The sequence below is a fragment of the Arthrobacter sp. 'calajunan' genome, from assembly GCF_046940185.1.
GTDB lineage: Bacteria > Actinomycetota > Actinomycetes > Actinomycetales > Micrococcaceae > Glutamicibacter > Glutamicibacter soli.
In genome coordinates, this window is sequence record NZ_JBKZDY010000003.1 from 57,672 (window position 1) to 115,342 (window position 57,671).

Genomic DNA, 57,671 nt, shown 5'->3' on the forward strand with positions numbered 1-57,671 from the left:
GGTAGGTCTTGCGCTGCTCGATGGCTTGGAGCATCTGGCCGATCTGCTGGTCGGCGGTCTTGTGGCCGCGGGTGTAGGCGATCGAGTCGCTGCCGTTGCTGTGCCCGGCGCCGTCGATCTCGTCCAGATGCACGAAGGTGCTGTCCGGGTTGCCGTTCAACAGATAGTCCACGGCCTTGGCGGTGGTGCCTGCATCATTGCCGCCGCGCAGCTTGAGGTCCGCTCCCTTGGCGAAGACCTTGTCTGGAATCGGGGACCAGGTGCCGACCACGAGGGTCGAGCTCTGGGCGCGGGCATTCTCGATGCGGGTCAGGTAATCCGGGTACTGGTCGTAGTTCGGGTTGGAGAAGGAATTGTCCGGCACCTTGTGCTTGTCGGGCCAGACACCGGTGGCGATGCTGGACCAGCCTGCACCCGAGACGGTTGGGGCCATCGGGTTCGCGTACAGGTTCGATTCCGAAACCATGCCTTCGCTGATCAGCTTGGCCATGTTCGGGGTGTTCTTCTTGTTGATCTGCGCCATGGCGGCGCCGTCCAGGCCGATGACGAGAGTCTTCTTCTTGTTGACACCCGACGGCAGGCCTTCGTAGACCGGGGTCGACTTCTTTGCCGCCGCCGGGACAGGCTCCGGTGCAGGCGAAGGCGAGGCAGTGGCCGCGGTGGGAATGACAACTGCCAGGGCAAGTACCGAAGCGGTGATTGCAGCACGGACGCGCGAGGATGACTTCACTGTGATGTTCTCCAGATTTTATGAAAATGGGGGATTTGACCGCCGGCATCCCGGCGAGCCAAAACCATAGTGAAGCCACTTCAAGCTCGGTGACAACGTGAAATGGGGCTTGTTCAAACAAGTTCCGTTTAAGTTAAGACCTTGTCCATTCAAGGCGCTTTGAATCTACCTGCCGTTTCCCGATTGTCCTTGTGAGCGGCGGTTAACCTTATATGAACAGGTTGCCTACCAGCAGCCTTGGAGCAGTGCTTGGAGGTAGGGGGTGCAGATGGCCAGCCATGCGGCGCCGAGCAGCGCGAAGCAGAGCGTCAGTGCGAGCGCGGGCCGGAAATTCGTCTTCCCAGCGTGCGCGCCGACTAGCTGCTGGATGCGTCCGGATCCTGCAGCGTTAAGCACTGCCACGCCTTGCCGTTCAGCTGGCATGGAGGGAGCGGAACCGCCACCCATTTTCAGCAGTGCCGAAGCCAAGGTGGCGGTGTCGACCTCACGCTGGGCGGCGTTGTCAGCGGCGATCTCCTGCAGTTCCGCAATGCTTTGAAGCGTGGCTGAAACCAGTGGGATGCGACGTACCAGCAGCGGCAATGCTTCGAGGATCTGGCTGGTGAGATGGTGCCGCTGGGACAGGTGCGCTTTTTCATGGGCAAGCACCCCGGCAAGTTCGTTCTCGTTGAGCTGATGCAACGTCTGCGTGGAGAGGACTATTCCACCCCTGCGTGCAGGAAAGGTGAAGGCCAGCGGGCGGGAATCCGGGACGACGAGCACCGTGGCTCCGGCAATGGTTCGGGACTCTCCCTGGGCGTGTAGATCCCGAGATAACTGTTCGGTGCTGCGCTCGGTGCGGACCAAGCGCACCAAACCGATGGCGATCAAGCCAGCCAAGGCCAGCAGCGAGAAAGAAATGGTCAGCAACGCCGGCGGGGCCCAAGGCAGCTGGGCGGACGCGAACGGGTTGGTTGCCTGCAGGCAGCTGACGCAGATCTGCGAAGCTCGGTCCGAGAGGATCTGCGGGCCGGTGCCTGCCCAGACCAGCAGCGGCGCCAGTGACAGGGCGGCGGCGATCCAGAGGAATATTCCGGTTCCCAGTAGCCCGACGGCCATCCGGGGTCGGCGCCTGAACGACGGTCCGGCGGCGTGAACGAGCTTCGGTCCCCATGCGCCAAGCGCAATCAGACCGGCGGCCAGGACCAGGGCGGTGACCAGCGCCGTCATGCGTCGGTCCCCGGCTGAGGCGAGTCGAGGAATCCCCGGAGCAGCTCGATTTCCTCGGCGGACATCGACTGAACGAAAAAGCGCATGGAGGCTACACGATCCCCGCCGGTCTCCAGCGCATGGGACATCACGCTCGCCGCATGCTCTTCACGGCCTACAACGGCCCGGTAGCTCACGGATTTGCCCTGGCCACGCAACGGCGCGACCAGTTCCTTGCGTTCTAGGTTTCCCAGCACGGTGGCGATCGTGGTGTACGCCAGGTCGCGTTCAAGGTGATTGATGATCTGCCGAATGGTGCACGAGCCTGCCTGCCACAGGACGTCGAGAACCTGGGATTCAAGTGGTCCCAGCCGCTGGGGCTCGCTAGTCATTGCGCTCCAATCCGAGAGAATTTCACGTTGTCCTGAGGGTTGACGATAGCACCCATTGATCGGTGCGACTGGCCGCCGTTTCTTTACTATGACACATAGTCGACTATGCTTCATAGTAAATTATGGCCGACGCAGGCTCCGCGGGACCTGGACATCAAGGAGAGCTCATGGAAAACCAGACTGAGGCAAAGCCGAAACGCCGGTGGGCCGGCCTGGTCCTGGCCTTGGTGGCCATCGCCGCACTGGTCTTCGTGGCCTTGAATCTGGGAAATATCAATTCCGACGGACAAGCCGCACCGAATGACCAGCCGGCCGTCCAGCAGCCGGGGGAGCAGACCGGCGCAACGGAGGAGATGCCGGACCTGACCCAGTTCGAGCTGCGTGCAGCTGACGATTTGCTGGCCGCCGGACCGGTAGACGCGCCGGTGGGGATCGTGGTCTTCTCCGACTACCAGTGCAAGTTCTGCGCCAAGTGGTCGACCGAAACCCTCCCGCAGGTCCTGGACTACGCCAAGGACGGCAAGGTCCGCATCGAATGGCGCGACGTCAACATCTTCGGCGAGGATTCCGAACGGGCATCGCTGGCTTCCTACGCCGCGGCCAAACAGGGCAAGTTCTGGGAATACCACGACGAACTGTTTGCCGGAAGCGCCATCCGCAAGGGCGCGGACCTGAGCGAAAAGTCGCTGACCGGGCTCGCAACCGAACTCGGCCTGGACACGGAACAATTCCCCAAGGACCTGAAGTCGGAACTAGCCGCAACCGTGATCGAGGGCAATGCGCAGCTCGGGTTGCAGCTGGGCGTCTACTCGACCCCTGCATTCCTGATTGACGGTAAGCCGGTCATGGGCGCCCAGCCCAAGGACGTGTTCATCGACAAGATCGAGTCCGCGCTGGCTGCCCAGGACGCCAACTAATGGATATCGGCCTGCTCTCGGCGTTCCTCGGGGGGATGCTGGCGCTGCTCAGCCCATGCAGTGCGCTGTTGCTGCCGGCGTTCTTCGCTTCCACCGTCGGCAGCGGGCCGCGCCTGTATATTCACGGGCTTGTTTTCTACCTCGGCCTCGCAGTGGTGCTGGTTCCCGCAGGCCTGGGCATGGGCGCAGTGGGGCTGTTCCTCGCGACCCAACGAGATCTGATTGTCCTCATTGCCTCGCTGATGCTCATCATCATGGGTGTCCTGTACTTTTTCGGTGTCGGTTTCGACCTGGCCCGCTGGATTCCGGGCACGTCCAAGCTCCAGCAGCGGGCCAGCGGGGGCAAGGGCCTGCTGAAGACGTTGGCCTTGGGCGCCGTCGGCGGCGTCTCCGGTTTTTGCGCAGGACCGATCCTCGGGGCAATGCTCACCCTCGCCGCGGTCCAAGGCGATGCGGTTTCCGGTGGCGTGCTGCTGGCCGTTTATGGAGCGGGCATGGTGGTGCCGATGTTCATCCTGGCGCGGATCTGGAACCGGCTCGACGCGGGCGGCCGCAGCAAATTGCGCGGACGCACCGTGAAGATCTTCGGGCGTGAACTGCACGTGATCTCGATGGCCACCGGCATCCTCCTGATTGTGGTCGGGGTGGTCTTCTGGCTGACCAATGGCCTGATATCCGCTCCCCAGCTGGTGCCGCTCGAGGTGCAGGACTGGCTTCAGCAAAACAGCGCCGCGCTGTCGAGCCCGCTGGTGGATGTCGCGGCCTTGGCGGTCCTGGCCGCCGTCGTATTCTGGCTGTGGTTTCGACGCGGCAGGAGCCCCGAACGGGAGACTGCCGAGTAGGCGGATTCCGCACTCGACGAAGCCGAACGGGAAGGTCGACAGGGGTAATTCCCGTGACCCAACGCACGGCAAATTCTGGTGTGATTTTTCCCGGAATTCCGCGGGATTTCACTAATTGGTAAAAATCAATCGCAAGGATGACTTCACATGTCGATTGCGGGGGTTAGACTAGCAATCGCTCTTATTTCGCCATGCCCCTAACCCGGAGGGAGATGGCGTCATGGAGCCCGATGCTAGCGAGGACAAACCCGATGCTTCTGAAGCTCATCCTGAAACATTCAAAACCTTATTCGGCATGGATTACAGCGGTCGTAATCCTGCAGTTGGCCACCACCATGGCCACGCTTTACCTTCCAAGCCTTAACGCCAAGATCATCGACGTCGGCGTGGTCAACGCAGATATCGACTACATCTGGCGCACCGGCGGCCTGATGCTGATCGTGGCCTTGGTCCAGGTGGCCACCGCCGTGGCCGCCGTGTACTTCGGCGCCAAGACCTCGATGAGTATCGGGCGAGATATCCGCCAGGCGGTGTTCGAGAAGGTCTCCACGTTCTCCGCCCAGGACGTCAACAAGTTCGGTGCGGCAACCCTGATCACCCGCGGCACCAACGACGTCCAGCAGATCCAGATGCTGACCTTGATGGCGTTGAATTTCATGATCAATGCTCCGATCATGTCCGTGGGCGGCGTCATCATGGCGATCCGGGAAGATCCGGGGCTGTCCTGGCTGGTCTGGGTCTCGGTGCCGGTGGTGCTGATTGTCGTCGGCCTGCTGGTCATCAAGCTCATGCCGTTGTTCCGCGACATGCAGGTTCGCATCGACGGGATCAACGGCGTGCTGCGCGAGCAGATCACCGGCATCCGCGTGGTGCGCGCCTTCGTCCGCGAGAAGCATGAAACCGAACGCTACGCCGACGCCAACCAGAAGCTGACCGACCTCGGCGTGAAGGTCGGCAACCTGTTTGTGCTGATGTTCCCGGCGATCACCATGATCCTGCACCTGTCCACGGCGGCGGTGCTGTGGTTCGGCGGACACCGCGTGGACAACGGCGACGTGGAAATCGGCGCGCTGACCGCATTCCTGCAGTACCTGCTCCAGATCCTGATGGCCGTCATGATGGGTACCTTCATGGCCATGATGGTTCCTCGCGCCATGGTTTCGGCAGACCGCATCAGCGAAGTGCTGGATACCGATCCGAGCATGCGCGACGCCCAGGAACACGACACCCTGCTGCCTGAGCCGGGCACCGTCGAGTTCCGCAACGTGACCTTCGGATACCCGGGTGCCGAAGCGCCGGTGCTGTCCAACATCTCCTTCACCGCGAAGCCGGGACAGACCACCGCGATCATCGGATCCACCGGCTCCGGGAAAACCACCTTGCTGAACCTGATTCCGCGGCTCTACGACACCACCGAGGGCGAAATCCTGGTGGGCGGCATGCCGCTGAAGCAGCTGGGACGCGAGACCATCTCGCAGAACATCTCCGCGGTGCCGCAGCGCCCGTACCTGTTCTCCGGAACCATCGCCAGCAACCTGCGCTTCGGCGCGCAGGACGCCAGCGAGGACGACCTGTGGGATGCGCTGCGCGTGGCCCAGGCCGAGGATTTCGTGCTCGAACGCGAAGGCCAGCTGGAATCCGGCGTATCCCAGGGTGGAACCAACGTTTCCGGCGGCCAGCGCCAGCGCCTGTGCATCGCCCGCGCCCTGGCCGCCAAGCCGAAGACCTACCTGTTCGACGACTCGTTCTCCGCGTTGGACGTCAACACCGATGCCAAGCTGCGCGCGGCACTGGTCGAGCCGACCAAGGACGCGGCGGTCATCATCGTCGCCCAGCGCGTCTCCACAATCACCGGCGCGGATCAGATCCTGGTCCTCGACCACGGCGAGATCGTGGCGCGGGGAACCCACGAGGAACTACTTGAATCCTCGGAAACCTATCAGGAAATCGTGACGTCCCAGCTCAGCGTGGAGGAGGTGGCCTAAATGGCGAAGAAGCAGAACAAGAGCGGATCCGCTGCCAACAGCACCGACACCATGGCGGACCTGGACGCCGAGCTGGCGGCAGTCGATGAGTTCGACGCCGCAGCCGGCTCGGACGACTGGAGCGGCGGCGCGCCGGTCCGCAAGGCGCAGCACTTCTGGCCGTCGGCCAAGCGCCTGATCGGGCTGATGTCTCCGTACAAGCTCGGCATGGTGGTCGTGTTCGCGCTGATCGCGGTGTACGTCGTGCTCTCCGTGGTTGCCCCGCGAGTACTCGGCAAGGCCATGGACGTGATCTTCGCCGGCATGATCGGCAAGAACATCCCGGCCGGGACTCCAGCTGATGTGATCATCCAGCAGCTGCGCGACTCCGGCCAAGGGACCCAGGCTGACATGCTGTCCAAGGTGGACTTCGTGCCTGGCCAAGGCATCGACTTCACCCAGCTGTCGCAGTACATCCTGATCGTGCTGTCCATGTACTTCATCGCCTCGGTCTTCTCCTGGGCCTCGGGCTGGTTGCTGAACCGCCTGGTGATGCGCGTGGTCTACAAGCTGCGCAAGGATGTGGAGGACAAGCTCAACCGGCTGCCGCTGAACTACTTCGACACCCGCCAGCGCGGCGACCTGCTTTCGCGCGTGACCAACGACGTGGACAATATCCAGAATGCGTTGCAGCAGGCGTTGAGCCAACTGGTGCAGTCTGTCATGACCGTGATCGGCATCGTGATCATGATGTTCGTGGTCTCCTGGCAGATGGCGCTGATCGCCCTGGTGGCGCTGCCGCTGTCCGCCGCGGCCGCCGGCATCATCGGCAGCCGGGCGCAGAAGTTGTTCACCGCGCAGTGGAAGAACACCGGCGCGCTGAACGGCCAGATCGAGGAGTCCTTCTCCGGCCACGAGCTGATGAAGGTCTTCGGCCGCGAGGACGACATGGTCGACCGCTTCACCGCACGCAACGAGGAGCTGTACAAGGCGAGCTTCGGCGCCCAGTTTGTCTCCGGCATGATCATGCCGGTCATGAACTTCGTGTCCTACCTGGCCTATGTCGGCATCGCTGTGGTCGGCGGCCTGCGTGTGGCTTCGGGCAGCATGAGCCTGGGCGACGCCACCGCGTTCATCCAGTACTCGCGCGAGTTCACCCAGCCGCTGGGCCAGATCGCCGGCGTGGCGAACATGCTGCAGTCCGGCGTGGCTTCGGCCGAGCGCACCTTCGAGCTGCTGGACGCCGAGGAGCAGGAGCCGGACCAGGCGTCTGCCACGCTGCCAGAACGCACCGACGGGCACGTTGCTTTCGAGAACGTGACCTTCTCCTACACCCCGGAAAAGCCGCTGATTGAGAACCTGTCCTTCGAGGCCGACCCGGGGCACACTGTCGCCATCGTGGGGCCGACGGGCGCAGGCAAGACCACGCTGGTGAACCTGGTGATGCGTTTCTACGAGCTGAACTCCGGGCGCATCCTCCTGGACGACCGCGACGTGACCGAGCTTTCCCGCGCGGACCTTCGCTCGAAGGTCGGCATGGTGCTCCAGGACGCGTGGCTGTTCGGCGGATCCATCATGGAGAACATCCGCTACGGCCGGCTGGACGCGACGGACGAGGAGGTCATCCAGGCCGCCAAGGCGACCTTCGTGGACCGCTTCGTGCGCGCGTTGCCCGACGGGTACGACACAGTGATCGACGAGGAAGGCACGAATGTCTCGGCCGGCGAGAAGCAGCTGATCACGATCGCCCGCGCGTTCGTGGCCAACCCGTCGCTGCTGATCCTGGACGAGGCAACCAGCTCCGTGGATACGCGCACCGAGCTGCTGGTGCAGCAGGCCATGGCTGCGCTGCGCAGCGACCGCACCAGCTTCGTGATCGCCCACCGCCTCTCCACGATCCGTGACGCCGACACCATCTTGGTGATGGAAGCCGGCCGCATCGTGGAGCAGGGCAACCACGAGCAACTGTTGGCGGCCAAGGGCGCGTACTACAACCTGTACCAGTCGCAGTTCGCCGGCCCGGCCGGGGACGTCGACGCCAACCCGGACGCGTTGGCGATCCCCGCCACCGGAGGAATTCCAGTGGTCGGCGCGCCGGCTCCGGAAGCCGGCCAAGGCCTGGATTCGTAGCAACCCGGCATAAATGGAAGCCGTGGTTGCGGAGGATTTTCGTCCTCCGCAACCACGGCTTCCGCTATTCCTCCGGGTGCTTGGACTCAAATCCCGGCAGGGAAAATGGTTGACATAAAAATTTTTTCGAGGGCGCGCAGTGATCAAAATTTTTGTTCACTTTTCCTCGCTCAGGGTGTTGCCTGACTCACAAACGTAAACTAGAGTCTAGTTTCAGTTATTAGCAATAGGTAATCCCGATCACACTGATTCCGGGGTTATGCAGTTCCCTGATTGGAGCACCGGAAATGGCCTTATCCTTGACCGAGGAACAGATTGATCTCGCGTCGGCAGTGGTTGACTTTACCCGCCGCAGCGTAGACACGATGACCACTCGGGACGAGCACGAGAAGTTGGCTACCGGTGCACTGCCAAGCTTCTGGACCGAAATGCTGGAGACCGGTCTGCACGCCCTGCACATCCCTGAGGAGCTCGGCGGCCAGGGCGGAACGCTGGTGGAAACCGCCATCGTCATCGAGGAATTCGGCCACCGCTATGTCTCCGGCCCTTTCCTGCCGACCATGCTGGCCAGCGCCGCCGTCACCCTGGCCGAACCAAACGGCTACAACCAGCCAATCCTCGCGGACTTCGCCGAAGGCGCCACCGGAACCCTGGTGCTGGCCTCCGAACAGCTCAAGGTCGTACAGATCGCCGAAGGCTGGGCCGTTGCCGGCCAGCTGCAGGTCATCGGCGCACTTGCCGCCAAGTACCTGGTGCTGGGATTCACCGTCGCGGATACCGCGCGCTACGCGGTGATCGAAGCTCAGGCCGCCGGGGTCTCCCTAGTCCCGGCCGAAGGCACCGACCTGGGCCGCGACGCAGCCACCCTGGTCCTGGACAACGTGGTCATCCCCGCTGATGCGGTGCTGGGCAACGCCACCGCCAGCAAGATCGCCGCGCTGCACGCAGGCTTCACCGGATCGGAAGCCGCCGGCATCATGCGCTGGGCCAGCCAGGTAAGCACCGAATACGCCAAGATCCGTGAACAGTTCAACACCCCGATCGGATCCTTCCAGGCCATCAAGCACAAGTGCGCCAACCTGGCGATCGCCGCCGAAATGGCCACCTCCGCCGCCTGGTCCGCCGTCGTGTCGGTCGGCCAGGACGAAGCCCAGCAGCACCTGGCCGCCGCCGGCGCGCTGGAAGCAGCGATTGTCCCATCCATTGAAGCAGTTACCGAAGCGATCACCATCCTCGGCGGCATCGGCTTCACCTGGGAGCACGACGCCCACCTGTACTGGCGCCGCGCCATCAGCCTGAACGCGCTGAACGCGCCGCTGTCCGGCGAACTGGCGGCGGCCGGCGAAGCCGCGCTGCACACCGAACGCAAGATCGAGGTGGAGCTGGACGAGCCGGACCCCGAATTTCGCACCCGCATCGCCGCCCTGCTGGACACCGCGGCAGGCCTGCGCAACGAGCACGAAGCAGGACGCTGGTACTCCCGCGGCTCGCGCCGCAGCTTCCTGGCAGAGAACGGCCTGGCCGCTCCGCACTGGCCGGCCCCCTACGGACTGGGCGCCAGCCCGGCCGAACAGGTCATCATCTCCCAGGAATACGCCCGCCGCGACATGCTGCAGCCATCCTCGGTCATCGGCGAATGGGCCATGCCCACGATCCTCGCCTACGGCTCCGAAGAGATCAAGGAGAAGTTCGCGCTGCCCACGCTGAAGGGCGAACTGATCTGGTGCCAGCTGTTCTCCGAGCCCGGAGCCGGCAGCGACCTGGCAGGCCTGTCCACCCGCGCCGTCAAGGTCGACGGCGGCTGGAAGCTGACCGGCCAGAAGGTCTGGACCTCCGGAGCCCACGAAGCCCACTGGGGCATCTGCCTGGCCCGCACCGACGCCGAGGTCGCCAAGCACAAGGGCCTGAGCTACTTCTTGGTGGACATGTCAGCTCCCGGCCTGGACGTGCGCCCGCTGCACCAGTCCAACGGAGAAGCCGAATTCAACGAGGTCTTCCTTGACGACGTGTTCGTCGCGGACGACTACCTGCTGGGGGAGCCTGGCCAGGGCTGGCGCATCACCGCCACCACCTTGCAGAACGAGCGCACCCAGATTTCCTCCGGCGTCTCGGTCGGCACCGAGGACGGGCTGCGCGAACTGATCTCCGGCGACAATTTCGTTGGAACCCGCGAGAACGCGCTGGAGGTGCTGGGCCGCGCCGCCGCGATCAGCACCGCCATCGGCGCGATGAACCTGCGCGAAACCCTGCGCCAGGTCAACGGCCTGCAGCCGGGGGCCGGCTCCTCGCTGGCCAAGGTGGCCCACGGCCGCCTGGCCCGCCAAGCCGCCGGGGACCTGCTGAAGCTTGCCGGCCCCGCGGCGCTCTTCGCCCACGCGCCGGCCGCCGCCGTCAATTCGCAGCTGACCATTCCGGCGGCGCTGATCGGCGGAGGCACCATCGAAATCCAGCTCAACGTGATTGCCGAGCGGATCCTGGGGCTGCCGCGCAGCTAACCCGCCCTTGCAGTACCCAGAGCTCGACCCTCCAGTATTCCTCCGGGCCCCCAGCCCGAAATGCGCCCGCCGACGATGACGGAGCGCGCCGTGAAAGGACAACTAAGGCATGACCGCTGTGACCAATGAAATCAATACCGCAGGCCCCGTCACCCCGGGCCGCTTGCGGGAACTGCTTGAACCGCGCTCGATTGTGATCATCGGGGCGAACAGCAAGTCGACCTGGTCCCACTTCGCCCACTCGAACCTCCTGGCCGCCGGCTTCACCGGGCAGCTGTACCTGGTCAACCGCCGCGCCGAGGAATGCCACGGCCAGGCCTCCTACGCAAGCATCGCCGAGCTTCCCGAAGCCCCGGAACTTGCCATCGTGCTCACCGGCACCAATTCGCTGCCGGATATCCAGGAGCAGTGCATCGCCCGCGGCATCCGCAACCTGATCGTGCTGGCCTCCGGGCTGGGCGAGGCAGGGGCCGAAGGCCAGGCGCTGCAGCAGCAGCTGGTGGACCGCGCCCGCGAAGCCGACCAGCTGATCCTGGGCCCGAACAACCTGGGATTCATCAACGCGCATGCAAAGGTCGCGTCCTTCGCCCATATGACCGAGCTGCCGCTGGTGGCCGGCGGGGTCGGCGTGGCAAGCCAGTCCGGCGCACTGGCCATCTACCTGCTGCCGTACATGGCAAGCCGCGGGGTGGGCACCTCGATTTCCGTAACCGTGGGCAACGAAGCCATGATCTCCGCCATCGACGTCATGTCGCTGCTGGTGGATGACGAGAACACCAAGGTCATCGCCGCTTACCTGGAACAGGTCACGGACACCGAGCAGTTCCTGGACGTGGCCCGCCGCGCCCGCGAGGCCGGCAAGCCGATCGTGCTGTTCAAGGCCGGCGCCTCCGAGGCCTCCGCCAAGGCCGCCGCCGCGCATACCGGCTCGCTGGCCGGGGACGACAAGATCTTCGACGCGGTCTGCAAGCAATTCGGCGTGATCCGGGTGGCGAACATCGAGGACCTGGTGGCCACCGCAGGCATCCTCGAATCCTACGGCGCGCTGCCCGGCCCGCGCTTCGGCGTGGTCACCGGCTCCGGCGCGATGTGCGCGCTGGTGGCGGACAAGGCCGAGGCCGCCGGCCTGCAGCTGCCCGCCCCCGCGGAGTCCACGGTGCGCCAGCTGCGCGAAGACGGCCTGCCTGAATTCGCCGCGGTGAACAACCCGATGGACACCACAGGCTACATTTCCGTGGACCCGTCCATCCTCACCAAGGCCGGGGACGCGTTCATCAACGACGAGAACTTCGACTTCGTGGTGCTGAACACCTCCTGGCCGAACAACCAGTTCATGGTGGACCTGGGCAGGCCGACCCAGGAGGGCCTGCACCGCCAGCTCAAGGGCTCGGCCAAGCCGGTGGTGGCCATGAGCTTCCTGCCCACCGAGGTCAACGAGTTCGCGCGCAGCTTCGCCGCCAAGCACGGTCTGCCGCACGCCTCGGACTCCTTCGACCGCGGCATCGAAGCCGCCGGGCACAGCGTCTGGTGGGGGCAGCGCACCGCGCAGCTGTCCGCCGAGCCGAAGCTGGAGGCTCCGGCCGACATCGCCAAGCCAGAAGGCGCCGAGCACTGGACCGAAATCGAGACCGGTGACTTCCTGCGCGAACAGGGTGTGCCCTACGTGCCGGGACGTGTTGTCACCTCCGCCGCGGACGCCGTGGCTACCGCACAGGAGATCGGCTACCCGGTGGTGCTGAAGGTCGCCAGCGAGGACATCGCCCACAAGACCGAGGTCGGGGGCGTGCGCCTGATGCTCAAGGACGCCACCGAGGTGTCCGAGGCCTATGAATTCATCGTGGATTCCGTGGCCAGGCTGGCTCCGGACGCGCAGGTCCAGGGTGTGGCGGTCTCGCCGATGCGCCCTGCCGGCAACGAGCTGCTGGTCGGCATCATCACCGACCCGCAGTGGGGTAAGGTGCTGGCCGTCGGCTTCGGCGGCGTGCTGGTGGAGATCCTGAAGGATTCCGCGCTGCGCCTGCTGCCGGTCAGCCCGGAGGAGATCCGCCGCATGCTCGAATCGCTGCGCGGCATCGACCTGCTCAAGGGCTTCCGCGGCAGCGAGCCCACCGATCTGGACAAGCTCGCGCAGGTGATCTTCCAGATCACCCAGGTCGCCCAGGGGCTGGGTGAGGATCTTGAAGAACTTGAAATCAATCCGCTGCGGGTTGCCGGAAACCAGATTGAGGCGCTGGACGCCCTGATCCGCTGGAAGGACCGGTAAATGAATACCGGTGATAGGCAATTCGCCCAAAACTTGGTGATACCGTGGGAATCCACGGCACACACCACTTACGAGGCACATCATGGCAGGAACCATTTCCACGGAGCAGGCAGAGCTTCCGGCCTACCAGGTCGTCAGGCGCCAGCGCATCATCGAAGCGGGCAAGGACCTGCTGCGGGTGCAGGACTACGACTCGATCCAGATCCGCGACGTGGCCTCCGAAGCGAACGTCGCGCTGGGCACGCTGTACCGGTACTTCAATTCCAAGGAACACCTGTACGCGAACGTGGTCTACGACTGGGCGTTGCCCTTCGCCCAGCGGACGGCGGCTCCGGATGCCGGGCTGAGCACCACGGAAGTGATCTCCCGCAGGCTGCGCAATGCCTTGAGCAGCTTCGAGAAGCACCCGTACTTCTACAAGGCGATCCTGCAGCTGCGCAGCAGCACCGCGGAGGACGTCGCCCCGGTCATGGCCCGGCTCGGCGAGGTGCTGGAAGCACCGATCCGCGAGGCAATGAGCGCTCTGGACGATGCGGAAGCCGCGGACATCACCGTGATGGTGTGGGCGCTGCTGCTGGACGTCGTCTCGCGGGTGATCCTGCAGGACAAGACCATGGAACAGGCCTACGGGGTGCTCGACCGCTTCGTGGCGCTGATCCAGCACCGTCTGGAGCAGGCCGAAGCCTAGGGGCCAGTCCTTTTCCTTCCCATTCCATCTCCCGTCTCGGGGGTGTCTCATGAGCGCCCACGAACTGGACCATGTGGCCTTCGCCGTGCCTTCCTGGCGCACTGCCGGGGATAGCGTGCACCGCGCGCTCGGCGCCCGCTGGGTCTCGGGATTCCACCAGGGCGCCTTCAGCCCCTGCCAGCTGGAACTGGCTGAAGCAATGCGCCTGGAACTGCTGCAGCCTCCCGCCGACGGCGGCGGATTCGTCGCCGAGCACCTGGCCCGCAGCCACGGCGCAGCCAACCCGCACCACATCACCTTCAAGGTGGCGGACATCCATGCCTCGATGACCCTCGCCCGCGCGGCCGGGGTGCGCACCATCCTTGAAAACCTGGACAACCAGTGGTGGAAGGAGCTGTTCCTCCACCCCAAGGACACCGGACTGGGGTTCCTGGTGCAGCTGGTGCAGACCGAACTGACACTTGACGGGCAGGACGAGTTTACCGCGCCCGGTGCGGTCGACTGCCCCTGGGACGAACAGCCCCGGGCGCAGAATCCGCCGCAGCGGCTGGACTTCATCGCCGGCCGCATCCGTTCCGCGGCCCAGGCCCGGCTGGTGCTGGGCACGGTGCTCGGCGCCCAGGTGATGAACCTGGAAGACGACCCGCAGACCCTCATGTTCTCCTGGCCGCTGGGCTCCAGCCTGGTGCTCCAGGTCGACGAGCAGGCCGAACCGGGACTGCAGGCCCTGTCCTTCACCGACCCCGCGCTGCCCGCACCGATCATGGACGCCGGCCAGCTGCAGGCGCTGCGCGAATCCGGGAGCAGGTTCGACGCCCTGGGCCTGGACATCCTCGCCGGCCAGCACGCGCCCGCCGCCTGACACACGAACTTCACCATCAAAGAATTAGCACTAAGGAGTCACCCCATGGGACTGAGAGGCGAAGCCGCCATCCTCGGCTACTGCGAACTTCCACCGCAGCGAAAGCTCACCCGCGAACCGTCGTTCAACCTGGAGCAGTGGGCCCGGCTGTCCAAGGCCGCGCTGGATGACGCCGGACTGTCCGCCACGGACGTCAACGGCGTGATCACCCCGCTGATCGGGGAGGCGGACATGTTCGTTCCATCCACCGTCACCGAATACCTGGGCATCGACGCGAACTTCGCGGAGATCGTCGACCTGGGCGGCGCGGGATCCGCGGCCGGCATCTGGCGCGCCGCGGCCGCCGTGGAGCTGGGCCTGTGCGACGCGGTGCTGGTGACCTTCCCCGGCACCCACCACTTCCCGATGGACGACCGCAAGCCGTTCGTGATGGACGACAAGATGCACTTCGGGGCTTCCTCCAACGCCTTCGGCTCCCCACAGGCCGAGTTCGAGATCCCCTACGGCAACCTGGGCCAGAACGGCCCCTACGGGCAGATCGCCAAGCGCTACGGCTACGAGTTCGGCTACGACGAGCGGGCCATGGCCAAGATCGCCGTGGACCAGCGCACCAACGCCTGCGCCACCCCGGAGGCGGTGTTCCACGGCCAGCCGATCACCGTGGCCGACGTGCTGAACTCGCCGATGATCGCCGACCCGCTGCACATGCTTGAAATCGTCATGCCCTGCCAGGGCGGCGCGGCAGTGGTGGTGGGCAACGCGGATCTGGCCCGCAAGTCCAAGAACCGCCCGGTGTGGATCACCGGCTTCGGTGAACGCGTGCCCTACAAGACCCCGACCTACGCCCGCGACCTGATGACCTCGCCGATGGTGCACGCCGCCGAGCAGGCGTTCTCCATGGCAGGCATCACCCGCTCCGAGGTGGACATGGTCTCCATCTACGACTGCTACTCCATCACCGTGCTGATGAGCCTGGAAGACGCGGGCTTCGCGGAAAAGGGCAAGGGCATGGACTTCGTGACCAACCACGATCTGACCTTCCGCGGGGACTTCCCGATGAACACCGCCGGCGGGCAGCTGTCCTTCGGCCAGGCCGGTGTGGCAGGCGGCATGCACCACGTCATCGACGGGGCGCGCCAGATCATGGGCCGCGCCAACGCCGCCCAGGTGGCCGACTGCAACCGCGCGTTCGTCAGCGGCAACGGCGGCATCATGAGCGAGCAGACCGCGCTGATCCTGCAGGGCGACTAGAAAGGGAAAACCAGAAAATGACCACCTACACCCCGGAAACCCTGTCCCGGCCGCTGCCGGTTCCGACCCCGTTGACCCGCCCGTTCTGGGACGCCCTTGCCGAGCGCAAGATCCGCATCCAGTACTCGCCGTCACTGGGGGAGTACATCTTCTACCCGCGCCCGCTGGCCCCGCGCACCCTGGCCGACGACCTTGAATGGCGCGAGATCTCCGGCGCCGGCACGCTGTACACCTACACTGTGGCCACCCGCCCGCCAGCCGCCCATTTCGCCTCGGCCGGGGAAATGATCCTGGCCATCGTCCAGTGGGACGAGGGACCGAAGTTCTCCACCGAAATCGTCAACGCCGACCCGGCGCAGCTGGAGATCGGCATGCGCGTCCGCCCGGTCTTCTGCGACCACCCCGAGGGAGACATCACCATGCTTCGCTACGAACCGGAGACCAACTCATGAGCGTCGAAACTGGCATCCAGCTGCCTGCCCCGTCCCTGCGCATCGGTGCGCAGGTGATCCTTCAGGGCGACACCACCCACGAGCACATCGACCCTGCCACCGGAAAGGTCAATGGCCTGGTGCCCATGGCCTCCACCGAACAGATCGACCAGGCCGTGCAGTCAGCCCACGCCGCCTTCCTGGAATGGCGCGCGCTGCCCGCCAGCCAGCGCTCGCGCAAGCTGATGAAGCTCGCCGAGCTCATGGAGGAGAACACCGAGCTGCTGGCCGCCGCAGGCATGGCGGACAACGGCGCCCCGCGCGTCACCGCGGGGAACATGGTCGGCGCCGCAGTGGAATGGACCCGCTACTACGCAGGCTGGGCGGACAAGCTGCCGCTGGGCCGCATCACCAGCAACGGCGGGGCCGGCGGATCCTTCGGCCACACGCTGCGCCAGCCCTACGGCGTCATCGGCGCCATCATCACCTGGAACGCGCCGCTGATGTCCCTGGCCATGAAGGTCCCGGCGGCCCTGGCCGCCGGCAACACCGTGGTCATCAAGCCCAGCGAGCTGACCCCGTTCACCCCGACCGTCTTCGCGGACCTGGCCCGCGAGGCGGGGATCCCGGACGGCGTGATCAACATCGTTCCCGGCGGCCCGCAGGCCGGCGCCGCACTGGTCGAGCACCGCCTGGTCAAGAAGATCACCTTCACCGGGGGACCGGCCACCGCGCAAATCATCGCCGCCTCCTGCGCCAAGACCTTCAAGCCGATGATCCTGGAACTGGGCGGCAAGTCCGCCAACCTGGTCTTCGAAGACGCCGACCTGGACAAGGCCGCCGGCCACGCGGCATTCTTCGCCTTCGGCATGATGAGCGGCCAGGCCTGCGCGCTGCCGACCCGCCTGCTGGTGCAGGAATCGGTGTACGAGCAGTTCATCGAAAAGGTCGCGCAGGCCGCGGCGCAGTTCCCCATCGGGGATCCGGCCGGCGAATACACCATGTGCGGACCGGTCATCAACCAGGCCGCGATCGACCGCATCGACTCGATGCTCGGCGACGCGCTGGAAGAAGGTGGACGCCTGGTCACCGGCGGGCAGCGCCTGGGCGGGGATCTGGCCGAGGGCTTCTACTACCCGCCGACCATCGTGGCCGACGTGGAGCCGGATGGATCGCTGGCGCAGAACGAGGTATTCGGCCCGGTGCTGGCGGTGATTCCGTTCCGCGATGAAGCGCATGCGCTGGACATCGCGAACGGCACGGATTACGGACTTTCGGGGTACATCTGGACCTCTGATCTGGGACGCGGGCTGCGGCTGGCCGAGTCGATGGAGACCGGCGAGATCGCAGTCAACGGCGCCTTCAATGCCACGGCCGAACGCCCCTTCGGCGGCATCGGCCACTCAGGCATCGGAAACGAAGGCGGACTTGAAGGTCTGGAAGAGTTCTTCTGGACCAAGTCGGTGGGTATCGCAACCCACTAAAACAGCTGCCCGCTCGGGCAAGAACATCACCGCATGGCCTTGCCCGGGCGTCCTGTCCGGAGGGTGCCTAGGTGACCCCTCAGAGCGCCGAAACGGCGCGGTAAGGCAGGACAAAGATGTCTCAGGCTAGACCCCCAAAGCTGAGTGCGACGCGTGCATCGGCTCCGGGATTCGTGGCGGTAGTCGCGGTCTTGGTGCTGACAGAGATTGTTTCAGCGTTCGAGCTTTCAATGATGTACGTAACCCTCCCGACGCTCATGGCGGACTTCCACGTGGATGCGAATGCCGTGGCCTGGGTGGTCACCATCTACCTTCTGGTGTCCGCGTCGGCGGCGCTGCTCGGCGGACGCTTCGGCGACCTGTACGGCAGGCGCCGGGTCATGGTGGTGGTGCTAGCCCTGGCCGCCATCGGCTCGCTGATCTCCCTGGTCGGCAGCAGCCTTGAAATGATCATCCTCGGCCGCGGCATCCAAGGTGCGGCCGGTGCCGTCATGGGTCTGGCATTCGGCCTGGCCCGCGAGCACCTCGACGAGAAGCGCCTGCCCGTGGGCGTCTCCATGATCGGCGCCTCCGCGCTGATCGCCGGCGCCGGCGGCGCCCTGATTGCCGGCCTGATGATCGACTCCTTCTCCTGGCATGGAATCTTCCTGTTCGCCGGCGTGCTGGCAGTGCTGGCGGTCATTGCCGTCCTCGTGGTGCTTCCGAAGGACAAGCCCCGCGAAACCACTTCCGGCCGGCTGGATATCGCCGGCGCGCTGCTGCTGCCGCTGGGTGCTTCCGGCATCCTGCTGGGCCTGTCCAACAGCGCCAAGGCCGGCTGGGCCTCGCTGGGCGGCGGCGGACTGCTGATCGCCGGTCTGGTGATCGTCGCCGTATGGGTCTGGTGGGAACTGCATTCCCAGCGCCCGATCGTTAACCTGAAGATGTTCAAGAACCGCCAGATCGCCCTGGTCATGACCGCCACCTTCTTGGCTGCGGTCGGGCCTATCGGCGGCATGTCGGTGCCGAGCCAGTACGTGCTGCAGTACCCGGTGGAAATGGGCTTCGGCCTGGGCTTCTCCGCCGCGGCCGCAGGCCTGTTCAGCGGCGGCACCGCGCTGCTTGGCTACTTCTTCTCCCCGCTGGGCGGCAAGCTCGCCCAGGTGTTCAACGCGCGCTTCGTGTTCATCACCGGCCTGCTGCTGATGCTCGCCGCTGTCGCAACAATCATGTTCACCCTGGGCAACATGCTGGTCTTCCTGGTGGCCATGTCGGTCAACGCGGTGGGCATCGCCCTGACCTTCGGCGCCCTGCCGAACGTGCTGATCGAGGCGGTTCCCGAGACGCATACCTCGGAGAGCGCCGGAACCAACACCATGGTCCGCAATATCGGCCAGTCCGTGGCCACCGCCGTGGGCGCCTACCTGCTGGCCCGCCACCAGGACCCGGTCACCACCGCGGTGGGGGAGCAGGGCGTCTTCGAGGCCTTCGGCTTCGTCGCGGTCTTCGGCCTCGCCGCCCTGGTGATCGCATTCATGCTCAGCCGCACCCCGAAGGTCTGGGTACCGCAGGATGCCGCCATGGTGACGCCGGTCAAGGCCGAACCGGCTGGCGACTTGATTTAGGGCAACACGCCAAAGGGTGCAGCACTCCCCGGAGCCCGCCGGGGGGGTGCTGCACCCTTTGGCGTGTGAACTGTCCCTGCGGACATCCTGCGCAAACTCCCCTCGAATCGGCGCTGGGCAAGAATCATTTCCAAGAAAAGCTGGCTCAGGTTCGCGTGCCCGCGCGGACAAGGTGCGGGATGCAGCAAGGAAGCATCCCGCCAGCGGCGTTGCCTTCTTGCGCATTTGGATTCCTGATGTCGTGCGATTACGCCATTGCCGGGAACCCACCAGTATCACGTCCCACGGCGGAACAGCTCAAGAATTATCCAGGGCATCTCAGTGCCCCCGCGCGGAGGCACCTGCAGGTTCTGGTCGGCAAAGGGCTCCTCCCGCCCAGCGGAAGGGTACGGGATGCGTAGGAGCCCAGGGCCGCTGGGACAAACCGGGGCTTCCCCTGAACCGGGTGCACCGATATCACGACGCCCGGTTGCCGAGGCCCGGTGGACAGCGGGGAACTATGCTCCAGGAACATCGACGCCTCGGAGCCGGTGGTGAAGCAGCTGCCTGCATTCCGTGAAGCTTGAACTCCAGTGCCGCTGCTTTGCCGGATGGCAACGGATGCGGCTTCTACTATTCACTGTGGGGTCATGCCGGGGCATCGGCAGCCGTCGAAGGCGAGGCCTGCGCCTGCCCAAGTTTCTCCGCATTTCCCGAAAAACACTCCCCGAGGCATCTTGCGTACCGCCACGAGGCCGTGTTATAAAATCTACATCGTCAGACATAGATCTGGCGGGATGTGAATTGCACCATCACCGTATGTCAGCTTCGAAAGGAATGAGTTTCGATGATGCAAACCGATGTTCTTCGTGATTTCGACCGCTTGGTCCAACGCGCTTTCAACACCCAGCTCAGCTCCGAGCCAGTCCACGCCATGCCGATGGAGGCGTGGCGGGACGAGGAGGGCTTCCACGCGGAGTTCGACCTCCCGGGCGTGGACGCCCAGCAAATCGAGATGGTTGTGGAAAAAAGCATTCTCACGATTCGTGCCGAACGCGCCAAGCCGGAAGGCCGTCAATATATCGCGGGCTCCGAGCGCCTTTGGGGCCAGTTCAGCCGAGAGCTGGTGCTTGGCGACCATCTCGATCCGGCATCCATCCAAGCTCGTTACGCAGACGGTGTCCTGCGCCTTGACATCGCGGTGGCTGAGGCCGCGAAGCCGCGTCGCATCAAGATTTCAACGGCGGCAAAGGGCGAGGCTCCCAAGGAACTAGCGAGTTGACCCTAGCCACAGCAATTGGGACGAGAGCCGAGGCGAGCGGCCATCGCAGTGCCGCTGGCCTGATTCATGAACCGCTGGTTGTCGATGGCGCGTTGTTCTCGGTAATGTGCGGGCTTGGATTGGCCGCTGAGGCATGTCGAGATCAGGCACTTTCCCCACACGGGTCCATTTCGCCGCGGTAAGCTTCGAGGCTCGGTATGCGCTGCCAAGAAGCACAAGGTGCTTCGCAGTTGCGCGAAACAGCGAAGCGGAGAGATATGCAGTGGCGGCCTTATTCACGATTTCCGCTGTCGTAGCGGGAAATTTCTGGTAGGGCCTAAGTAGTTGTTCGAAGTGTGTGCCTGGCAAAGCCGTCAGGCCCACCCCGGGATGCAAGGAAGGTCTGAAATGTCAGGGTCGTTATTGAACATCCACCTCGACGATGATCAAATCGCCGAGCTGAATGCTGCGCTTTGCGCTTATCGCGATCACTTTGTTGAGCTGATTGAGTCGAATGACGGGTACGAGGGATTCCGGGCTCGGGAGAATGATGCGTTCTGGCGCGGGAAAGTCGCATCGCTCCAAGATCTCATCGACCAGATCAATCGATCGTTATACGGGATCCAACCCCATGCGCCCAGCGTATCGGAGCAGACCCTGCCCGCTCAGCAGGGGACGCCGATGCTCCTGTCGTGACTCGCTCGCGTCGCGCACCAGGGCCGGCATCCTGTGAGGGATGCCGGCCCTGGCGCTAATCGGTTTTCGTCAGGCTTGGTCCTTGTAGTCCTGGACGCTGCTCTTGGCTTCTTGCTTCAGATGCTCGGATTCGCTCACGGCCTCCGCTTTCACCCGATCCACGGACTGCTGAGCGGTGTCCTTGAGGTCATCCACTACGGCCGACACCGGCTCTTTCATGTCTTCAGCCACCTGCTTGGCCGCATCGCTAAGCTCAGTCGTCAACGGCTCGGCCTTGTCCTTCAAGCGTTGAACCATCTCTTCCTCCTGGCGGCTTCCCGGAATAAGGGACGAGGCGAGCAGCCCCGCACCGAAAGCGATGAGCCCGGCGGCCAGGGGGTTGCCGCGGGTCTGCTCTGCGACCTTCTGCGGTGCTTCATGGACTGCGTCGCTGGCATCGTGCGCTGCTTGCTGGGTTCGTTCGCTCACGTCTTCACTCCGTCCCATGACTGTTTCCTTGACCCTGCTCACCGAATCCTTGATTCTGGCGGTTTGCCGGTGTGCGATGTGGCTGGGGCTGACCTTGTCGACAATCGCATCGACATCGTTGCGCAGCTCATCGCGGGTCTGCGCGATGTCTGCTCGAAGTTCATTTGAATCCTTGCTCATCGGGTTTCCTCTTTCGGATTGAAAGCTGACGGGATCTTCTTCACTGTTTGGGCGGTCTTCGGCATGCCCTTGACCGACTTGAGCTGCTTGCGCGCCACGACCGCGAGAATCGCGGCAATGACTGCCCAGATCACCGCGACGATCACCGCGGACCAGCCATGGCCAGTCCACTGGCCGATTCCTACCCATGCGGCTACGGAGAGGAAAAGCAGGACGAAATGCGCTGCGATCCCGGCTCCGGCGTACATCCCGGCCCCCTTGCCCGCATTGCTCGCGGACTCCTTCAGCTCTGTCTTGGCCAGCTCCACTTCCTGCCGGACCAGGACCGAAACGTTCTGCGTCAGGTCGCTGAAGAGGGTTCCCAGAGTGTTTGGTTCTTCCATCCGGGGGTTATGGGGGCGGGTATCGGGGTTCTCTGGATGAGGTTCGTAGTCTGGAGCAGAATGACTCATCGGTGCCTCCTACCGGTAGTCTTCAGGGCGCGGGTTCAGCCCTGGGTATTTCTGAAGTGGATTGTCGTTCAGCTCGTCCTCGGTCGTGCCGGTGCGAAGCGCCGATGGATCGGCCTGCCCCACCGGTGGCGGCGTGACACGGGGAGCGGTCTTCAGCGGTTCGGCGTGCGGTCGCTCGGAAGGATAGCTGGTGCCCGCCGGGGCATTGGCGGTTGCCTCTGGCGACTGCCGCTGACGTTCTTTCGAGGCGCTGGCGTTGCGCGTGATTCGACCCGCCAGCAAGCCAGCGCCCAGGGCGATGCCCAAGAACGCGCCGGGGCGTTTGCGGGCGAAATCCTTGACCTCGTCCACCAGATCGCCGGGTTCGCGTTGGTCCAACCAGTCCGCGACGCGGCCACTGTGATGGGACGCCTGATCCACCAGCGTAGCCGCGGTGCCGGTGGCCTGCGATTGGTCGAGCATTGAGCGGAACTCGTTGCTGATATCTCGAAGGTTCTCGGCAACCTTGCGTTGCTGCAGCGAAGTTTGCTCGCGCAAATCCGCGCCGAGCTCTTCAAAGAGGTGGGCAGCTTGTTCCTTGGCCTGGCCAGCGACCATGGTCGCTTCCTGCTTCGCGGTGTCCATGACTTCGGCTGCCGAATGCTGGCTCTCGGCGGCAAGGTCCTTGGTCGCCTCGCCGGCCTGGGCTAGCTTGGATTCGTCCTCCCCGCCGTGGGCAGCGCCGACGCGCGATGCAGAGTCGGTTTCCACGTGCTCAGGGAGGAACTGGTCATTCATTGGAGGAACTGGCGGAGCCGGGGCCACCCGTGGCTGGGGAGGGACTCCCGTCCCGTTGGCCGGCTCGGACAGATCGGGAGACGGGCTGGTGTTGGGAAAGTTCTCGTTGCTCATGTCACGCCTTTCTCTAGGGACGTACGTGAAGTCGGATGCGCATTCCGACGTTCGGTTGCCATGGATCTATACAGAGCGACCCTGTATGCCCTTGAGCTTAGAAGTGGGTCTTCGGGCAAGGAGGCATCTTCGAGAATCAAGAGGTTTCTCTCAGGTTCGAGGGGTGTTCATTGCCAGCAATGCCAAAAGCTGGCCTATGGCTCTGCTATGGGCAGGCAGCTTCCCGTTCTTGATCTGGGCAATCCCTGAGGCAAGGACCCAAAGCAGATTTTGCGCGGGGAAGCCCTAGACGAAAATTAGAATCTAGTTATAGTCTTGGTGGAGATAAGTGACTCGCATCATAAGATTGCGGGATGGAAGGGCAAGATCATGGCAATTTTTACTGAGAATATCGGCAAGGTCACCGTAGGAGAACCCGTCACTTGGGACAGCGATGCAGCCCTGCTCTATGCGCTGAGCATCGGTGCCGGGCGTCCGGACGCAACCGAAGGCATCGAATACACTACCGAGAATTCCTTTGGGGTCCGCCAAAAGGTCTTCCCGACCTTCCCTGTCGTCCTCGGCGGCAGTGGCGGTTCCATGGATCACCTCGGAGACTTCAAGCTGCACCAGATCCTGCACGGAGGCCAGTCGCTCGTACTGCACCGGCAACTCGCCCCGCAGGGTTCCCTCACCCCGCGCAGCTACATGAGCGCCGTCTACGACCAAGGCAAGAACGCAATCATCGAGCTGACCACCGATCTGGTGGACCCTGAAGACCAGCTGGTCGCCACGACAGTGATCTCCATGATCATCCGCGGCGAAACCGGCTATGGGCCGCGACCGGAAGGAGCTGGCGGTTGGACCGATCCGGCAACCGAACCTGACGCAGTCATCACGCAGGCGACCAGCGTCGACCAGGCGCTGCTGTACCGCCTGAACGGCGACCGCAACCCGCTGCACTCCGACCCCGTGATGGCCAGCAAGGTCGGCTTCCCTCGCCCGGTGCTGCATGGCCTGTGCACCTACGGCATGGCGGCCCTTGCGCTGGTGCGCAACTCGCGGCTGCTGGCCGAACGAGGCCTGGGCTCAATCAACGCCCGCTTCGCCGCTCCGGTCTTCCCGGGGCAAATGCTGGAAACCCGCATCTGGAACACCAGCGACGGCGCCCTGTTCCAGGTGCTCGCCGACGGGAAGATCGTGCTGGACCGCGGAGTCGCCACGGCCGCGGCAGTCGCGGAAGGTTCCGTTGAGCTCAAGGACGCTGCCGTGAAGTAGCCGGCAATTGATCGACCCATGCGCCGCACCGGGCTGCCGAATAGGCCAGCCGGGTGCGGCGAATTATTTTGCAGGCAAACGGCGACTCAGTGTCATTCCCGCGCACCGGATATGATCGGGTTTAGCGTCCACAGCTAAGGAATCAAGAACGTGAAGACTGAGCAACGCCCCATGAAGCCGTCCGGAGAGAAGCAGGGCAGCCGCGAAAAGATCCTCGATGTCGCCACCGATCTGTTTGTCGAGCACGGCTATGCAGGAACCCCGCTCAGCGCCATCGCCGCGCAACTGGATTTCACAAAGGCCGCGCTGTACTACCACTTCAAGAGCAAGGTCGATATCCTCTCCGGAATCCTCTCGCCCCTACTGGACACCATTGACGAGCTGCTGGAGCAGGCTCCCGAGCGTTTCCCCGACGCGCAGCAGCGCTGGGAATTCCTCTACACCTATTCGCAAGTCCTGCTCTCGCACTCGCGCGCGGTGGAAGTGCTGGCCATCAACAGCAGCAATACCTGGCTGCCGGATGAGATCAAGGAACGGATCGAGTACCACCGCCGCCGCACCATGGAATTGGCAATGCTCCCGGACATGAGCGACGAGGACCAGGTCAAGGCCATCCTGATCATGGACATGCTGCACCGGGAGATCGTTTTCACCGATGACCGCATGGTGGTTCCGGGGATGACGCCCGAACGCCGCCGCGAGATCGTCTATGCGTTCATCCACGAGGTGCTCGACGCGACCAGCTCCGCCCACTGACTCCATGCCAGGGCTGCGTTACGCGTCCGGGTTTCCGCTGGAATGAAACTGCCGAACCGCTGGCCGGCGCGCGGACTATGAGTCCAGGGCACCGCGCTTGATCGACCAGCGGGAACCAGCGGCAGGCGTTCGTCCGAGGAGCAATACGGACCACCTTCCGAAGGCTCGAATCGACGGGTTTATTACGAGGAGAGCCCCCGTCGATTGCTTGATTTCGGCAGTTTTCTGCCACCGATCTTCCCCCGGAAAAATTTCCGGGGGATTTTTCGTCCCAGTGGCCGGGACTGCTGGATTTTCACAGGAGCCATTGGCTGCTCGCTACCGAAGCTCCGCGATGCAGCGGGAATGAAAAATCATCATTTCTTGCTGCGGACGGCATTCGTGGCCGTTCGGGGGCGGCTTCACCGGCCCACTGCGGCCCGGGTCCCTGTGCCGTCCGGCGCCCAGTGCCGCTTGGGTCACCTGCATCCGCTGGATCCCCCCCGTTGAACTGCAATAAGATTCCAATTTTTGTTCAGCCAGGATCCATTGCCACTTTGCGACGCGGAGCCTGGCTAACAGATTCGCGGATGACGGTTCGGCGCCGGTGGGCTCTGGTTCGGTGGAAAGAAACGCATTTCTTCGCAGCGGGGGTCGTTGCGCCCCGCGAAGAGGGCTTTGCGAAAAGAAATATTTATCCCTAGGGAATTCCTCCGGGTAGCCGAACAACGTTCAGCGCGCAAGGCGTTGACTACTTGCCGGCCGGTAAGTAATCTGAATCACATTCCACCGTTATTTTCGGTAAACGCCTAGTCAAAGACGAAAGGCAACGTAATGCATTTACGTTCTTCCACGGAGATCCAGTCTCTCCGCGAGGAGCTTCGCTCCTATTTCGCAACGCTCCTCACCGACGAGGTGCGCGCGGGCTTGAAGCAAGAAGGTGAGGCCGGGGGCCCGGTCCACTCCGCAGTGCAGCGACAGATGGGCCAGGACGGATGGCTCGGCATCGGATGGCCCGTCGAGTACGGAGGCCAAGGCCGCGGCCCAGCCGCGCAGTTCGTCTTCTACGACGAGGCCTACCGCGCCGACGCCCCGATCCCGATGATCACCATGACCACCGTGGGCCCGACCCTGATGAGCCACGGCAGCCAGGAGCAGAAGGACTACTTCCTTCCCAAGATCCTGGCCGGCGAGCTGGTCGTGTCCATCGGCTACACCGAGCCGGAGGCGGGCACCGACCTGGCCTCGCTGACCACCCGCGCGGTGCGCGACGGCGACGAGTACGTCATCAACGGCTCCAAGGTCTTCACCTCCGGCGGCGACGGCGCGGACTGGATCTGGCTGGCCGCCCGCACCGACCCGGATGCCCCGAAGCACAAGGGCATCTCGCTGATCCTGGTGCCGACCACCGACCCCGGCTTCTCCGCCACCCCGATCCACACCGTGGGCGGCTTCAGCACCACCGCCACCTACTACGACAACATCCGCGTTCCGGTCTCCAACGTCGTGGGCAAGGAAAACGAAGGCTGGAAGCTGATCACCACCCAGCTGAACCACGAACGCGTGGGCCTGGCCGCCTTCAGCGGCATCTGCGAAGCCCAGCTGGACGAGGTCCGCGAATGGCTCAAGGACCAGGTCACCGCCGACGGCACCCCGCTGGGCGACGAGCCCTGGGTCCGCTCGCTGCTGGCCACCTCCACCGCCCGGCTGCGCGCCATGCGCCTGCTGAACTGGAAGCTCGTGGAGACCACCGCCCAGGGATCGCTGGATCCGGGTTCGGCTTCCGCCGCCAAGGTCTTCGCCACCGAAACCGTGATCGACGTGTACCGGTCGCTGCTGGAGATCGTGGGCGGCACCGCCACCCGCATCTCGGACGCCCCATGGAACTTCGACACCGGACGCCTGGCCCTGATGAACCTGGGCGCCCAGATCAACACCTTCGGCGGGGGAGTCGCCGAAATCCAGCGCGAAATCGTCGCCTGGACCACCCTCGGCATGGCAAGGAGCGCACGTTGAGCACCGCGAGCATTAACAACACCATCGAGGCCCCGAGCATGGAGTTCTCGCTGGACGAGGAGCAGCAGGGCCTGACCGACCTGGCCGCGCAGATCTTCTCCTCGCTGAGCACCGACGAGCTGTACACCGCCGGCGAAAAGGCCGGCGCCGCCTTCGACGAGGCCCTGTGGGGCCAGGTCGTTGAATCAGGACTGATCGACGCACTGCTGCCGATGGACGAGGAGGAGCCGGGACTGGGCATGGCCGGGCTGGCGCTTGTCGCCCGTGAACAGGGCCGCACCCTGGGCCGCATCCCGTTCATCACCACCGCAGTCGCCGCCTTGGCCATCGCCGAATTCGGCGGCCACGAGCAGCTGCTCGAAGGCATTTCCGAAGGCTCGGTGCGCATCGCCGCGCTGCAGCCGGAGGTGCGCCGCCGCGTCAACGGCACCGCCGCCGGCACCGGCTGGGTGCTGGACGGCGCCATCGAGCTGGGCTACCTGGTCCCTTCGGCCACCCACCTGATGGTGCAGTTCCACACCGCATCCGGCCAGCTGACCGCGCTCATCGAGGCTGACCGCGCAGGCATCGCGGTGGACGAGTACCGCGGCCTGTCCCGCCAGCAGCACGCCGAGCTGTCCTTCACCGGCGTGCAGATCGAGGCAGCCGACCTGATCGGCGCCGACCAGCCGGCCGGCGCGGTCTCCGCCTGGATCCGCCCGCGCCTGCTCACCGCAGCCGCCGCGCTGATCTCCGGCGTGGGAGCCGAGGCGCTGCGCCGCACCGCCGCCTACACCAACGAGCGCAAGCAGTTCGGGCGCGCCATCGCCACCAACCAGGGGGTGGCCCTGCGCGCGGCGGACGCGTTCATCGACACTGAAACCACCTGGCTGTCCACCATCGACGCCGCCTGGCAGCTGGACAACGACGGCGACGGCGCGGAAGCTGCCTTCGGCGCGTCCTGGCTGGCCCGCGAGGCCGGCTTCCGCGTGGTCCACACCACCCAGCACCTGCATGGCGGCATGGGCGCCGACCTGGACAACCACATCCACCGCTTCTTCCTGTGGATGCGCGAACTCGACGTGCTCTGGGGCACCGCAGGGCAGGTATCCGAAGAACTCGCAGCAGCAATCCTGGACGGAGACACCGCGTGAGCACGCCAGCAGCAGCGGGCAAGGCCCGCACCCACGCCGGACAGAGCGTGGCGGCAGTACTGGCGATCCTGGTGATCGCGGAGGTCGTCGCGGCCTTCGAAACCTCCATGGCGGTGCAGCTGCTGTACACGCCGGGCGAGTTCTTCACCTCCGACCTCTCCCAGCTGGTCTGGGTGGTCACCTCCTACTCGCTGGTCGCGGCGCTGGCCACCAGCTTCGTCGGACGCCTGGGTGACCAGTTCGGCCGCCGCAAGATCCTGGTCTGGGTGCTGCTGCTCTCGGCACTGGGCTCGGTCATCAGCGCGATCGCCCCGACCTTCGGCATCCTGGTTGCCGGCCGCGCCTTGCAGGGCGTGTCCGGCGCGGTGCTGCCGCTGGCCATCGGCATGGTGCGCTCCACCTTCCCGGAGCACAAGATCGGCACCGGCATCGCGGTGGTCTCCACCTCCGCGCTGATCGCCGGCGCGGGCGGCATGCTCGGCGGCGGACTGTTCCTCGACTACGCCACCTGGCACTGGATCTTCTGGACCGCGGCGATCTTCGCCTGCGTGGCCGCGGCGCTGGTGCACTTCGGCATCACCCGCGAACCGAAGTCCTCGCTGGCCTCCGCGGTGCACGTGGACTGGGCGGGCGGCCTGATGTTCGGCATCGGCATCGCCGGCGCGCTGTACGGCCTGACCCTGAGCAAGTCCCTGGGCTTCACCAACCCGCAGGTGCTGCTCTTCTTGGTCGGCGGTCTGGTGCTGCTGGCGCTGTGGGTCCGCTGGGAGCTGCGCACCCGCGAGCCGATGATCGACGTGCGGATGTTCGCCCAGCGCAAGTTCGCCCTGGGCATGCTGGCCACAGCGCTGATCGCTATCGGCCCGATCGGCACCACGAATATCCTCACCGTGACCCTGTACCGCAATCCGAACAGCATCCCGCTGGCGGACGGCAGCGTCATGGAGCTGCCGGTGGGCCTGGGGCTGAGCGCCTCCGTGACCGGCCTGCTCGGCTTCATCACCGCCGCCGCGGCGTTTGCGATCTCGCCGCTGATCGGCCGGATCTCCAGCCGCTTCGGGGCCCGCATGGGCCTGATGATCGGCTCGCTGCTGACCATCATCGGCCTGCTGATCGTGTGCATCGACCCGACCAGCATCGCGGTGGTCATCTCCGGCATGGTGGTGGTGATCTTCGGAACGGGTTTCCTCTACTCGGGAATGCCGACGGTGATCGTCGAATGCGTGCTGCCGGAACAGACCAGCACCGCCACGGGCGTCAATGCAGTGACCCGTACGGCCTTCCAGGCGGTTGCCGCCTCGGTCGTGGGCCTGTTGCTCGTGTTCTCGCCCGTTGCAGCAGGCGAGAACACGTTCGTCTCGATGACCGGCTTCCTGCTCGTCGTGGGTGTGCTCATCGCCACCTGCCTGCTGACCATCGTCGTGGTCCTTTTCATTCCAGCGACGAAGCCGGCAGGCGCGGCCAGCGGCAAGCCACAGGTCTCCAACCTCACCCTTAAGGATTGACAATGAACACCGTTCTCGAAACGAAACTTCAAACTACCAGAGATCTACTTGACCTGCGAGCCGAGGACCACCATCCCGGCCTGCTCTTCGAGGGGCGCATCTGGACCTGGGCGGAAGTCGTGGCAGAATGCAAGGTCCGCGCCCATCTGATGCTCTCGCTGCACGACGAAGGCAAGCCCTTCCACGTGGGCGTGATGCTTGAAAACGACCCCGAATACATCTTCGCCATCGGCGGCGCGGCCTACGCCGGCGCCACCGTGGTGGGCATCAACCTCACCCGCCGCGGCGAGGAGCTGGCCCGCGACATCGCGTACACCGACGTGGAGATCCTGCTGACCACCCGCGAGCTGGAAGGCTACTTCAACGGGGTGGACTCCGGGGTGCCGGCCGCGCAGACCCGCTACATCGAGAGCGCGGAGTACGCCCGCGAGCTGGATTCGCTGCGCCACCTGCCGCGCCCGGAGACGCCGGCGGCCGGGGACCCGGATACCACGCTGCTGCTGCTGTTCACCTCCGGCTCCACCGGGGACCCGAAGGCGGTCATCTGCACCACCGGGCGGCTGTTCCGCACTGCGGAATTCCAGCACATGGGCCTGGGCCGCCAAGATGTCAGCTACAACTCCATGCCGCTGTTCCACGGCAACGGCATCTTCGCCTGCTGGGCCAACCCGCTGTACACCGGCGGCACCTTCGCGCTGGCCCGCAAGTTCTCCGCCTCCGGCTTCCTGCCGGATCTGATGCGCTACAAGGCCACCTACTTCAACTACGTGGGACGCTCGCTGTCCTACGTGCTGGCCCAGCCGGAGAAGGCCGCGGAGGCCGACACCTACCTGCGCTCCTGCTTCGGCACCGAGGCCAGCGAGTTCGACCTGGCCGAGTTCCACCGCCGCTACGGCGTCTGGCCCACCGAAAGCTACGGGGCCTCCGAGGGCGGGCTGACCCTGAAGCGTTCGGACGACAGCCCGGTGGGCGCGCTGGGCACAGCCCCCGAGGGCATGGACGCCGCGGTGGTCAACCCGGACACCATGGAGCAGTGCCCGCGGGCGATCTTCTCCGAGAACGGGCGCATCCTGAACGCGGACGAGGCCATCGGCGAACTGGTGAACCTCACCGGCGCGGCCCTGTTCGAGGGCTACTACAAGAACCCGGAAGCCGTGGCCGAGCGCGTGCGCGGCACCGCGTTCCTCACCGGCGATTTGGCCTACCGCGACGAGGCGGGCTACTTCTACTTCGCCGGCCGCACCTCGGACCGGCTGCGCGTGGACAGCGAGAACTTCTCCGCCGCCCCGGTGGAGCGTGTGCTCTCCCGCTACCCGGGGGTCACCCTGGCCGCCGTCTACCCGGTGCCCGACGCCCGCACCGGCGACCAGGTCATGGCCACGCTGCAGTTCGATGACCCGCAGTCCTTCGACCCGGTCGACTTCGCGCGGTTCCTGGAGTCCCAGCCGGACTTGGGCACCAAGTGGGCCCCGCGCTTCCTCTCGGTGGTCTCCGACGTGCCGGTGACCGCCACCCAGAAGATCAACAAGCCCAGCCTGCGCCGCGAGGCCTGGCTGGTCAACGAGAACGTTTTCCACCGCCCGGGGCGGGAGATCGCCTTCGAGGTGCTGGACGAATCCGCCCTGGCGCAGCTGGAAGCCCTGTTCGAGCAGAACGGCCGCGCCCACCTGCTGCCGCTGAAGCCCGCCGAAACCACCATTAAGGAGACAGTATGAGCCAGGATCCCAATGTCCTGATCGGCGAGATGATCGCCGCCGGCAACGAGAGGATCAGCGTCGCCCGCGACGAGGTCAACCGGCCCATGATCCACCACCTGTGCGACGCGATGGAGGAAACCAACCCGATCTACCTGGATCCGGAGGCCGCCCGCGCCGCCGGCCACCCGGACGTCGTGGCCCCGCCCTCGGCGCTGCAGGTCTGGAACATGATCAACCCCTCGGACCCGGAGATCGAATCCGACGTGGACCGCGCCTACGCCCACCTGGCCGAGTGCGGCTACCCGAAGGTCGTGGCAGTGAACTGCGACCAGGAATACGACCGCTACCTGGTCCCCGGCGACCTGCTGACCGCCAGCGAGAAGGTCGAATCCTTCGTCGGCCCCAAGCAGACGGGCCTGGGCGAAGGCTACTTCATCACCACCTTGACCACCTACACCGACCAGCAGGGCGACCGCGTGGGCACCATGCGCTTCCGCACCCTGTGGTACAACCCTGAAAAGAGGAACTCGTAATGAGCGAAACGCTGACCGAGACCCCGGCCACGGCCAAGAGCCAGGCCCTGCGTCCCCGCCCGGCCATCAACCTGGACAACGCCTTCTTCTTCGAGTCCCTGAACGAGCGCGGCGAACTGAGCATCCAGCACTGCGACGACTGCAACGAGCTGCGCCACCCGCCGGTGCCGATGTGCCCCGAGTGCAACTCGCTGCACTGGTCGCCGAAGACCATGTCGGGCCGCGGCATCCTGCACAGCTACGTGGTCATGTACCACCCGATCGTCCCGCCATTCGAGCCGGGCTACATCGTGGCAGTGGTGGAGCTTGAAGAGGGCGTCCGCGTGGTCATGAACCTGGAGGGCGTGGCCCGCGAAGACGTGCGGATCGGCATGCCGCTGCACATCGCCGCAGAGCGCATGGACGCCGAGCTGGTCCTCCCGGTAGCCCGTCCGGCAGGGGGCGCCGCATGAGCACCGTCGACACCGCCGCCCGCGCCGGGCAGCTGACCGCCGAGCAGGTGCAGGCCGGGGAGGCGCTGCCCGAGCTGCGCATCCCGATCACCGCCACGCTGATCGTCACCGGGGCCATCGCCACCCGCGACTTCCAGAAGGTGCACCACGACAAGGACGTCGCCCAGGCCGCCGGCACCCCGAACGTCTTCATGAACATCCTGACCACCAATGCGCTGGTCAACCGCTACGTGGGCGAATGGGCCGGCCCGGCCGCCCGCGTGGGCCGCATCAACATCCGCCTGGGTGCCACCAACTTCCCGGGCGACGAGATGGTCTTCACCGGCACCGTGGACTCCGTGGACGGGGAAAACGTCGTGGTGAAGGTGGTCGGCACCAACTCCCTGGGCCCGCACGTGACGGGCACCGTAGACATCGTGATCCCATCGAAAGGGGAATCGGCATGAGCAACCTGCTGAATAAGGCAGTCATCGTAGGCATCGGCGCCACCGAGTTCTCCAAGAATTCCGGCCGCTCCGAGCTGCAGCTGGCCCAGGAGGCCGCCCTGGCCGCCTGCCGCGACGCCGGGGTGAACCCGCAGGACGTGGACGGCATGGTCACCTACTCCATGGACACCAACCCCGCCATCGAGGTCGCCCGCGGCCTGGGCTGCAAGGAGCTGAACTTCTTCAGCCACGTGGACTACGGGGGAGGCGCCGCCGCCGGCACCATCCTGCACGCGGCGATGGCCGTGGCCACCGGCGTGGCCAAGACCGTGGTCTGCTACCGCGCCTTCAACGAGCGCTCCGGCGCCCGCTTCGGGCAGGCGATGAGCACCGCGGGCATGGCCCCGGACGCCCGCGCCGCCGCCTACGCCTGGACCCTGCCCTTCGGCCTGATGACCCCGGCCTCCTGGGTGGGCATGTTCGCCCAGCGCTACATGCACCTGACTGGCGCCACCTCGGAGGACTTCGGCCGCGTGGCGGTGGCCGACCGCAAGCACGCGGCCACCAACCCGAAGGCCTGGTTCTACGAGAAGCCGATCACCCTGGAAGACCACCAGAACTCGCGCTGGATCGCCGATCCGCTGCACCTGCTGGACTGCTGCCAGGAATCCGACGGCGGCCAGGCGTTTGTCATCACCACCCCGGAACGCGCCAAGGACCTGCCGGGCAAGGCAGTGACCATCCGCGCCGCCGCCCAGGGCGCTGCCTACGACCAGCACACCATGGTCAGCTACTACCGCAAGGACGGCGACCGCCCGCTGCCGGAGATGGGCAACGTGGCACGCCAGCTGTGGAACGACACCGGGCTGCGCCCGGAGGACATCGACACCGCGGTGCTCTACGACCACTTCACCCCGTTCGTGCTGGCCCAGCTGGAGGAATTCGGCTTCTGCGGCCGCGGCGAGGCCAAGGACTTCATCAAGAACGGCGCCATCGAGCTGGGTGGCCGCCTGCCGATCAACACCAACGGCGGCCAGCTGGGCGAGGCCTATATCCACGGCATGAACGGCATCGCCGAGGGTGTGCGCCAGCTGCGCGGCACCGCGGTGAACCAGGTGGAAAACGCCCGCAACGTGCTGGTCACCGCCGGCACCGGCGTACCGACGAGCGCATTGATCCTGGGCAATGACTAGGCAGGTGGCCCTGCCGGACGGCGGGGAGAAGGTCCGCGCGGCCGGCGGGGAGAAGCTGCTGGAAGCCGCCGGTCAGGTGCGCGAGCTGCTGGATGCCATGGTCCGGTTGGATGTGCGCACCCCGGCCGCCCCTGAACTGGTCGAGCGCCTGGACGAGGTGCTTGAGCTGCTGCGCGTGGAAATCGCTCCGGAGAGCGCGATGGTTCCCGACCTCTTCAAGGACCGCAAGGGCGATTACATGGACCGCTCGCCGGTCTCCGGGGCGCTGAACCCGATGGCCCCGCCGGTGTCGTTGCGCATGGACGGGGAGAACGGCGTGCGCACCTCCACCCGGCTGGGCCTGCCCTACCAGGGTCCTCCGGGCCGGGTGCACGGAGGCTGGGTGGCCACGCTGCTGGACCACGTGATGGGCTTCGCCGCTGGAACCGTGGACCAGTGGATCTTCACCCGGTCGCTGACCGTGGACTACGACCACGCGGTCCCGCTGTTCGAAGAGCTGGAGTTGACCGCGTGGGTCGAGGAAATCGACGGCCGCAAGATCTGGGTCAGGGGCCAGATCGAGGCCGGCGGCAAGGTCGTGGCCCAGGCCCGCGGGCTGTGGCTGCCGCCGCGCAACCGCCCGGCGCCGCAGGACTGAGCGGCCGGGCAGGGCGGGGTGCGGGCGAAGCGGAACTTCGTCCACTCCCTGCCCTAGACAAAAACTAGAATCTAGTTATAGTATTTCAGAAACGTGACCCGCGCCACGCGAAAGCGCGGCGGCGCACGGGCAGCGCCCGCGGCCACACCGTGAACGCACCCAACCCGGCGGAGGAGCCGGGCGGTGCGGAACCGAACCAAGAAAAGAGCAAACCATGAAGATTGCAGTGCTGATCAAGCAGGTGCCGGACACCGAAGAAGGCCGCCACCTCACCTCCGACGGACGCGCAGACCGCGACGCCAGCGACCGCGTGATCGACGAGATCACCGAACGTGCGCTGGAAGCCGCGCTGAAGCAGAAGGACGCTGACAAGTCGGTGGAGATCACCGTGGTGACCATGGGTCCGGCCGCCGCCAATGAAGCGCTGCGCAAGGCACTGAGCATGGGAGCCGACAAGGCGGTGCACGTCCAGGACGACGCACTGGCCGGATCCGACGCGCTGGCCACCGCCCGGGCGCTGGCCCAGGCGCTCTCGGGCCTGCAGGCCGACCTGATCGTCGCAGGCAACGAGTCCACCGACGGCCGCGGCGGCGTGGTCCCCGCCATGGTCGCCGAACTGCTGAACCTTCCGTTCCTCGGCCCGCTGGGCACCCTGGAGATCTCCGGCGGCACCGTGCGCGGCACCCGCTCGGACGCCTCGGGCACCACCGCGCTGCGCGCTTCCATCCCGGCAGTCATCTCCGTGGCCGAGGCCATGGGCGAGGCCCGCTTCCCGAAGTTCAAGGGCATCCTGGCCGCCAAGCGCAAGCCTGTCGCCGTGCAGAGCGCCGCAGAGCTGGGCCTGGGCGCGCCGGATCACGCCGCGGGCAACCTGGTGCTGGCCTCCGCCGCCCGCCCCGCCCGCACCGCCGGCGTCAAAATCATCGACGAGGGACAGGCCGCGCAGGAACTTGCCGCGTACCTGGCCGCCGAGAAGCTGATCTAAGGAACGAATGACATGACTAACATCCTGGTACACATCGAACTGGCCGAAGACGGCACCCCGACCGCCAGCGGCGTGCACCTGCTGGCCCTGGCCTCCAAGCTGGGCACCCCGGTGGCCGTCGCCGCCGCAGCCGACTCCGCCGCCACCGCCGCCGCCATCGGCGGGCAGGGCGCCGAGCAGGTATTCATCGGCGAAACCGCCCAGGCCGCCGCCCACCCGGCAGCCAGCGCCGTCGCCGCCCTGCAGGCTGCCATCGAGGCCTACGCACCGGCCGTCGTGCTCGCTTCCAACAGCGCCGTGGCCCGCGAGGCCATCGGCCGCCTGTCGGCGCGCACCGGCAACCCGGTGGTGCTCGAAGCCGTTGAGCTTGAGCAGCGCGACGGCCGCATCGCCGCCTCGCACTCGGTCTTCGGCGGCACCTACGTCACCGAATCCACCGCGGGCGCCGGCATCCCGCTGGTCACCGTGGCCTCCAGCGGTGCCGAGCCGCTGCCTGCAGCAACCCCGCAGCTGGCCACCACCGCCATCGAGGTGGCCACCGCCGCCTCGGCTGAAATCGAATCCGTGACCCCGCTGGCCGCCGCGTCCTCCCGCCCGGAGCTGCGCGCCGCCAAGATCGTGGTCTCCGGCGGCCGCGGCCTGGCCTCGAAGGAGAACTTCTCGCTGGTCGAGGCGCTCGCCGACTCGCTGGGCGCAGGCCTTGGCGCTTCGCGCGCCGCCGTGGACTCCGGCTACATCCCGCAGAGCCACCAGGTCGGCCAGACCGGCGTCAGCGTCTCACCCGACCTCTATGTTGCAGTGGGCATCTCCGGCGCCATCCAGCACCTGGCCGGCATGCAGACCGCCAAGCGCATCGTGGCTATCAACAAGGACGAGGACGCGCCGATCTTCGACATCGCCGACTTCGGCATCGTGGGCGACCTGTTCGAGATCCTCCCGCAGCTCACGCAGCTGCTGGAGGCCAAGCAGCCAGTCACCGCCGGCTAGATCAGGGGGTCATTTCCATGTCGCTGACAACCAAGGAGGGTGCCCGCACCGCCGACAAGGCGGCGGGAAACCCGGCCCTGAAGAAGATCTGGATCGCCGTCGGCGTGGTGCTTGTCCTGGCCCTGCTGGTGCTGGCTGCCCGCTGGTGGCGCGGAACCGCGGCGGGGGAGCAGTTCCTGGCCGCCTATCCGGGGCACTCCGCGCTGCCGCAGAACGCGCCCACCGGCATCCCGGCCTGGCTGGGCTGGCAGCACTTCCTGAACGCCTTCTTCATGGTGCTGATCATCCGCTCCGGCTGGCTGATCCGCACCACCGCCCGGCCGAAGGCCTACTGGACCCGGAACAACACCGGGCTGTTCAAAACCAAAACCAAGCCCAAGAAGATCAGTCTGGAAATCTGGCTGCACCTGAGCCTGGACGTGCTGTGGATCGTCAATGGCGTGGTGTTCATCGTGCTGTTGTTCGCCACCGGCGCGTGGATGCGCATCGTGCCGACCAGCTGGGACATCTTCCCGAACGCGCTCAGCGCCGGCCTGCAGTACCTGTCGCTGGACTGGCCTGCCGAGAACGGCTGGCTGAACTACAACGCGCTGCAGGTTTTGGCCTACTTCGCGATCGTGTTCCTGGCCGCCCCGGTCTCCGCCATCACCGGGCTGCGCATGTCCCCGGCTTGGCCTGCCAAGCTGGACAAGGCATTGCCCATGGAAGCGGCCCGCAAGGTGCACTTCCCGGCCATGCTGTTCTTTGTCGGCTTCCTGGTGATGCACGTGCTGCTGGTGCTGCTCACCGGAGCGCGGGCGAACCTGAACCACATGTTCGCCGCCCGCAGCGACGACGGCTGGCTGGGCGTCATCATGTTCGTGGTGGCCGTCGCGGTCACCGCCGGAGCTTGGTTCGCCTGCAAGCCGGTGGTCATCCGGGCCCTGGCGGGAATGTCGGGCAAGATCTCCAAGTAGCTGCCCGCCCCGGGGCCGTGCGCTCGCTCGCCGGAACCGGCGCACCGCAGGATTGTGATCCCGCGGTGCGCCGGTTTTCGCATGCCCCGACGTGGTGACCCGCGGCGCGTGGTGCAATGGACAGGTGATGTTAAGGCAGTTGGAATACTTCGTGGCGCTGGCCAGGGAACAGCATTTCGCGCGGGCCGCCGAGGAATGCAATATTTCCCAGCCGGCGCTCTCCGAATCCATCAGGAAACTTGAAACCGGTCTCGGGGTGCCGCTGGTGCGACGCGGCCACGCGTTCCAGGGGCTGACCCCGGAAGGCGAGACGGTGCTGCGCTGGGCCCAACGCCTGCTGGCGGACCGCGATGCGCTGACCCAGGAGGTGGCGGCGCTGCAGTCCGGACTGACCGGCACGCTGCGCCTGGGTGTGGTGCCCGCCGCGTCCTCCACGGTGGCCCAGCTCTGTGACGCCTTCGCCCGCGCCAACCCGAAGGCCCGGGTCCATGTCCAAGGCAGCCTGCGCTCCACCGAGATCATTGCCCAGATCCGCAGCTTCGAACTCGATGCGGGGCTGGTCTATGCGGACCCGGCGGAACTCGGCGGACTGCTCGCGCTGCCGCTGTACCGCGAGGAGCACGTGCTGCTCACCAAGGAGGGCATGTTCGCCAGTGCGGGGGAGCCGACCGCCGTGGACGAGGTGCTCTCGCTGCCGCTGTGCCTGCTGGATTCCTCCATGCGCGGCCGCCAGCTGCTGGACGAGGTGCTGGCCTCCCATGGGCGCAGCGCCGAGCCGCGCATCGAGTGCGACTCGATGATCACGCTGCTGGCGCAGGTGGCCACCGGCCGCTGGGCGAGCGTGGTCCCGAAGCAGTGGCTCGCGCCCCTGGGCGAGTTGCCCGGCGTGGTCCAAACGCCCCTTGTCAGTCCGCGGATCACCAGCCAGATCAGCTTGGTCATCCCCGAGCACCAGCCGCTGCCGCTCTTATTACGCGCATTACTCTCTGCGACGGGCGACGTATATCCGTCCGTCACAAACGATTTTGACTTGGCTTGATATGTTTTTCCGATTGAACCATCAAAAATAATACTTGGACATGATCAAACTCTCGATGCAACTCTGAAAAGGCAGAACCGTTCCTTTCCGCAGGAAGCTGCGCGAACCAGAGGAGCGATCATGGCCAACTTCCAGAATGCGCCAACCGAGCAGGCCAGCGCCCCGACATCCCGAATCCCAACCCCGGCGCTGGCCGCCGCGGCGTGGCAGCGCCTGGTGCTCTCCCACAGCCCCGAGATCCGCCCCGCCCTGCGCGTGGGCTTCGGGCTGGCGATCCCCGGTGCGGCACTGATGCTCCTGGGGCACGTGGACCTCATGGTCTACGCGGTCTTCGGTTCGGTGGTCGGGATGTACGGACGCAGCCCGCACCGGCTGCAGCGCCTCAAGGACCAGGTCCTGGCTGGAACCATGATGCTATGCGCCGGAATTTCAGGCATCGTCATCGCGCCGTGGGGGCCGGACGGCTGGGCATTGGTCGCCGGGGGCATCTTCTGGGCCTGCGCCAGCTCGCTGACCACCGACCGCTACGGCCTGAAGCCCGGCGGCTCGTTTTTCCCGGTCTTCGCCTTCGGGGCGCTGGCCAGCCTCCCGGTGGGGCAATCGCCGTCCACGGCGGGGCTGGCTGCATTTGTGCTCACCGCGCTGTTCTGCATCGTTCTGGGGCAGACCGCCCGCTTCGGTGCCGCGGCCCGGGGATTTCCCGGACACGAGCCGATCGGCTGGCCCGACGCGCTGCGCCGCTCGGCCTGCTACGCCAGCGTGGTGCTGCTGGCCGGCACCTTGGCCATCGGCCTGCAACTGGAGCACCTGCAATGGGTCATGGCCGGAGCGGTGGTGCCGCTGGCGGCCGGCAACGCCCGCGGAAGGCTGCGCAGGGGTGTGCACCGCGTGGCAGGCACCGTGGCGGGGCTGGTTGTCCTGCTGGGCATCTACTATCTGCAGCTGCCGGAGCTGGCCCTGGGCGTGGTGATCATCGCGCTGATGTTCCCCGCCGAGGGCTACATGACGCGCAACTACGGGCTGGCGCTGAGCTTCTTCACCCCGCTGATAATGCTGATGCTGGAGCTCGCCGACCCGAGCGTCAACGCGGACGTGCTGTGGGAACGCGCCGCGGGGAACCTGCTGGGCGTGCTGGCAGGAATCCTCGGAGCGCTGCTCTTCGATCGCAAACCCCGCTGACGATGCCCCGGATTCGGCCTGGACGTAGCATGATTAACTATGTCAGGCGTCGAATCGGCAATCTCGCTCGCACCGGGAACGGCTTTGCGCAGGACACCAGTCAAGCCCGCGCCTCTTGGAAGATTCCACTGCCGTGAAAACAGATTTCAGATCATCTCGACGATTCGCTGTGTCAACCGCCGGCGTGCTGCTGGCCGGTTCGCTGGCCCTGGGCGGTTTGGTGCCGGCCAGCGCGGCGCAGCCGCTCCCGGCTGCCGCGCCTGCCGCGGCACCCGGAACACTGCAGGCGGCCGCCGCCAAGCGGGTGACCCAGATCAAGACCACCAGCAACCTGAACATGCGCTCCGGTTCCAGCACCGCCTCCCGCGTGATCCTGACCATCCCGAAGAACAAGACAGTAGCGGTCAAGTCCCAAGCCTCCAACGGCTGGTACCAGGTCACGTACGACAAGAAGACCGGGTGGATCTCGAATAAATACGTCAAGGTCACCAAAACCGCCGCCACCGGCGGAACGACGAGCAGTGCGAAGCGCGTGAAGCTGTGGGTCACCCCGAAATCCACGATGAACATCCGCAAGGGCGCGGGAACCGGGCATGCGGTCGTCGGCAAGCTCAGCAAGGGGCAACCGGCCTACGCAAGCTCCAAGACCGCCAACGGCTGGTACAAGATTTCCACCCAGGGCAAAACCGGATGGGTCTCCGGCGCCTACGTCACCACCTGCTCCAAGGGCTGCGCCATTGACGCAGGCCCGTACACCACCAACCGCGCTGGCCTGTCGGACCGCTACTTCACCAAGTCTTCCGGCGCAGACCTGCATGCTTCGGTCAACGGCAAGAAGCGCATCGGCGACATCCCGAAGAATTCGATCGTCTACCGGGACGCCGCATGGGAAAAGAAGGCCGGCCCGGTCTCCGGCTGGTACTACGTGCGCACCCAGGGAGCGGACGGCTGGATGCAGGCTTCGGCGCTGAAACGCAGCACCAGCGCCAAAACCAGCAACACGAGCAAGACGACCCGAAGCAAGGTGCAAAAGCAGGCCAACGGGAAGCTGCCCGAGTCGATGCTGGTGGCCCTGAGCTGGGACAAGGAAAAAACCCTCATCGCCGCCCCGGCCGCCGCGGATCTGGGCCGGCTGAATTCGGCCTTCAAGAAGAAGTTCGGGAAGAACCTGGACATCGATCTGGCCTACCGCACCCTGGACACGCAGAAATTCCTCTACCAGGAGCTCGGCTCCTACATCGCGGCCAAGCCGGGGACCTCGAACCACGGCTGGGGATTGGCCATCGATGTCCCGGAGACCTACAACTACTCGTTCAAGGGCAAGTACTACAAGTGGCTGAAGGCCAATTCGAAGAAGTACAACTGGATCCACCGGAAAAATCTGGAAGAATTCCGGTCCAACGGAAGCCGAAATCCGTACGCCGAAGCATGGCACTTCGAATACGTTGGCAAATAATTCCCATGTCATGACCGGCAACAAATCATTCTTGAGAATGAATGTCGGATCTCTTTTCAATAGAGAGATCTCCCAGTAGCCTTAGGGCACGGCTCACGCTGTCGTGGAACTCGCTTCATCTTTTGAGGAATGGAACAAGACATGTCAGATACGTCCGCGCCTACAACCGGCGCCAAGATTGCTGCCGAATTCCTGGGGACCTTCGTTCTCGTCTTCGGCGGCTGCGGCTCGGCGATTTTCGCAGCCAAGGTGATTTCCGATGAAACGGTCAATATGGGCATCGGCTTCCTGGGTGTTGCCCTGGCCTTCGGCTTGACCGTGCTGGTCATGGCGTACGCCGTGGGCCACATCTCGGGCGGCCACTTCAACCCGGCCGTCACCATGGGTACCGCCGTCGCGGGCCGCACCGCATGGAAGGACGTCCCGACCTACATCATCACCCAGATCGTCGCGGCTTCGGCCGCCGGCGCGGTGCTGTACTGGATCGCCAGCGGCAAGGACGGCTTCGACGCCGTCGAATCAGGTTTCGCCAGCAACGGCTACGGCGACCGTTCACCGGACGGATACTCCATGCTGGCCGCGCTGGTGGCCGAGATCGTGCTGACCGCCATCTTCCTGTACGTGATCCTGGGATCCACCGATCGCCGTGCTCCGAAGGGCTTCGCCCCGCTGGCCATCGGCCTGTCGCTGACCCTGATCCACCTGGTCGCCATCCCGATCACCAACACCTCGGTCAATCCGGCCCGCTCGCTGGGCGTCGCCTGGTTCGCCGGCGGCGAGGCGCTGGGCCAGGTCTGGCTGTTCATCGTGGCGCCGCTCATCGGCGCCATCATCGCCGGCGCCAGCTACAAGATGCTTGAGCCATCCGTGAAGGCCGCAACCCGCGAGGGCTTCGACCCGAAGTAAACCGGCCATAGCCCAGGCGGCCTCATGGGGCCTTGGAATATTTCACACCTGTGTGGATCTTCCAAGGCCCTTTGCCGTCTGTGACGACGGGCTTCACCAGGGCATTCAGGGTGAGGGCGCTCAGCGCGAGCCGAGGCTGGGAGCCTGCCGGCGGCGGAAAGACCTAGTTCAGCACGGCTTTCACCGGGGCGGGAATGTCCAGTGCGGCCACCAGGTCCTTGCTGTGGTGGTGCTTCGGGCTGGACAGGAAATCGTCGAGCCGTCGGTGTTCCACCAGCCGCCCCTCGTAGAACACCGCGACATTGTCGCTGACGTAGCGGATTACGCCCATGTCATGGGAGATCACTACCAAGGACAGACCCAGGCGGGTGCGCAGCCCCAGCAAGAGATCGAGAATATGGCGCTGCGCTACCGAATCCAACGCCGATGTCGATTCATCGCAGACAAGCACCTGCGGCTTGGCCAGCAATGCCCGGGCGATGGCCGCGCGTTGCAGCTGGCCGCCGGAGCACTGGCCTGGTTTTCGATCCAGTAGTTCGACCTGCAGCCCCACCTGGTCCAGCGCCGCATCTATCTCCGCCGAGGCTTGGTCGGCAGGCAGCCGGTGCACGGCAGCAAGCAAGCTCGTACGCAACGGCAGCCTCGGATCAAAGGAAGAGTAGGGCTCCTGAGCGATCAGCTGGACGGCGGCAGATTTCCCGTCGCGTTCGGGGCTCAGGATCTGCCCTTCCGTGGGTTTTTCCAAGCCTGCGAGCAATCTGGCGAAAGTGCTCTTCCCCGAGCCCGAACGCCCGACGACGCCCAGGACTTCGCCACCATGCAGGCTCACGGTGGTGGCCTGCAGCGCGGCGGGCCCCTTGGCCTTGCGTGTGTAATTCTTTCCCGCGCCCACAACTTGAAGCAGGGAACCGGCGGCAAACTCCCTTGGCGCGTGCGCGGCCGGCAACGCGGCCTCGATCAATTCACGCCGCTTGGCGTGGCTGTCCTTGGCGAAAAGCTGGGATGTCAGGCAATGGTCGACAATCGACCCATCGCTGACCACCAGCACGCGGTCGGCGATGTGCTGGATGCTGGCAATGTCGTGGGTGATCAATAGGACGCCTAGGCCGCGTTCAAGCTGCTTGCTGCGCAGCAGCTGCAGCGTTTCCGCTTTCAGAATGGAGTCCAGCGAGGAGGTCGGTTCGTCGGCGAGGATGAATTCCGGGTCGGCTGCCAGGGCGATGGCAAGCATGGCCCGCTGCGCCATTCCGCCCGAGAGCTGGTCCGGGCGCTTGCCGGCGATATCGGCGGCGGGAGAGAGCCCGACCTCTTCCAATAGGGACTGGACTTTTGCCTCGTGTTTCTTGGCCTTGCCCGGGCCGAAGACTCCCAGTGCTTCCAAGAGGTGGGAGCGAATGCTCATGCGCGGATTCAGCACCCTCTTGGGCTGTTGGAAGAGCATGCCGATGCGCCGCCCGCGCACCGTATCCATGGCCTTTCCTTCCAGCTGGTCGATGCGTTCGCCATCCAGCAGTATCTGTCCCTCGGCCTGCAGCTGCGGCGGGAGCAACCCGAGAATTGCCTTGGTCAGCAGCGTCTTTCCAGACCCGGAACGGCCCACCACGGCTACCAGCTCGCCGGAGCGGATAGCCCCGGACATGGCAGTGAGCAGGGTTTTCCCGCTGCTGCGCACCGACAGGTCGATGAATTCAAGTGATTCAGTCATTGGCTTCCGCCTTGGTCTCGGTGGCCAGCACGTCCTGCCCGTTCAGCGCACGGGTGATGCGGTTGCCCAACAGGGTGACGCAGAAGCTCACCAGGAAGATCGCGGCGCCGGGAGCGACCAGGCCCCAGGGAGCACGCAACGCGTGCGGCTGCGCCTCGGCCAGCATGGAGCCCCAATCCGACTGCGGGGGCTGGACACCGATGCCCAGGTAGGACAGCGAACCCAGCAGCACCAGCAACAGGCCGAAACGCAGGGCCGTCTGGGCCAGTACCGGCCCCGCCAGATAGGGCAGAACATGGTGGCGGAGAACGAACCAGCGCGAGGCGCCAGCATGCCTGGAAGCCTCGACATGGTGGGTCGACAGGGCCTGGGCCGCCATGGAACGCACCAGACGGGCGGTAGGCGTCCATGCCACCACTCCCACGGAAAGCACCATGGTGGAAAATCCCGGCCCCATCACGGCGATGATCAGCAGCGCAATCACGATCTCCGGCAGCGCCAGCAGCAGGTCGTTGGCGCGCAGGAACAGTTCATCCAGCCAGCCTCCGCGCAGCGCGCTGAGCAGGCCGAGAACGGTGCCCACCAGCAGCGAAAACAGCGTGGTGATGAACGCTACCGACAAGGAGAAGCGTCCGCCGTGCAGGACGCGGCTGAAGGTGTCGCGGCCCAGGGCGTCGGTGCCCAGCAGGTGCGCCCAACTGGGCTGCTGCAACCTGTCCGCCAGGGACTGGGCATCCGGGTCGTAGGGGGAAATCCACGGAGCCAGCAGGGTCATGAGCAGCACCAGCAGCAAGATGGCCGCCGGCCAGCTGACGAAGATCGAACGCAGCATTTTCCTAGCCACGGCTGGCTCCTATCCGTACCCTTGGATCTGACCGGCGGTGCAGGAGGTCGATGATGCCGGTAGCCAGCACCGCGCAGGCCACCGCTACCACCACCCCGCCTTGGGCTACCGGGATGTCCGCGTCGACAATGGCGTCGAAGATCAGCCGGCCCATGCCCGGGATGGCGAAAATGACCTCGACTATGACCGAGCCGCCCAGCAGGCCGGCGAACCACACACTCACCATGGTCCACAGCGGCAGCAGACCGTGCGGGATGACATGGCGAACCAGGGTGCGGGTGGCGCCCAACCCGCGGGCGCGGGCAGCCAGCACATGTTCGGAGTCCAGCGCCTGCAGGATGCCCGAGCGCACGGCGATGGTGAAGAAGCTGATGGGGCGCAGCGAGAGGACCAGCACCGGCAGCACCATGGAGGCGGGGGAGTCGAAGCCCGCCGAAGGCAGCCAGGACAGGCGCACGGCGAAGAGCAGCACCAGCAACGGCGCCAACGCGTATTCCGGGATGGCGATCAGGGCATGGGTGGCCGAGGTGATCACCCGATCCGGCCATCCTTCGGCCCGCACCGCGGCGACAACTCCCAGCATGATGGAGACCAGCACCGCCACCAGCAAGGCGGTTCCGGTCAGCGAGAGGGTAACGCCGATGGCAGGCAGCACCAGGTCGGCGACCGGAGTGCCGCTGATATAGGAGATTCCCATGTCTCCGCGGAAGAAGCGGCCGAGCCAGCGGCCGAATTGCAGCAACAGCGGGTCGTAGAGCCCGAACTGCTCGGCATAGGCCTGCACGGTGGCCTCGTCCATGGCGCCGACGTCCATGCGGGCGCGCAACATGGATCGCACCGGATCCCCGGGGGAGACGAAGGGAACCAAAAAGACCGCGAAGGATGAAAGCAGGACGGCTGCGCCGAGCCCGAGGACCCGGCGCAGCGCGGTGGCGAAGTGCACCAATTTACTTGGTCTTCGCCAGGTCCTTGGTCAGCACGTATCGGGTCAGCGGGTCCTGGACGTACCCCTGAACGGTGCTGCCGAGCGCGTCGATGGCCTGCTCGTTGACCAGCCAGACATTGGCTGCGTCCGCGGCCAGGACGTCGCCTGCCTGGCGGTAGAGATCATGGCGCGTGGCCTGGTCGGTTTCCGGCAGCGCCTTCTCGATCAGTGCGTCGAAGTCCTTGTTGCAGTAGTGGCTCAGGTTGTAGCCGCCGTCGCAGGTGTAGTCGGACTGCAGGAAGCCGATGGGATCGGCAATGTCGATCATGCGGTTGCGCTGGCTGAGGATCATGTCGTAGTTGCCTGCCAGCACCTCGGGCTCCACCGAGCCGTAGGATTTCGTGACAACATTTGCCTGCAGGCCAATCTGCTTGAACTGCTCCTGGATGATGGCGCCCACCGCTGCGAACTCCGCGCGCTCGGTGATGGCGATGATTTCCAGCGGCTTGTCCTGCTGGTAGCCGGAGTCGGCCACCAGCTTCTTGGCCTCTTCGAGATTCACCTGCGGAACCTGCAGGTCCGGGTTGGCCCAGCTCTCGCTCGGAGCAAAGGGGCCGGTGGCTGGCTGCGCGGCGCCTTCGTAGACGCTGGCGGCGATGGCCGGCAGATCCAGCGCCATGGTGGCGGCCTGGCGCAGCTTCAAGTTGTCGAAAGGCGCCCGCGAGTTGTTCAGGTAGAGGGTTGCGGTGCGCGGGGAATCGGCCTTGAGCACCTTCACCGAGTTGTCGGCTTCGAGGGTGGCCAGGCTGGTGGCGGGGATGGACATGGAGATGTCTGCCTCGCCGGTCTGCACCTGGGTGGCGCGGGTAGGACCTTCGGTGATGTAGCGCATTTCGCCGCCGGCGAGCTGGACGTCACCGCCCCAGTAGTTCTCGTTGCGGTCCAGGCTCAGGGACTGCCCGGCCTTTTCGGAGACTGGGATGAACGGGCCGGTGCAGTGGCCGAAGGGGTCGATGCCGTCGGCACCGTAGGCCGCAGGCGCCAGAATGCCGGCGTTCACACTGGCCATGCGGTAGGGCAGCAGCGGATCGGCGGCAGGGGTGGTGACGCGCAGGGTGTCGGCGTCAACTGCACTCACCTTGGAGATGGTCTTGGGATTGACGGCACGGGCCGGAGCGGTCGCCTTGAGCACGTGGTTCAGCGAAGCGGCAGCGGCCTTGGCGTCCAGGGCGGTGCCATCTTGGAACTTGACGTTCTGACGCAGGGTGAAATCCCAGGCGGTGTCCGAGGACTGCTTCCATGACTCCGCGAGCATCGGCTCGATATTTTGCGTGGTGGAGTCGTACTTGACCAAGGTCTCCAAGCAGCCGGCGATGGAAAGCACATAGGCGTCATCGCTTTCCAAGGCCCAGTTCGAAACCGGGGCCCGGAAATTAGCTACCACCGCGCGGGCCTCTCGGTCCACAGACGGTGCCGAAGTAGGGCTCGGGGTGGAAGCGCTGCAGGCAGTCAAGGCGAGGGCAGTAGCCGCAAATACTGCGGTTGCGCTCAGTCGTCCAAGGTTCATGGAAGTCCTTCGGCATTACGTGATGAATTAGCTTCTAATGCAATAGAGCCTTGGTAAGCGTATCCTAATCGCCTGGAATATTTGGCGGTGTGACCGCGAGCGAGGCTCCTGGGAAAACATGCTTCCATCACGGGTTCGCTCAAAAATCACATTGAGTAGGGGGGAGTTGCTATGGAATTTGGAAGTTCTGTACACCGTTGACCAAGTGTGCTGCAGTTCACGTCCTGTCTGGCGCTGTGCCCACGCCGCGGGCAATGCCGGCGGCCCGCCAGGAAGCCAGCAGCAAAGGCAGGATCAGCACCATCCACGGCAGGAAGCCTGGCACTACCAGCTGGCCTGCCTGGGTCGCCAACCATCCGATGAGGACATTTCCCAGCAGCACCGCCAGACCTCCGCAGCTGGCGAGCAATCCGAAGTAGGAACCGGTCGGCCGTTCGCCGGCAAATTGGGGAACCAGCGAGAGCGCTGTCGGATGCACGCTCATATGCCCCAACGTCAGCAAGGTGATGGCACAGAGAATCCGCAGCAACCCCGCGTCTGGTTCGAAGGCCGAGGCTGGAACAAATGCGAGCACGCCGAATCCCAAGGCGCTGAGCAAATATCCGCAGCGCAAGGTGGCCTCGGCGCCGATGCGAGCGGCAACCCATGAAACTGGAAGCTGGAGGGCCAAGGTCAGGATGGAAATCCACGCGAAGAGCACCCCCAGCCACTGGGCCGGATGATTCAGCCGTTCGAGCTCGAGCGGGATGGCGAGGTAGAGCTGATTGTAGGCCAGAAGGTCTGCCGCGTGCAGTCCGCAGAATGCCAGGAACCTCCGGTCCTTGAGGCACTGCCGCAGGCTTCCGCTGCGAGGAGGCGGCACGGGGACATAATTGGCGGATTGGTTCGGGACGTCGGTGGTTGCCGGCTTGCGCAGGGCCACGGCAAGGAAGATGCCGATGGCGACAAAAAAGGCAGATCCAAAACCGGCAACCGTCGAAAAACCCCATCCCCACAGAGCGGCACCGACCAGCGGTCCGGTGACGGCGCCTATTTCGCCGGTGATGCTCAACCAGGCAAAGAGCGTAGCGCGTTTGGCTTCGGCGGCCCGCTGCTGATCGAGTGCCTTCTGGGCATTCGCCACCAGAATATTCAGACCCGGGGAGAAAAGTGCCCCGCCGAATCCGGTGCACAAGGTCCCCAGGATGAACAGCCAGAGTATTGGGCTGCTACCCCAGAGGGAAGCCGCCAACATGAGGAAGCCCGAAGCGCGCACCGCGCAGCCAATCAAAATCATGATCCGGGCGCCGAAGCGGTCCGCGAGGCTGCCGCCGGCTAAAAAGAGGCCTTGCTGGGCAAAGGTCCTGATACCGAGAATCAGCCCTACCGCGGCAGAGGCAAGCAAGAAGTCCTTGGCCAGAACTACCGCGAGAAAGGGAACTACTGCGTAGAAACCGATATTGAAGAGTGTTTGGGTGCCAAGAAGCACCGAAACCTCGAAACGGGAGGAGCTGGTTTTCATGGACCTCGATAACAGTGATCTCTCCTGCAACGCAGGCTTCTTAGATTCTAGCCAAATGACGCGCCAAGGGTAGGGTCCTGATTCTTCGGAACTCTTCGGTGGGCACGAGCTCATTCGCACGTGCCTGCGTGGATTCCTGATGGCTCGGACGTGCCATCCGCGGCCTATCGGGATCACGGCGGCCTGCTCGAACACTGCGGATCCACAGCAGGGGCGGATAGGCTAGGAAACATGCACCAGCTGCCTGACTACCCGAACTATCCTGTTGTTCCCCGACGCAGACAGCGTGTATTCGACGCAGGGCGGTTCACCCGCGGCGATCTGTTCACCGTGCTGGCCTACATCGTGTTCTTCGTGCTCGGCGGGGCGAGCCTGATCGGGCTGATCCCCGGCTACATCGGCGCCTTCGAAACCGAGCAGCAGGCGCTCTTCGGCATCAACCTGATCCTCTACGTGTCATTCTTCGTGCTGGCGATGATCCAGTGCGGGCCGCAGTTCTTCGACTCGTTCAAGACCATGCGGTACTACCCGTGGGCCAAGTGGCTGATGCTGCCCGGAGGCTGGATCATCACCATCTTCTCCACCGCGATCGTCTCGCTGTTCGTAGGACAGATGGCCACGAGCGAGAACCAGGCGATGCTCGAAGAGATGTCCAACGCGGTGCCGCTGCCGGTCATGCTGGTGGTGACGGCGCTGTTCGGTCCGTTCGTGGAGGAATACCTGTTCAGGCATCTGCTGATCGGCAAGCTCTCGCGCAAGCTCAATGTCTGGGTCTGCGCGGTCATTTCCGTGGTGGCTTTCGCCAGCATCCACTTCGTCGGTTCCGGCATCGGGAATTGGACCGAGATCCTTCCCTACATCATGCTGGGCGTGATGATGTCGGTGGCCTATATCCTGTCCGGGAAATCAATGGCCTACTCCTACATGCTGCATGTCATCAACAACGCCATCGCGTTGCTGATGGTCTACCTGGTCTACCCGCTGCTGCCGCAGGGAATCTAGCTCTAGGTGTTCAGCGGCCACGAACCCGGCACCCCCGCCTATCGGGGCATGCTGCTGGCGCTCTTTGCCGGCGGTGTCGCCACCTTCTCCCAGCTGTACGCGGTGCAGGGGCTGCTCCCGGTTATCGCCGAGTACTTTGCGGTCTCCTCCTCGGACGCGGCGCTCACGGTCTCGGCCGCGACCCTCGGCCTTGCGCTGGCAGTCACCCCCTGGGCCATCATTTCCGACGGCATCGGGCGCCGCAGGGTCATCGCCATCGCGTTGGTGGCCTCGGTGGTCCTGGGGCTGCTCAGCTCCGCGGCTCCGAGCTTTCAGTGGCTGGTGGCCATCCGCTTCCTCGAAGGGATCGCGCTGGCCGGGGTGCCCGGCAGCGCCCTGGCCTATCTGGTGGACGAGGTCAGCGCGAAAACCGTGGCGGTGGCCAGCGGCACCTATATTTCCGGCACGACCCTCGGAGGCTTGGCCGGGCGCCTGCTGGCCGGATTCGCGGGCGAACCTGCCGGGTGGCGCTGGGGCGTCGCGGCGGTCAGCCTGATGGCTGCGCTGGCGACACTCTTCTTCCTGGCCAAGGCGCCCGCGGCCCGGGGCTTCACACCGATCCGCAACCGGAACCTGCGGTCCATCGGAGCGAAGTTCGCCCAAGCGCTGCGGGGACGGATGGTGCTGCTCTACGCGCAGGGCTTCCTGCTCATGGGCGGCTTCGTCGCCGTGTACAACTACCTGGCATTCCGGCTTGAAGCCCCGCCGTTCCTGATCCCAACCTCGCTGGCCGCCCTGGTGTTCCTGGCCTATCTCTCCGGCACCTACACCTCGGTGGCCAGCGGGAAGCTGGTCATCAAGTTCGGCAGGAAAAACACCCTGCTGGGCAGCATCTTCACCAGCGTCCTCGGCCTGATCGCCACGCTGAGCGGGAGTCTGGTCGTGATCATCGCCGGGCTGCTGGTCTTCACCGCGGGTTTCTTCGCCGCCCATGCGGTGGCCAGCGGCTGGGTGCCGGTTCTCGCGTCGCAGGCCCGAGCGCAGGCAGCCAGCCTGTACAACCTCTTCTACTACATCGGATCCTCGCTGCTCGGCTGGCTGATCGGCATCCCATTCATGGGCCACGGCTGGCCGTTGGTTGTGCTCTGCGTCGGCGGACTGCAGCTGGCGGCAATGCTCCTGGCCTCCTTCCTGAGGCCCGCGAGATCGCGCTGACCAGCAGGAATCCATTATATTCCATGAAAAGAATATAAAATTCTTCCCGCTCAGGTCAGGTGGTCGAAGTGCCCGCCAACCCAGCGCGCGTAGCGTTCGGCTGAAAACTGGACGATGCGGTGGGCATCGCGCGGCACCACGCTGGAGAAGTTGTTGTACAGCCGGTCGAACTCCAGCTCGCCGACCTTGGCCGCCAGCCGGCGCACCACCGCGGCGGAAAGCGGGATGCGGTTGGGGTAGCTGCGCAGGAACGTCACGTTGCCATCGGCCACGGGGAAAATCGCGTCTCCCGCCAGCAGGACGCCCCGGCCTCCGGCTCCCGCCGGCCACAGGGCCACCGTGCTTCCGGGGAAGTGCCCGCCGACCTGGTGCAGCCAGACTCCAGGCAGCACTTCGAAAGGTTCGTCCCATTCGACAACTGCGTTCGAGGAATACTGGACCCACCCGGCGTCCTTGCGGGACACATAGATCGGCGGGTCGCCCAGGGCTTGGCTGTACTGCTGCTGCACCCCGTACATGTGCGGGTGGCTGGCGACGATGGCCCGCAGCGGACCGCGCTCCGAGATCCGCCGGACCGCCTCGTCGGTGATGATTCCCGGGACGTCGAAAAGCAGCGACCCCGCTGCCGTTTCCAGCAGCAGGCCACTCTGGCCGATACCCACCTCCGGCGCCGTCACCGCGGTCAGTCCCGGTTCCAGCGTGGTGAACTCCAGGTCGCGGCCCGCCGCGACGAGTTCCTCGGTGCTCACCCAGCGCTGGGTTCCGCCCGGGATGTACTGGCGTTCATCGGCGCAGATGGGGCATTGGCCGGTGGGCTTGGCACCGGGCGGGAACTCGACGGCGCATCCTGCGCATTGCCAATGCGGTGCGGAATCGCTGGAAGCAGCGGTTGCTGGATGATCTCGGATCACCGGGTTGCCTTTCGCCGGGTGCAGGGTTTGATGCTCCCCAGTATGCCCAGCGGCGGACACCAGTGGAATAGCGGTGCCGCGCCATTTGTGCGCCGGGGCGACGTCGAATGGAGATTGGGGGTGGGGCTTCGTAGAGTTGAGCAGGTGAGCTCACCTACGCCCGTTGAACCCAACCGCAGCATATCCCGCCAGATCCTGGCACTGGCAGTGCCCGCCTTGGGCGCGCTGATCGCCGAACCGCTGTTCCTGATTGCCGACTCGGCCATCGTGGGACACCTGGGTGTCGCCGAGCTGGCCGGCGCCGCGCTGGGCACCACGGTGCTGCAAACCGCGGTGGGCCTGATGATTTTCCTGGCCTATGCCACCACCCCCGCCGTGGCGCGGGCGCTCGGTGCGGGGCAGCCGGCCCGGGCCATGGCCGCGGGCCGCGACGGCATGTGGTTCGCCGTTGCGCTGGGTGTGCTGCTGACGATTGCCGGGTATCTCGGCGCCGAGGCGGTGGTCCGCGGCATGGGCGCCGAAGGGGCGACCGCGCAGTTCGCCGTCGACTACATCCGCTATTCGCTGCCCGGGCTGACCGCCATGCTGCTGGTCTTCGCGGCCACCGGCATCCTGCGCGGCATGCAGGACACCAAAACCCCGCTGGTGGTAGCCACCGCGGGGTTCGGCCTGAACATCGTGCTGAACTTCGCCCTGGTCTACGGCGCGGGCCTGTCCGTGGCCGGAGCCGCGCTGGGCACCTCGATCGCCCAGTGGATCATGGCGCTGGTGTACCTGTGGATGATCATTCCGCGGATCCGCCGGGAGAACGTATCCCTGGCCCCGAGCTGGGCCGGTTTCATCTCCACCGGGCAGGTCGGCTCCTGGCTGATGCTGCGCAACCTGACCATGCGCGCCGCGCTGCTGCTCACCGTGGTGGTGGCGACCAGTGCTGGGGAGCAGACCCTGGCCGCCCACCAGCTGGTCTTCACGGTCTTCTCGTTCCTGGCCTTCGCGCTGGACGCGCTGGCCATCGCCGCGCAGGCGATGATCGGCAAGGAGTTGGGCCGCGGGGACGCGCAGCAGGTGCGCAAGCTGACCGGGATCATGAGCCGTTGGGGCATCTACTTCGGCCTCGCTACCGGGGTATTCCTGCTGGCGACCTCATGGGTGTTCCCGATGGTCTTCACCGCAGACGAGCAGATCCGGTCGCTGACCACCGTCGGGCTGTGGGTGCTGGCGCTCGCGCAGCCTTTGTGCGGGCTGGTCTTCGTGCTGGACGGCGTGCTGATCGGCGCGGGGGACGCCCGCTACCTGGGACTGGTCGGCGCGCTGAACCTCGCCGTCTACGCGCCGATGCTCTGGGCGGTGCACCGCTTTGCCCAAGACCCGCACAGCGCGCTGGTCTGGATCTGGATCGCCTTCTCGCTGGGCTACATGGCGTCGCGCGGCGTGACGCTATTCGTGCGTTCGCGCGGCACCGCATGGATGCGCCTGGGCGCCTGATCCCGCGGTTTCAGATCTGGGCAGGCCCAACATGGCGGAGCGGATCGAAGCCAGGTGCGAGCGCATGGCCTGCGCCGCGCCGTCGGCATCGGCCCGGGCCAGCGCGGCCAGGATCGCACGGTGCTCGGCGATTTCTTCCGACTGGGACATGTAGGGCTGCATGGCCGGCAGGACGTAGTGGGCGCGGGCTGTCTGCGCGAAGCAGGTGTCCAGCGCCGCGAGGATCCGGGAGTTACGCGCCGCATGGGTCAGTTCGGTGTGGAAGAGCCGGGCGGCATGCATCGAGGCGATCGGGTCGCTGACCGCGAGCCGCTCCTGGTCGTCCAGGAGCCCCTGCAGGCTCTGGATCAACTGGGCGCTGTGCATCCGGGCCACCTGGCTGCACACATGCGGTTCGAGCAGCAGGCGCATTTCGAGCACTTCGTAGACGTCGTTCATCGAGATGGCGCGGACCAGATAGCCCTTCTTCGGCAGGATCTGCAGCAGTCCCTCGCTGGTCAGCTGGCGCAGCGATTCGCGCACCGGGGTCTTGGAGACATTGAATTCCTGAGCGAGCGCGGGTTCGATGAGCATGGATCCGGGAGCCAGGACGCCGCTGTTGATGCGCTCGCGCAAGGTGACGGTCAGTCGCTCGGAGATAGAACCTGCCATGAGTCCCCATTTTTCTCGGTGCCCGCAGCGACCGGAATTTTTTGTAATGTTTGGGATCCAGTTCACTTTTGATCCCGAGAACACCTTAGTCTGGATTGAAATATATTTCAGGAATCTCACACTTGAAATCCGGACGAAGGAGACCACTTCCGTGACCACACTTCAGCATGCTGGAAGCGCCCAGGCGCAGCGAAACCGCCGCAGGGCGCTTTTCGCTTCGGTGTTCGGAACCGCCATCGAGTGGTACGACTATGCGCTGTACGGCGCCGCCGCCTCCGTGGTGATCGGCCCGCTCTTCTTCTCCGGGGCCGGCGAATCCGCCGCGTCCATTGCGGCCTTTGCCACTTTCGCCGTGGGCTTCGTCGCCCGCCCGCTGGGCGGTGTGGTCATCGGGCACCTGGGCGACCGCTACGGGCGCCGCCCGGCGATGCTGCTGTCGATCATCCTGATGGGCGTCGCGACCGTGGGCATCGGGCTGCTGCCCACTGCACAGACCTGGGGAGCCTGGGCCGTGGGGCTGCTGGTGTTCTTCCGCCTGGTGCAGGGATTCGGCGCGGGCGCAGAGCTGACCGGCGCCATGACGCTGGTCGCCGAATACGCCGAACCGAAGAAGCGCGGCTTCTACACCTCGCTGGTGCTCTCGACCCCTCCGCTGGGCATCGCGCTGGCCACCATCTGCTTCTTCGCGGTGTCGCTTCCCGGCGAAGAGGTGCTGCTGGGCTGGGCCTGGCGCATCCCGTTCCTGATCTCAGCCCTGCTGTTCGTGGTGGCCATCTACATCCGCAACAAGCTCGAGGAAACCCCTGAATACGCCAAGACCATGGCCGCGGCGAAGGCCAACGCCGACAGCGCCAAGCTGCCGGTGCGCGAGGTCTTCGAATCCCACACCCCGCGGGTCGTCCTCGGGTTCTTCGCCATCACCGGGCACAACGCGGTCAACTACATCATCGCGGTCTTCTCGATCAGTCTGATGGTCTCCTCCGGCATGGATCGCTCGTCGGCACTCCTGGCAGTCACCCTCGGCTCGCTGGTCTCGGTGCTGCTGACCCCGGTGGGCGGCTGGCTGGCCGACCGTTTCGGGGCCTCCAAGGTGCTGGCGGCCGGCAACATCTCCGGTGTGCTGCTGACGTTCCCGATCTTCTGGATGCTCTCAACCGACCAGTTCGTGCTCGGCCTACTGGCCGTGGCCGCCGGCTACGCCTTGATCATCCCGTGCACCTCCGGTGCGCAGGGCGCGTTCCTGACCGAACTCTTCCCGGTCAAGGTGCGCTTCTCCGGCATCGCCATCGCCCGTGAGCTGAACGGGGCACTGGTTGCCGGGCTCTCCCCGCTGATCGCCGCGGCGCTGCTGGAACTGGGCAACGGCTCGATCACCCTGCCCGCCACCTACCTGGCCGCCTGCTGCCTGTCTTCGGTCATCGCCATCTACCTGGGGACCCGCGCGGCCAAACGCCAGCTGTACTAGGCTGGCGCCCGCGCGCCACCATTGCCAACCACGAGTACTACCTAAGGAACAACGACATGGGAAACCTCAAGCGCCAACTGCCGGATCTGGGTGAACTGGTGAGCCTGATGAGGTTCAAGGTTCCATCCACCGACCGCCGCGCGGTCCGCTTGGCAGCGGCCGCCGACCTCTGGGACCTGCGCAAGATCGCCAAGCGCCGCACGCCCACCGCGGCCTTCGACTACGTGGATGGCGCCGCCGGTCGTGAGATCACCGCGGACCGGGCACGCCGGGTCTTCGACTCGGTGGAACTGCTGCCGCGCATCCTGCACGGCACCGCACATTCGGACCTGTCCACCACCATCGCCGGCGGGCACTCGGCCCTGCCCTTCGGCATCGCCCCGACCGGCTTTACTCGGTTCATGCACTCCGAAGGCGAAATCGGTGGCTCGCGCGCGGCGATGAAGGCGGGGATCCCCTTCAGCCTCTCCACCATGGGCACCCGCTCCATCGAGGAGGTCGCCCAGGCGGCCCCTGAGGGGCGCAAGTGGTTCCAGCTCTACCTGTGGAAGGACCGCGAGAAGTCGAAAGCGCTCGTCGAGCGCGCCGCCGCCGAAGGATTCGACACCCTGCTGGTCACCGTGGACACCCCGGTGGCGGGGCAGCGCTTCCGCGACACCCGCAACGGCATGAAGATTCCGCCGGAGCTGACCCTGAAAACCGTGCTGGATGCCTCCTACCGCCCGGAGTGGTGGTTCAACTTCCTGACCACCGATTCGCTGAAATTCGCCTCGCTGTCCGATACCTCGGCGGACTTGCCGACCATCATCAACTCGATGTTCGACTCTTCCTTGGACTTCGAGGACCTGAAGTGGATCCGCGAGCTGTGGAAAGGCAAGCTCTTCGTCAAGGGAGTGCTCACCACCGAGGACGCCGCCAAGGCGAAAGCCGCCGGCGCGGACGGCCTGGTTGTTTCCAACCACGGCGGACGCCAGCTGGACCGGGCGCCGATCGCTTTCGAAGCCCTGGGCGAGGTGCGCGCAGAAGTCGGCGAGGAGATGGAGATCATCATGGACTCCGGCATCATGTCCGGTGCCGATATCGTGGCCAGCCTGTGCGCCGGAGCGGATTTTGTACTCATCGGACGCGCCTACCTGTACGGCCTGATGGCCGGCGGCGAACAGGGTGTCACCCGCGCCATTGAGATGCTGGCCAAGGAAGTAGAGGTCAACATGCAGTTGATGGGAGCTGCAAGCATCAAGGACCTCACCCCCGAATTGATTCGCCGGCGCACCACCGTCGGCTAGCGGGCATTGCCTCGGCGTCGCCGGCCCGCGAACCTCCCCCTGGAAGGACGGTTCGCGGGCCGGTGTGATTAAGCCCGGCCAAAGTGGCGGATAGTTCTATCGGCGGTAGAATGGAAAGCGTGCCAGCACCAAAAACCACTCAAGTTCAAGCCCAAGATGTATTCCGCCCCGTATTGCTGCGTGGCCTGACTGCGGCGATCTACGCGCTGCTGTCCATCTTCTGGGTGGGCGCCGACGAGAAGGTCTTGTCCTACTCGACGGCGGCGTTCCTTGTGGTCACCGGCGTGTTCATGTGGCAGTACGTCACCGTGGACAGCGCTCCCGAGAAGTCGCGCGGCCCCTACGCGTTGGGCGCCGGCTTGATGCTGATGGCAGGCATCGCCACCATCTTCGCCACCACCACCATGTGGATCGGCCTCCTGGCCGCCTTCGCCTTCCTGGTCACCGGCCTGGTCGAGCTGTACGTCTTCTTCACCCTGCGCGCCCAGTTCCCGCCATTCCGCAACCAGCTGGTCACCGGCGTGGTCGGATTGATTCTGGCCGCTGCGACGATTTTTGGTTTCAACATGGACGCCCACGCAATGTTCGGCGTCATTGGCGGCGGCGCCATCGTGCTCGCCGTGTTCGTCCTGATCGCCGGTTTCGGCCATCGACATGAAATGAAAGCCCCCGAAGCCGCTGACGGCCTGGAAACCGGCGGCACCTCGAATCCCGGCACCAACGGGACCAACTAGCCTTGACGACCTCAGCAAAAGTAGAAACGGAGTTCCCGGTGGGAAACAACCCGAAGAAGAAGCAGCCGTGGAGCCAGTCCATCAAGGGCCCGCTGAGCTTCTCTTTGATTTTGGCCCTCGTCGCCGGCGGCGTCGGCATGAT

52 protein-coding genes (2 of these 52 cut by a window edge) are annotated in these 57,671 nt (G+C 65.3%); 39 read left to right on the forward strand and 13 right to left on the reverse strand.

From position 1 onward, the window contains the following. From RF641_RS05120 to RF641_RS05130, 3 genes are all read right to left on the reverse strand, one after another. Positions 1-730: the start of an alkaline phosphatase family protein gene (locus tag RF641_RS05120; RefSeq protein ID WP_424572696.1), read on the reverse strand. Its footprint begins 821 nt before the window's first position; only the first 730 of its 1,551 coding nucleotides appear in the window; it begins with the start codon at positions 728-730; its stop codon lies beyond the left edge, outside the window. 225 nt (positions 731-955) lie between these two features. Further along, positions 956-1,939, reverse strand: a complete 984-nt coding sequence (locus RF641_RS05125) for a M56 family metallopeptidase (protein ID WP_120991261.1) — start codon at positions 1,937-1,939, stop codon at positions 956-958. After that, positions 1,936-2,310, reverse strand: coding sequence for a BlaI/MecI/CopY family transcriptional regulator (locus RF641_RS05130; RefSeq protein WP_424572697.1), 375 nt, complete (start codon positions 2,308-2,310; stop codon positions 1,936-1,938). The genes RF641_RS05125 and RF641_RS05130 overlap by 4 nt, the downstream gene beginning before the upstream one ends. 167 nt (positions 2,311-2,477) lie before the next feature. Between RF641_RS05130 and RF641_RS05135 the strand changes: the two genes are divergently transcribed. From RF641_RS05135 to RF641_RS05200, 14 genes are all read left to right on the forward strand, one after another. Continuing rightward, positions 2,478-3,227: a DsbA family protein gene (locus tag RF641_RS05135; RefSeq protein WP_424572698.1), complete on the forward strand. Its 750-nt coding sequence runs from the start codon at positions 2,478-2,480 to the stop codon at positions 3,225-3,227. Further along, positions 3,227-4,069, forward strand: coding sequence for a cytochrome c biogenesis CcdA family protein (locus RF641_RS05140; RefSeq protein ID WP_424572699.1), 843 nt, complete (start codon positions 3,227-3,229; stop codon positions 4,067-4,069). Before RF641_RS05135 ends, RF641_RS05140 begins: the two co-directional genes overlap by 1 nt. A gap of 251 nt (positions 4,070-4,320) precedes the next feature. Then, a complete protein-coding gene (locus tag RF641_RS05145) occupies positions 4,321-6,054 on the forward strand; it encodes an ABC transporter ATP-binding protein (RefSeq protein ID WP_424572700.1) in 1,734 nt (577 codons plus the stop codon). Further along, a complete protein-coding gene (locus RF641_RS05150; protein WP_047120273.1) occupies positions 6,055-8,163 on the forward strand; it encodes an ABC transporter ATP-binding protein in 2,109 nt (702 codons plus the stop codon). 287 nt (positions 8,164-8,450) lie between these two features. Then, positions 8,451-10,658 (forward strand): acyl-CoA dehydrogenase, encoded by a 2,208-nt coding sequence (locus RF641_RS05155; protein ID WP_424572701.1) that lies wholly within the window; start codon positions 8,451-8,453, stop codon positions 10,656-10,658. A 109-nt stretch (positions 10,659-10,767) separates the two neighbouring features. Continuing rightward, entirely contained in the window at positions 10,768-12,921 is a 2,154-nt protein-coding gene (locus RF641_RS05160; protein WP_424572702.1) for an acetate--CoA ligase family protein, read from the forward strand. Between the two features lie 82 nt (positions 12,922-13,003). Continuing rightward, positions 13,004-13,609, forward strand: coding sequence for a TetR/AcrR family transcriptional regulator (locus tag RF641_RS05165; protein WP_424572703.1), 606 nt, complete (start codon positions 13,004-13,006; stop codon positions 13,607-13,609). Between the two features lie 49 nt (positions 13,610-13,658). Then, positions 13,659-14,471, forward strand: a complete 813-nt coding sequence (locus tag RF641_RS05170; protein WP_424572704.1) for a VOC family protein — start codon at positions 13,659-13,661, stop codon at positions 14,469-14,471. 45 nt (positions 14,472-14,516) lie between these two features. Next, positions 14,517-15,722 carry a thiolase family protein gene (locus RF641_RS05175; RefSeq protein WP_047120268.1) on the forward strand — a complete coding sequence of 402 codons (1,206 nt, stop codon included), beginning with the start codon at positions 14,517-14,519 and terminating at the stop codon, positions 15,720-15,722. A gap of 17 nt (positions 15,723-15,739) precedes the next feature. After that, on the forward strand, positions 15,740-16,174 hold the full coding sequence (locus tag RF641_RS05180; protein WP_047120267.1) for a Zn-ribbon domain-containing OB-fold protein: 435 nt from the start codon (positions 15,740-15,742) through the stop codon (positions 16,172-16,174). Then, positions 16,171-17,637: an aldehyde dehydrogenase family protein gene (locus RF641_RS05185; protein WP_424572705.1), complete on the forward strand. Its 1,467-nt coding sequence runs from the start codon at positions 16,171-16,173 to the stop codon at positions 17,635-17,637. The genes RF641_RS05180 and RF641_RS05185 overlap by 4 nt, the downstream gene beginning before the upstream one ends. A gap of 116 nt (positions 17,638-17,753) precedes the next feature. Further along, positions 17,754-19,241 carry an MFS transporter gene (locus RF641_RS05190; RefSeq protein WP_424572706.1) on the forward strand — a complete coding sequence of 496 codons (1,488 nt, stop codon included), beginning with the start codon at positions 17,754-17,756 and terminating at the stop codon, positions 19,239-19,241. 826 nt (positions 19,242-20,067) lie between these two features. Next, positions 20,068-20,502, forward strand: coding sequence for an Hsp20/alpha crystallin family protein (locus RF641_RS05195; protein ID WP_424572707.1), 435 nt, complete (start codon positions 20,068-20,070; stop codon positions 20,500-20,502). A 387-nt stretch (positions 20,503-20,889) separates the two neighbouring features. Further along, complete coding sequence (locus tag RF641_RS05200; protein WP_047120262.1) at positions 20,890-21,177, forward strand: hypothetical protein; 288 nt, start codon at positions 20,890-20,892, stop codon at positions 21,175-21,177. Positions 21,178-21,246: 69 nt separating this feature from the next. Here RF641_RS05200 and RF641_RS05205 read toward each other — a convergent pair whose 3' ends face one another. Genes RF641_RS05205 through RF641_RS05215 form a run of 3 tightly spaced genes read right to left on the reverse strand, consistent with a single transcriptional unit; the run spans position 21,247 to position 23,054 of the window. Beyond that, positions 21,247-21,825: a DUF3618 domain-containing protein gene (locus RF641_RS05205; RefSeq protein ID WP_424572708.1), complete on the reverse strand. Its 579-nt coding sequence runs from the start codon at positions 21,823-21,825 to the stop codon at positions 21,247-21,249. Further along, on the reverse strand, positions 21,822-22,277 hold the full coding sequence (locus RF641_RS05210) for a phage holin family protein (protein WP_424572709.1): 456 nt from the start codon (positions 22,275-22,277) through the stop codon (positions 21,822-21,824). The genes RF641_RS05205 and RF641_RS05210 overlap by 4 nt, the downstream gene beginning before the upstream one ends. 9 nt (positions 22,278-22,286) lie before the next feature. After that, positions 22,287-23,054 (reverse strand): hypothetical protein, encoded by a 768-nt coding sequence (locus RF641_RS05215; protein ID WP_424572710.1) that lies wholly within the window; start codon positions 23,052-23,054, stop codon positions 22,287-22,289. Positions 23,055-23,537: 483 nt separating this feature from the next. On the opposite strand from RF641_RS05215, the gene RF641_RS05220 reads away from it, so the two are divergent. The 18 genes from RF641_RS05220 (at position 23,538) to aqpZ (ending at position 42,259) form a co-directional block, all read left to right on the forward strand. Then, positions 23,538-24,425, forward strand: a complete 888-nt coding sequence (locus tag RF641_RS05220; protein WP_424572711.1) for a MaoC/PaaZ C-terminal domain-containing protein — start codon at positions 23,538-23,540, stop codon at positions 24,423-24,425. Positions 24,426-24,575: 150 nt separating this feature from the next. Continuing rightward, positions 24,576-25,181 (forward strand): TetR/AcrR family transcriptional regulator, encoded by a 606-nt coding sequence (locus RF641_RS05225; protein ID WP_424572712.1) that lies wholly within the window; start codon positions 24,576-24,578, stop codon positions 25,179-25,181. Between the two features lie 813 nt (positions 25,182-25,994). Continuing rightward, positions 25,995-27,176, forward strand: coding sequence for an acyl-CoA dehydrogenase family protein (locus RF641_RS05230; RefSeq protein ID WP_047120259.1), 1,182 nt, complete (start codon positions 25,995-25,997; stop codon positions 27,174-27,176). Beyond that, the gene (locus RF641_RS05235; protein WP_113607105.1) at positions 27,173-28,309 is read left to right on the forward strand and encodes an acyl-CoA dehydrogenase family protein; all 1,137 of its coding nucleotides are present in this window, start codon (positions 27,173-27,175) and stop codon (positions 28,307-28,309) included. Before RF641_RS05230 ends, RF641_RS05235 begins: the two co-directional genes overlap by 4 nt. Continuing rightward, a complete protein-coding gene (locus tag RF641_RS05240; RefSeq protein WP_053798927.1) occupies positions 28,306-29,814 on the forward strand; it encodes an MFS transporter in 1,509 nt (502 codons plus the stop codon). Before RF641_RS05235 ends, RF641_RS05240 begins: the two co-directional genes overlap by 4 nt. A gap of 2 nt (positions 29,815-29,816) precedes the next feature. After that, positions 29,817-31,529, forward strand: a complete 1,713-nt coding sequence (locus RF641_RS05245) for an AMP-binding protein (protein WP_113607104.1) — start codon at positions 29,817-29,819, stop codon at positions 31,527-31,529. Then, positions 31,526-32,044, forward strand: a complete 519-nt coding sequence (locus RF641_RS05250; protein WP_052772517.1) for an FAS1-like dehydratase domain-containing protein — start codon at positions 31,526-31,528, stop codon at positions 32,042-32,044. Before RF641_RS05245 ends, RF641_RS05250 begins: the two co-directional genes overlap by 4 nt. Next, positions 32,044-32,496, forward strand: coding sequence for a Zn-ribbon domain-containing OB-fold protein (locus tag RF641_RS05255; protein ID WP_053798924.1), 453 nt, complete (start codon positions 32,044-32,046; stop codon positions 32,494-32,496). The genes RF641_RS05250 and RF641_RS05255 overlap by 1 nt, the downstream gene beginning before the upstream one ends. Further along, positions 32,493-32,942, forward strand: a complete 450-nt coding sequence (locus RF641_RS05260; RefSeq protein ID WP_146955968.1) for a MaoC family dehydratase — start codon at positions 32,493-32,495, stop codon at positions 32,940-32,942. The genes RF641_RS05255 and RF641_RS05260 overlap by 4 nt, the downstream gene beginning before the upstream one ends. Continuing rightward, positions 32,939-34,114 (forward strand): lipid-transfer protein, encoded by a 1,176-nt coding sequence (locus tag RF641_RS05265; RefSeq protein ID WP_053798923.1) that lies wholly within the window; start codon positions 32,939-32,941, stop codon positions 34,112-34,114. The genes RF641_RS05260 and RF641_RS05265 overlap by 4 nt, the downstream gene beginning before the upstream one ends. After that, positions 34,107-34,751: a PaaI family thioesterase gene (locus tag RF641_RS05270; protein ID WP_113607103.1), complete on the forward strand. Its 645-nt coding sequence runs from the start codon at positions 34,107-34,109 to the stop codon at positions 34,749-34,751. The genes RF641_RS05265 and RF641_RS05270 overlap by 8 nt, the downstream gene beginning before the upstream one ends. A 214-nt stretch (positions 34,752-34,965) precedes the next feature. Next, the gene (locus RF641_RS05275; RefSeq protein ID WP_047120255.1) at positions 34,966-35,736 is read left to right on the forward strand and encodes an electron transfer flavoprotein subunit beta/FixA family protein; all 771 of its coding nucleotides are present in this window, start codon (positions 34,966-34,968) and stop codon (positions 35,734-35,736) included. A 12-nt stretch (positions 35,737-35,748) separates the two neighbouring features. Further along, positions 35,749-36,723, forward strand: coding sequence for an electron transfer flavoprotein subunit alpha/FixB family protein (locus RF641_RS05280; RefSeq protein ID WP_424572713.1), 975 nt, complete (start codon positions 35,749-35,751; stop codon positions 36,721-36,723). A gap of 17 nt (positions 36,724-36,740) precedes the next feature. Beyond that, the gene (locus RF641_RS05285) at positions 36,741-37,679 is read left to right on the forward strand and encodes a cytochrome b/b6 domain-containing protein (RefSeq protein ID WP_053798919.1); all 939 of its coding nucleotides are present in this window, start codon (positions 36,741-36,743) and stop codon (positions 37,677-37,679) included. 127 nt (positions 37,680-37,806) lie between these two features. After that, entirely contained in the window at positions 37,807-38,718 is a 912-nt protein-coding gene (locus RF641_RS05290) for a LysR family transcriptional regulator (protein ID WP_047120252.1), read from the forward strand. Between the two features lie 120 nt (positions 38,719-38,838). Then, on the forward strand, positions 38,839-39,897 hold the full coding sequence (locus RF641_RS05295; protein WP_053798917.1) for an FUSC family protein: 1,059 nt from the start codon (positions 38,839-38,841) through the stop codon (positions 39,895-39,897). A gap of 169 nt (positions 39,898-40,066) precedes the next feature. After that, the gene (locus tag RF641_RS05300) at positions 40,067-41,353 is read left to right on the forward strand and encodes an SH3 domain-containing protein (protein ID WP_113607102.1); all 1,287 of its coding nucleotides are present in this window, start codon (positions 40,067-40,069) and stop codon (positions 41,351-41,353) included. 141 nt (positions 41,354-41,494) lie between these two features. After that, positions 41,495-42,259 carry an aquaporin Z gene (gene aqpZ / locus RF641_RS05305; protein ID WP_113607101.1) on the forward strand — a complete coding sequence of 255 codons (765 nt, stop codon included), beginning with the start codon at positions 41,495-41,497 and terminating at the stop codon, positions 42,257-42,259. A gap of 163 nt (positions 42,260-42,422) precedes the next feature. On the opposite strand, the gene RF641_RS05310 is transcribed toward aqpZ, so the two are convergent. The 5 genes from RF641_RS05310 to RF641_RS05330 all read right to left on the reverse strand — a co-directional run bounded on the left by RF641_RS05310 (position 42,423) and on the right by RF641_RS05330 (position 48,801). Beyond that, the gene (locus tag RF641_RS05310; RefSeq protein WP_424572714.1) at positions 42,423-43,964 is read right to left on the reverse strand and encodes an ABC transporter ATP-binding protein; all 1,542 of its coding nucleotides are present in this window, start codon (positions 43,962-43,964) and stop codon (positions 42,423-42,425) included. Continuing rightward, positions 43,957-44,808, reverse strand: coding sequence for an ABC transporter permease (locus tag RF641_RS05315; protein ID WP_286163589.1), 852 nt, complete (start codon positions 44,806-44,808; stop codon positions 43,957-43,959). Before RF641_RS05315 ends, RF641_RS05310 begins: the two co-directional genes overlap by 8 nt. Beyond that, positions 44,801-45,751 carry an ABC transporter permease gene (locus tag RF641_RS05320; RefSeq protein WP_424572859.1) on the reverse strand — a complete coding sequence of 317 codons (951 nt, stop codon included), beginning with the start codon at positions 45,749-45,751 and terminating at the stop codon, positions 44,801-44,803. Before RF641_RS05320 ends, RF641_RS05315 begins: the two co-directional genes overlap by 8 nt. A gap of 4 nt (positions 45,752-45,755) precedes the next feature. After that, complete coding sequence (locus RF641_RS05325) at positions 45,756-47,138, reverse strand: ABC transporter substrate-binding protein (RefSeq protein ID WP_424572715.1); 1,383 nt, start codon at positions 47,136-47,138, stop codon at positions 45,756-45,758. Between the two features lie 379 nt (positions 47,139-47,517). After that, positions 47,518-48,801 carry an MFS transporter gene (locus RF641_RS05330; protein ID WP_053798911.1) on the reverse strand — a complete coding sequence of 428 codons (1,284 nt, stop codon included), beginning with the start codon at positions 48,799-48,801 and terminating at the stop codon, positions 47,518-47,520. 231 nt (positions 48,802-49,032) lie between these two features. Here RF641_RS05330 and RF641_RS05335 point away from each other — a divergent pair, with 231 nt between their 5' ends. Further along, a complete protein-coding gene (locus RF641_RS05335; RefSeq protein ID WP_047120245.1) occupies positions 49,033-49,803 on the forward strand; it encodes a CPBP family intramembrane glutamic endopeptidase in 771 nt (256 codons plus the stop codon). A gap of 6 nt (positions 49,804-49,809) precedes the next feature. Then, a complete protein-coding gene (locus RF641_RS05340; RefSeq protein ID WP_424572716.1) occupies positions 49,810-50,997 on the forward strand; it encodes an MFS transporter in 1,188 nt (395 codons plus the stop codon). A 50-nt stretch (positions 50,998-51,047) separates the two neighbouring features. On the opposite strand, the gene RF641_RS05345 is transcribed toward RF641_RS05340, so the two are convergent. Continuing rightward, positions 51,048-51,908, reverse strand: coding sequence for a hydrolase (locus RF641_RS05345; RefSeq protein ID WP_244910851.1), 861 nt, complete (start codon positions 51,906-51,908; stop codon positions 51,048-51,050). A gap of 144 nt (positions 51,909-52,052) precedes the next feature. On the opposite strand from RF641_RS05345, the gene RF641_RS05350 reads away from it, so the two are divergent. After that, positions 52,053-53,393 carry an MATE family efflux transporter gene (locus RF641_RS05350; RefSeq protein ID WP_424572717.1) on the forward strand — a complete coding sequence of 447 codons (1,341 nt, stop codon included), beginning with the start codon at positions 52,053-52,055 and terminating at the stop codon, positions 53,391-53,393. On the opposite strand, the gene RF641_RS05355 is transcribed toward RF641_RS05350, so the two are convergent. Further along, on the reverse strand, positions 53,346-54,044 hold the full coding sequence (locus RF641_RS05355) for a GntR family transcriptional regulator (RefSeq protein ID WP_120991204.1): 699 nt from the start codon (positions 54,042-54,044) through the stop codon (positions 53,346-53,348). The two genes, RF641_RS05350 and RF641_RS05355, sit on opposite strands and share 48 nt — an antisense overlap. A gap of 151 nt (positions 54,045-54,195) precedes the next feature. On the opposite strand from RF641_RS05355, the gene RF641_RS05360 reads away from it, so the two are divergent. The 4 genes from RF641_RS05360 to RF641_RS05375 form a co-directional block, all read left to right on the forward strand. Next, the gene (locus RF641_RS05360) at positions 54,196-55,509 is read left to right on the forward strand and encodes an MFS transporter (RefSeq protein WP_424572718.1); all 1,314 of its coding nucleotides are present in this window, start codon (positions 54,196-54,198) and stop codon (positions 55,507-55,509) included. Between the two features lie 56 nt (positions 55,510-55,565). Then, on the forward strand, positions 55,566-56,795 hold the full coding sequence (locus RF641_RS05365; RefSeq protein WP_161448805.1) for an alpha-hydroxy acid oxidase: 1,230 nt from the start codon (positions 55,566-55,568) through the stop codon (positions 56,793-56,795). Between the two features lie 119 nt (positions 56,796-56,914). Continuing rightward, on the forward strand, positions 56,915-57,529 hold the full coding sequence (locus RF641_RS05370; RefSeq protein ID WP_424572719.1) for an HdeD family acid-resistance protein: 615 nt from the start codon (positions 56,915-56,917) through the stop codon (positions 57,527-57,529). Between the two features lie 38 nt (positions 57,530-57,567). Continuing rightward, positions 57,568-57,671: the 5' end (the start) of a hypothetical protein gene (locus RF641_RS05375; protein WP_047120238.1), read on the forward strand. 196 nt of this gene lie beyond the right edge of the window; the window shows 104 of its 300 coding nt (coding positions 1-104); the start codon lies at positions 57,568-57,570; its stop codon lies off the right edge, out of view.

Bases quoted from the DNA above. Each gene is read 5' to 3' on its own strand.
- RF641_RS05290 (WP_047120252.1), top strand. From the start codon at position 37,807: ATGTTAAGGCAGTTGGAATACTTCGTGGCGCTGGCCAGGGAACAGCAT.
- RF641_RS05270 (WP_113607103.1), top strand. From the start codon at position 34,107: ATGACTAGGCAGGTGGCCCTGCCGGACGGCGGGGAGAAGGTCCGCGCG.
- RF641_RS05170 (WP_424572704.1), top strand. From the start codon at position 13,659: ATGAGCGCCCACGAACTGGACCATGTGGCCTTCGCCGTGCCTTCCTGG.
- aqpZ (WP_113607101.1), top strand. From the start codon at position 41,495: ATGTCAGATACGTCCGCGCCTACAACCGGCGCCAAGATTGCTGCCGAA.
- RF641_RS05250 (WP_052772517.1), top strand. From the start codon at position 31,526: ATGAGCCAGGATCCCAATGTCCTGATCGGCGAGATGATCGCCGCCGGC.
- RF641_RS05220 (WP_424572711.1), top strand. From the start codon at position 23,538: ATGGCAATTTTTACTGAGAATATCGGCAAGGTCACCGTAGGAGAACCC.
- RF641_RS05280 (WP_424572713.1), top strand. From the start codon at position 35,749: ATGACTAACATCCTGGTACACATCGAACTGGCCGAAGACGGCACCCCG.
- RF641_RS05135 (WP_424572698.1), top strand. From the start codon at position 2,478: ATGGAAAACCAGACTGAGGCAAAGCCGAAACGCCGGTGGGCCGGCCTG.
- RF641_RS05365 (WP_161448805.1), top strand. From the start codon at position 55,566: ATGGGAAACCTCAAGCGCCAACTGCCGGATCTGGGTGAACTGGTGAGC.
- RF641_RS05195 (WP_424572707.1), top strand. From the start codon at position 20,068: ATGATGCAAACCGATGTTCTTCGTGATTTCGACCGCTTGGTCCAACGC.
- RF641_RS05130 (WP_424572697.1), bottom strand. From the start codon at position 2,310: ATGACTAGCGAGCCCCAGCGGCTGGGACCACTTGAATCCCAGGTTCTC.
- RF641_RS05140 (WP_424572699.1), top strand. From the start codon at position 3,227: ATGGATATCGGCCTGCTCTCGGCGTTCCTCGGGGGGATGCTGGCGCTG.
- RF641_RS05215 (WP_424572710.1), bottom strand. From the start codon at position 23,054: ATGAATGACCAGTTCCTCCCTGAGCACGTGGAAACCGACTCTGCATCG.
- RF641_RS05295 (WP_053798917.1), top strand. From the start codon at position 38,839: ATGGCCAACTTCCAGAATGCGCCAACCGAGCAGGCCAGCGCCCCGACA.
- RF641_RS05285 (WP_053798919.1), top strand. From the start codon at position 36,741: ATGTCGCTGACAACCAAGGAGGGTGCCCGCACCGCCGACAAGGCGGCG.
- RF641_RS05160 (WP_424572702.1), top strand. From the start codon at position 10,768: ATGACCGCTGTGACCAATGAAATCAATACCGCAGGCCCCGTCACCCCG.
- RF641_RS05230 (WP_047120259.1), top strand. From the start codon at position 25,995: ATGCATTTACGTTCTTCCACGGAGATCCAGTCTCTCCGCGAGGAGCTT.
- RF641_RS05145 (WP_424572700.1), top strand. From the start codon at position 4,321: ATGCTTCTGAAGCTCATCCTGAAACATTCAAAACCTTATTCGGCATGG.
- RF641_RS05210 (WP_424572709.1), bottom strand. From the start codon at position 22,277: ATGAGTCATTCTGCTCCAGACTACGAACCTCATCCAGAGAACCCCGAT.
- RF641_RS05260 (WP_146955968.1), top strand. From the start codon at position 32,493: ATGAGCACCGTCGACACCGCCGCCCGCGCCGGGCAGCTGACCGCCGAG.
- RF641_RS05245 (WP_113607104.1), top strand. From the start codon at position 29,817: ATGAACACCGTTCTCGAAACGAAACTTCAAACTACCAGAGATCTACTT.
- RF641_RS05175 (WP_047120268.1), top strand. From the start codon at position 14,517: ATGGGACTGAGAGGCGAAGCCGCCATCCTCGGCTACTGCGAACTTCCA.
- RF641_RS05335 (WP_047120245.1), top strand. From the start codon at position 49,033: ATGCACCAGCTGCCTGACTACCCGAACTATCCTGTTGTTCCCCGACGC.
- RF641_RS05205 (WP_424572708.1), bottom strand. From the start codon at position 21,825: ATGAGCAAGGATTCAAATGAACTTCGAGCAGACATCGCGCAGACCCGC.
- RF641_RS05125 (WP_120991261.1), bottom strand. From the start codon at position 1,939: ATGACGGCGCTGGTCACCGCCCTGGTCCTGGCCGCCGGTCTGATTGCG.
- RF641_RS05190 (WP_424572706.1), top strand. From the start codon at position 17,754: ATGTCTCAGGCTAGACCCCCAAAGCTGAGTGCGACGCGTGCATCGGCT.
- RF641_RS05185 (WP_424572705.1), top strand. From the start codon at position 16,171: ATGAGCGTCGAAACTGGCATCCAGCTGCCTGCCCCGTCCCTGCGCATC.
- RF641_RS05265 (WP_053798923.1), top strand. From the start codon at position 32,939: ATGAGCAACCTGCTGAATAAGGCAGTCATCGTAGGCATCGGCGCCACC.
- RF641_RS05180 (WP_047120267.1), top strand. From the start codon at position 15,740: ATGACCACCTACACCCCGGAAACCCTGTCCCGGCCGCTGCCGGTTCCG.
- RF641_RS05310 (WP_424572714.1), bottom strand. From the start codon at position 43,964: ATGACTGAATCACTTGAATTCATCGACCTGTCGGTGCGCAGCAGCGGG.
- RF641_RS05255 (WP_053798924.1), top strand. From the start codon at position 32,044: ATGAGCGAAACGCTGACCGAGACCCCGGCCACGGCCAAGAGCCAGGCC.
- RF641_RS05155 (WP_424572701.1), top strand. From the start codon at position 8,451: ATGGCCTTATCCTTGACCGAGGAACAGATTGATCTCGCGTCGGCAGTG.
- RF641_RS05150 (WP_047120273.1), top strand. From the start codon at position 6,055: ATGGCGAAGAAGCAGAACAAGAGCGGATCCGCTGCCAACAGCACCGAC.
- RF641_RS05165 (WP_424572703.1), top strand. From the start codon at position 13,004: ATGGCAGGAACCATTTCCACGGAGCAGGCAGAGCTTCCGGCCTACCAG.
- RF641_RS05355 (WP_120991204.1), bottom strand. From the start codon at position 54,044: ATGGCAGGTTCTATCTCCGAGCGACTGACCGTCACCTTGCGCGAGCGC.
- RF641_RS05200 (WP_047120262.1), top strand. From the start codon at position 20,890: ATGTCAGGGTCGTTATTGAACATCCACCTCGACGATGATCAAATCGCC.
- RF641_RS05275 (WP_047120255.1), top strand. From the start codon at position 34,966: ATGAAGATTGCAGTGCTGATCAAGCAGGTGCCGGACACCGAAGAAGGC.
- RF641_RS05330 (WP_053798911.1), bottom strand. From the start codon at position 48,801: ATGAAAACCAGCTCCTCCCGTTTCGAGGTTTCGGTGCTTCTTGGCACC.